Source organism: Cellvibrio sp. (genome assembly GCF_046347455.1).
GTDB lineage: Bacteria > Pseudomonadota > Gammaproteobacteria > Pseudomonadales > Cellvibrionaceae > Cellvibrio.
In genome coordinates, this window is record NZ_JAXMGC010000002.1 from 346,030 (window position 1) to 403,700 (window position 57,671).

Sequence of the window (57,671 nt, forward strand, 5' to 3'; positions counted from 1 at the left end):
CGCGCGTTTGGTGTGGAGTGTGCTTCAGCTCGATAAAGTACAAATGGATTTTGTGCAAACAGATGATGGTTTTTGGCAAGTGTCGGGTATTCCCCGCAAGCAAAAAACGCAAGACGAAAAAGGCGCAAATTTGGATGCGCTTATAGATATGTCCTTGCTGTCGCGCCGCATTGAATTCGCACAAACCCGACTGAATTTTCATTTCGCTTCTGGCGTTACTACGAGCTTATATTCGCCCGTTTTGCGTATGGAAAACGCAGGCGATTTCCATCGCTTGTCCGTACAAGTGGATGTTGATGGCAAACCAAAAACCCTGAGTTTGATTGCCGAAGGTAAAGGCGATCCCCGTCACCGCGAAACCTTTAGCAGTAAAGCGTTCCTGCAATTAAAGCAATTTCCCACCAACGAACCCATTGCGGCAACCACCGCATTTTTGCTACGCGGTATTAAGGCAGAGGTTCACAGCGAAGGCGCCTTGGATGCCAGCCTCTGGTTTACCAGTCGCTCCAATCACGAAGGTTTGGATGTTCAGGGCAAGATCGGTATTCAGCGCCTGAGCGTTCCTGTAATAGGCCGCACTTTAGGGCTGGATAGTTTCAGTACCGATGTAGTCGGCCACTGGTTATACAACGGGCAATGGATGCTCGCGCTGCAGCAACTCAGCAGCCGAGTGAATGAGTACAAGATTGAAAACCTGAGTTTCGCTGCATCCGCCGGAAGTTTTTCGGACCCCGTGATTCTGCATTTACCCAAGGTCGATTTACAGCGCTTGAATCAAACGCTGGATAGCGCCGGTGTATTGGGAGATGGCCGCTTGCGTGAAGTCATGCGCACACTCAGCCCCATGGGCGAATTGCGCAATTTGCAATTCGCGATTCCTACTCAAAACCCCAAAGCCTGGGAGTTACAAGCGAACCTTGCGAAAGTGGGGGTTAACGCTTGGCAAGGCGTACCAGCGCTGCGGACCGTAGATGGCTTTGTTTACGCTAATAAAAACGGCGGTTTTGTGGATATCGACAGCCGCGATGGCTTCAGCATGCACTATTACCCCACTTATTCTGCCCCTATGGAATATCAACAAGCCAAAGGGCAAGTGGCTTGGTGGCTGCAGCCGGATAACAACCGAATCTACGTAAATAGTGGCGCGCTGGAATTCACCAAGGGCGACGAGCACGCCAAAGGCTATATGTGGCTTTCCTTGCCCTGGAAACGCAATACGGGGGATATAGATTTGTACTTGCAGATTGGTGCAACCAAGCTAAACGCAAGTCTCTATAGCAAATATACGCCAGCGGTGGTACCTCGCTCACTGCTGGATTGGTTAGAAAAAAGTATTGGCAGTGACAATGCAGGCTTTGTGGATCAAGTCGGTTTCGTCTATCGCGGTACGCTTAATAACCACAATCGTGCGGCGCGCAGCCATCAACTTTTTGTGGACATCAAACACGCCCAGCTTAAATATCACCCCGAATGGCCAGCGTTGAGCGATATTGACGGGCGGCTCTTGGTTAGTGACGAAGATGTCGCAGCGAGCGTCGATAAGGCAAAACTCTTCAGCAGTGATGTAGGCCCAACCCAAGTAAACGTTAATCCCAATCCTGACGGCCATGGCTCGCTCTTGCGCGTGAATGGAAGCGTAGAAGGCGGCGCGGAAGATGGTTTGCGTGTGTTGCGCGAAAGCATGTTGCGTCGCTACATAGGCGCAAGCATGGATGCATGGAAACTAGACGGTACACTTCGCACACAGCTGGATATTGCCGTACCACTGGATCATGAAGGTACAGGCGCAGCGCAACAGATCGAATTGGATTTAAACGCGTCGCGTTTTGAAATGAATAACTTAAGATTGGCGATGCAGGATGTTAGCGGGCATCTCAGCTTCAACGAAATATTAGGACTGAGTAGTGACGGTTTGAGCGGCACCTTATTTGGTCAACCCGTGAAAACCCTGCTGAGCACACGCAAACAGGGCGATTCCAGCCAAACCGTGGTGGAGGTCGATGGCGATGTGGATTCACAGGCTCTCGCCAAATGGACTCAACGCCCAGAAGTGTTGTTCACCCGTGGAAGAATTCCTTACAAGGCCACTGTTGAACTGAACCATAAGTCGGCCCAAGAACCTGCTGGCAACTTACCTTTTGCTGTGGTTACGGTTACCAGCCCACTCTCGGGCGTAGCAGTGAATCTTCCAGCACCTTACGGCAAGTCAGCCGAAGGAGAGCGTTTCCTCCGATTTAAAATGTCGCTTTTCGATCAAACATCGCTTATCGATATGGTTTATGGCGATGATATTCAAGCGCTGTTTGAGCTGGATCCAAAACAGGACAACAAGTTACTCAATGCCAATATTGCGCTTAACGACAGCGCTAAATTAGCGATTGAACCGCAGTTTTTGTTAAGCGGCAGAGTGCCTGGGCTCGATATTGAACCGTGGAAAAAGGTGCTGGATCGCTACATAGATTACACGGCGCAAATTAACGCTCAAAAACCCAAAGTGGCTGCGGGTCATACTGACTCATCTGCACTCATCGAAGCACCTGCAGCTGATGAAAGTCCGGTTTTGATTGCCGGTTTGCCTTTCCGCGCACAGATACTGTTGGGGCATTATCAAGTGGGTCCGCTAGCGCTTGAGGATGTTCATTTGCGCGCTGAGCGTTTATACGAATCTTGGAAGGTCGGTTTTACTAATCCTTTGGTGGATGGCGAAATCCGTATTCCAACCGACACCAGCAAACCGCTGCAAATTAATTTGGAGAGCTTGCGTCTTACCAGCAGTTTGTTAGGCGCAAAGCCTGAAACTTCCAACGCTGCACCAGCCTCACCAAAAATGCCTAGTATTAGCCTTGATCCGCGCAATTTGCCCTTGGCGGATGTGTCGGTTAAAGCGCTCTACATGGATGAGGTCAATTACGGCAATTGGTCGCTGCAAATTAGGCCGCAAGCTGACGGAGTTTTATTTGACAGGATTAACGGTACTGTTAAAGGTGTAACCGTCGGTGGTATCACGGAGGTTAGTACAGACGGAAGAACCCAAATCAAAAAGCCTGGTGCGAAGATGGATTGGCGGGTAAATGAAGCGGGTTCAAGCACACATTTTATTGGAGAGCTTTCTGCGGGTAATTTATCCACTGTACTGCGCGAATGGCAAAAGCCAGACATGTTGGAAAGCAGGGCAGCGCACTTCAAGGTGGATGCAACCTGGGCGGGTGACCCGCAAGATTTTGAGTTGAAAAAAATTGCTGGCAATATCGATATTTTTATCGAGCAAGGTCGCTTTAAAAATAATCCAAGTCCTGGAAGTGACGGCTTATTGCGCTTAATGGCAGTGTTGAATTTCGATTCACTTGCGCGTCGTTTACGTCTGGATTTCTCCGATCTTTATCAAAGCGGATTGGCCTATGATCAAATTATTGGCAAAGCGAATTTTGTTCCGGGCACTTTAACCTTTGTTGAACCGCTGGAAGTAAAAACCCCTTCAAGCCGATTACAAATGGCCGGTAAATTAGATCTGGAAAAAGAAAAAATTGATTCCCGCTTGGTGGCCACTTTACCTGTTGTGGGAAGCTACACTTTCTTCACGGCTGTAGTAACCGGCTTACCCGCAGCGGCGGGAATCTACGTGGTAAGCAAATTATTCAAGAAGCAAGTCGATCGTGTTACCAGCATCAGTTACACCATTCGCGGCGACTGGAGCGAGCCCAAAATGAAATTTGATGGGTTATTTGAAAGCGAAGAAGATTTGATAAAAAAAGCGAGTGAAGAAGAACCCATCCAAAAAAAGCGACGGCGAAAATAGTTGTGATGCAAAACGAAAAAGGAGGCTGATGCCTCCTTTTTTTTTAGAGTCTTTCGGTTTACGGAATTAATCCTGAAGTTCAAGTTGCTCGCGAATAAATGAAAAAAGCTTGCGCGCACTTTTAGGTGGTAAATTTTCATCGCGTTCTTTTTGCGCACTGCGTACCAATTGTTTTAGGTGTTGCACATCTATACCGGGACAATTAGTGACTAGTGTTTGGAAAATTTGCTTATCACCTTCCATCAACAAGTCGCGAAAGCGCTCAATTTGATGCTGGCGATGAACATATTGATCGCTGCGTGCTTGTAATTTATCGACAGCGGCTTGAATTTCGTCGTGATTGGTTTCGCGCATCAAGCGGCCAATGAATTGCAAGTGGCGGCGGCGCGCTTCACGGTGCGGCATTTTGCGCGCTTCGAGAATCGCGTCTAGGAGTTTTTCTTCCACGGGAACCGTAGCGAGCTGTTTATCGTTTAGCTCGATCAGTTGCTCCCCCAACTTTTGTAGCGCGGTCATTTCACGTTTAACTTGTGATTTACTTTTGATGTAATCGTTGGGGTTGATGTCGTCGTACTTGTAAACCATAGGATTGCCTAAACGAGAGTATTGCTAGCGGTGCTGTTCAAAAAGGGCGCACAGGGTAGGGGAAGGCGCTGCAAATAACAACCTTTGTTTGGCTTTGCGCCCTTATTCGTCTTCCTCAAAGCGGTTGTTGATCAATGCTCTAATGGCGTCCATAGCCTGGGCTTCATCGTCACCTTCGGTGGAAACTTCGAGATTCGTGCCCTGGGTTGCAGCCAGAAGCATCAAGGACATAACACTCTTGGCATCCACCCAGCTGCCGTTGGTGCGAGCTTGGCTCTTACAGCCAAACTGGGCCGCCAAGGTCGCGAATTTCGCTGCGGCGCGAGCATGTAGGCCGCGTTTATTAATAATGGAGATGGTTTCCGTCAACATAGTTGGTTTTTCTTGGTTGTTTTGTTGGTTAGCTTTTCTTGTGTTTGTTTATATCGCGATGCCTCACCTGTACATCGCCAAATTGTTCGCTGAAGTGTGCCTTCAGTCTTTCACTCAAATAAACGGAACGATGCTGGCCGCCCGTACATCCAATTGCGATCGTGATATAGCTGCGGTTATTTGCTTGATAACGCGGTAACCAGCGGCTCATAAAACCTTCTATGTCTTCATACATATCTTTGACTGCGCTCTCGGCTTCCAAAAACTCAATAACTTCCGCGTCTTTTCCCGTTAAAGGGCGAAGGTTGGGTTTCCAGTGGGGATTCGGAAGGCAGCGCGCATCGAAGACCAAATCAGCGTTCACCGGAATACCATGTTTGAAGCCAAAGGATTCAAACAATATAGCCATACTGGATTGGTCGCGTCCCACAACACGCTCTTTTACCAAGTCACGCAACTCATGTAGCGTCAAATGACTTGTGTCGATGATTTGATCAGCGGTATCGCGAATAGGTTCCAATAAAGCCTGTTCATTGCTGATGGCTTCGGCCAAATTCGTGTGTTTGTCGCTTAGCGGATGCTTGCGACGTGTCTCGCTGAAGCGTTGAATCAGCACAGATGATTGCGAATCCAGAAAAATCACCGTAAAGGGCAGGTGTGCTTCCTTCAGGGTGCTGATCATCTGGGGGAAGATTTGGAGATCTTTCCACGCATTACGAACATCAATGCCGATAGCGAACTTGTGTTGATCGTCTTTGTGGATTTCAATTTGCGCAACGAGCGCTGGCAAAAGACTTACGGGTAAATTATCAATGCAGTTATACCCCACGTCTTCCAAGACGTGTAAGGCGGTACTTTTACCTGAACCGGACAATCCGCTCACAATCACTAACTGCATGATGTTTCCCTTTTGAACCAAATCATGTTGATTCGTAAAACATTAAGGCTGACTAAAAATAACGGCTGCTTTTGCAAGCAGAATTAGCTAATTGCGGCCTGATAAAGACTATTGTCATCGGCGGCCGCACGCAAACGTTGGCGAAATTCGCTACGTGTTAGCGCCGCCGCCAAAGCTGCGAGATTTTTTAGATGTTCCGCATGCGACTCTTCGGGCACAAGCATGGCGAATAAAATATCGACCGGTTCGTTATCGATAGAATCAAATTCTACGGGGTGTTGTAGTGTAATTAATGCACCTACAGCACCCTCGTTGTTATTGACGCGGCAATGCGGAATGGCAATGCCGTGACCAACCCCCGTTGAACCCAAGCGCTCACGCGCTATAAAGCGGCGCATCAAATCGTCGGCATCTATGGCCGAAATATTCTGCGCGATAACCTGCGCTAGCAACTCAAGTGCTTGTCTTTTGTTGCTGGCGGCCAAGCCACTGCGAGTACGCTCAGGTGTTAACAGTGATTGAATTTGCATATTTGCTCGTTCGGTTTGCGCTCGTTATTAACGATGGCTGCGCATTTTCTCTTTGTGTTTAATTAACTGGCGATCCAGTTTATCCGCTAATGAATCAATCGCGGTGTACAAATCGGCGTCTGTGGCGTCGGCAAAAATATCTTTACCGCTCACGTGCAAAGTAGCTTCTGCTTTTTGTTCGAGTTTATCAACCGAAAGAATGACGTGGGTGTTAGTAATGCGGTCGTGATGATTACTTAAACGCTCAAGTTTGCTGATCACGTAATCTCTCATTGAATCGGTAACTTCTACGTGGTGGCCACTGACATTTATTTGCATAGATACATCCTCAATAATTACTGCTCGGTGGTTTTGTGAATACAAATGCACTCACAGAATTCTTGCTTTTTTAAAGTGTTTTGCGCTCGTTGGACGGCGGAATATTGAGTGATTCGCGATATTTTGCGATGGTGCGGCGCGCAACTTGAATGCCTTGCTCGCCGAGTAAATCGGTAATCTTACTGTCACTTAAAGGCTTCTTAGGATTCTCTGCGCTGACTAATTTTTTGATCAGCGCGCGTATGGCGGTAGAGGAACATTCGCCGCCAGAATCTGTACTCACATGGCTTGAGAAGAAGTATTTCAACTCAAAAATGCCCTGCGGTGTGTGCATAAATTTTTGTGTTGTTACGCGCGAAATGGTGGATTCGTGCATTTCCACTATTTCGGCGATGTCATGCAAAACCAGAGGCTTCATGGCTTCTGCACCGTATTCCAAAAAGCCACGTTGCTTTTCAACAATGCAACTCGCCACTTTCAAGAGCGTTTCATTGCGGCTTTGTAAGCTTTTCAAAAACCAACGCGCTTCTTGCAGATTATCTTTCAAAAACGTGTTATCGCTGCTGGAATCCGCGCGTTTTACCAATGACGCATAGTCGGAGTTAATGCGTAAACGCGGCGCAATTTCAGGATTAAGTTCAACCACCCATCTACCTTCGCGTTTCTCTACAAACACATCAGGCACAACATACTCAGTTTCACCGCTTGCAATCATATCGCCGGGGCGTGGATTCAAACTCTGGATCAAACTCACCGCTTGGCTAAGCTCATCTTCTTTCAGCTTTGTTCTGCGCATGAGTTGGCGGAAATCGCGGCTCGCCAACAGCGGTAAATATTGTTTGGCAATCAGTTTTGCTTCGGCCAAAAACGGTGTTGCAGGATCAAACTGTTGAAGCTGTACGGTTAAACATTCGGCCAGGTTTTGGCTGCAGGCACCGCAAGGGTCAAATTGCTGAATGCGATGTTGCACAGCAACAACTTCGTCTAGCTCTAGGTCTTCCCATTCTGTGATGAGACCGCTGTGAATATCTTCCAATGTGACTGACAGCATTCCGCTAGGTTCAACCGCATCAATGATCGCCATGGCGATAATACGGTCGCGGTCGGACATTGGGGTGAGGTTGAGTTGCCACGTCAAATGATCGTAGAGCGAATCTGTGGCAGCGCGGCGGCTCTCAAAATCAGAATCTTCGTTGTCGTAATTGCTACTGCTGCTGGATTGGCTGGTTTGGTAAACGTCATCCCAGCTGGTGTCCACGGGTAAATCGGCGGGAATGGCTTCATTCCATTCCGTCGCGCTTTGGCTGTAATCGTCGGTGCCGGTGTAATTATCGACATCGCTGAAACTATCGGTTTCGCCAAAGCTCTCAGCTTCGCCGAAACGATCGCCGTCATTAAAACTGGTTTCGCCGAAATTTTCGTCGCCAAATTTTTCGCTGCTGGATTCTTTATAGGTCATTTCAGCGGAATAACTTTCACTGAAATCATCGGTGCCTGAATCACTGTTCGCGGCTATTTCTTGAGTACGCGCGTAATCGCTGTCTTCGAAGTCGTTGTTGGAGGATGAGGGTGAATCAAAACTATCTTCTACTTCCAACATGGGGTTGGAATCGAGGGCTTCCTGAATTTCTTGCTGGAGATCAAGTGTCGATAATTGCAGCAAGCGGATTGCTTGTTGCAATTGCGGGGTCATGGTCAGTTGTTGACCGAGCTTGAGTTGCAGAGATTGCTTCATTATTCGAACGAGAAACCCTTAGCTGGCGTAGAGGCGAGCAAAAAACTAAACACTGTAGATGGAGTTTAGTCAGGGTTTAACGTCTAGGCAATAACCCAATGGCGCTAAAGGGAAATATTTAAAGCAATCTTTATGCCTAAGGCTTAGAAGGGCTGTTTGTCAAGGATGCGGTGGAGGCGCAAATAGCTGCTGTGATTAGAGTTTAAAGTCTTCGCCGAGGTAAACCTGACGCACCTTATCGTTCGCCAAAATAGCGGTGGAATTGCCTGATGCGATGATGTGGCCTTCGCTCACAATAAACGCCGTTTCGCAGATATCCAAGGTTTCGCGCACGTTGTGGTCGGTAATCAACACGCCTATACCGCGATCTTTCAGGTGGCGAACAATCTCTTTGATATCGGCGACGGAAATAGGGTCAACGCCCGCAAAAGGTTCATCGAGAAGAATAAATTTAGGATCGGTGGCCAAGGCGCGAGCAATTTCAACGCGGCGGCGCTCACCGCCCGAGAGCGACATGCCCAAGCTATCGCGAATATGGGTGATATGGAATTCCTGTAGCAGCGATTCCATTTTGGCCAGACGTTGCTTGCGGTTGAGGTCTTTACGGGTTTCCAGAATAGCCATGATGTTATCGGCAACGCTGAGCTTACGGAAAATCGATGCCTCTTGCGGCAAGTAGCCAATTCCGGCGCGTGCACGGCCATGAATCGGCAAGTCGGTGATATCTAAATCGTCAATCAGCACGCGGCCATTATCGGCATCAACCAAGCCTGCAATCATGTAAAAGCAGGTTGTTTTACCTGCACCATTAGGGCCCAGCAAGCCGACAATTTGACCGCTAGTGACCGATACGGAAACATCAATAACGACTTTGCGCTTTTTGTAACTCTTGGCGAGGTGCTGGGCGTGAAGGCTGGCCATGGATTATTCTTTTTTCTCTGGTTTTGCGGGGATAACAGTTTCTACGCGGCCGCTACCTGAAAATTTCGCAGTTTGGCTCTTAATGTCGTAATCCACGTGGCCCGCTTTGGTCACTGAACCGTTTTGCTCGATGGACACGTTTTTATCCAAGGTCAACTGCTCAGTCTTCGCGTTGTAATCGATGGTGCCCGCTTCAGCGTGAATAACGGGTTTGCCTTCTTCCGGTTGCTGTTGATAGCGCGCGGGATTGCCTTCGGCGGTAAAAGATTCGGGCTCTTGATTTTTGTCGCGACGAACACGGATTTTATCGGCGGAGATTTCCAGTGTACCTTGGATGAGTTTTACATCGCCGATGTAAACGACCGTGTCTTGTTTAAGGTCGATTTCCTGCTTTTCTGCAGAGATTCGCAAAGCTTGGTTCTTGTCCGTAGGTAATGCATGAACCCAAAGCGGGCTCATCGCCAGCAATCCTGCTGCGACGCGCGCAAGTAATAGTTTAAGGCTTGGGTTCATAAGTGCCCTTGACGTTAGAAAGTAATTCAATTCGCTCGCGCTTCATATCCGCGCGCATACCTTGCGCTGTGATCTGGCTTTTAGCGGCGCGCATAGTAACAGCTTTGTTTGTTTGCGCGAATTGGTCTTGCAGATTTAGCCGCAAATCGCTGGTAGAAATGGTGGTTTCACCTTGTTTTTCAGAAGTTTGGCGCGCTAGCACTTCTTGCGTAAGCGTAAACCACGTGTCGTTGGTATCGAGGCGACCTTCTTGCGATGTAATAAACCAACCCGGCCTTTGCGGATTGGTTACGACCATAAATACTGGGGTTTCAAACAAGGAATAGTCTTTGTCGCTGGGGCTGTCTTTTACCTGAAAACGACGAATCAAGGGGGTATTCATTTGGTAGTGAATGTTGCCACTGGCGTCGTATTGGCGCATTTCGACATCGGTAATGTAAGACTGCGGAAAAACTTTTGCTTCGGTTTGTTGCTGCGAAACCAAGTCTTCCTTATTGGAATATTTGAAGGTCGCAAACACCACCAACAGCACAATAACCACCAACCAAGGTAGCGGCAGAAAACGTGGATTGATGTTTTCCAAGTCGGCGCTGTCAACTTTGGGTAGTTGTAATTTAGACATTCCGGTTAAGCCAAATAAGTTTTTAAGAGTTGATCAAAGCTGTTTTGCGCTTTCATCAACATATCGCAAGCTTCACGCACAGCGCCTTCGCCACCGCGTGCGCGGCTCTGCCAATGAGCGCGTTCAGTCACTGTAAAGTGACTGTTAGCGGGTGCGAGCGCCAAGCCCACGCGGCACATAACGGTTAGGTCTGGCCAATCGTCACCCATGAATGCAATTTCATCCAATTGGACAGGATGTTCTGCCAAGATTTCCTGCAGCGCATCCCACTTATCTTCGCGCCCCTGTACCAATATTTTGATGCCTAAATCGCTTGCGCGTTTAGCGACCAAGTTGCTGGTACGGCCGGTAATGATTCCTACCTTAACGCCGCTTTTTTGAAGCAACTTGATGCCATGACCATCGAGCGTGCTAAAGGTTTTGAATTCATCGCCTTGATTGCTGAAATAAAGGCGGCCATCGGTTAAGACACCGTCTACATCCAACAGGAGTAATTTGATGCGTTTAGCGCGCGTTTCTAAATCGGGCGCCGTTAAGAAATGTGACGGTGAGTGACTCAAAGTGAATCCTTGTTAATTAAACCACGCCTGCGCGCAGCAGGTCATGCATGTGTAAGACACCAACGGGGCATGCTTGTTCATCGCGCACTACCAAAGCGGTGATTTTTAAATCTTCCATCATTTTTAAGGCTTCGGCGGGCAGTGCTTTGATGCCGATAGTCTTTGGAGTGCGATTCATCAGGTCGCCAATGGTAACGCCGGTAAGACTAATACCTTTATCAACCGTGCGGCGCAAGTCGCCGTCGGTGAAAATGCCTAAAAGCTGATTTTTGTCATCCACAACTGTGGTCATGCCAAAGCCTTTTTCAGACATGGTCAGAAGTGCTTGGTTCAGGCTGGCGGTGGGTGAAACTCGCGGAATGCTATCGCCGGTGTGCATGATATCCACAACGCGTAACAATAATTTACGACCCAATGCACCGCCGGGATGCGAGAATGCGAAATCCTCTTCGGTAAAGCCCCGCGCTTCCAGAAGCGCAATAGCCAGTGCGTCGCCTAAAACAAGAGTGGCGGTTGTACTCGCCGTCGGTGCTAAATCTAACGGACAGGCCTCGGTTTCCACTGCTATGTTCAGGTGTGCTTCAGCTACTTCCGCTAAGGTGGACGACGGGTTACCGGTCATGCTAATGATTTTAATCCCCGAGCGCTTAAGCATGGGGAGCAAAGTCAAAATTTCATTGGAGGTACCTGAATACGAGATTGCCAGCACTATGTCCTGCTTGGTAATCATCCCCAAGTCGCCATGGCTGGCTTCACCGGGATGAACAAAAAACGCAGGCGTTCCTGTGCTGGCAAGGGTGGCGGCGATTTTTTTGCCGATGTGACCGGATTTGCCCATGCCTGTCACTATGATGCGGCCTGAGCAGTTCAGAATGAGATCACAGGCTTGGGTGAAGTCACTGTCGAGTCTTTGGCTCAGCGCATTTACGGCATCAGACTCTATGCGAATGGTGCGAAGTCCCGAGGCAATAAAATCGAAAGCTGGCATAGAGAGATCTCGTGATGACTATTAACACTTTTGACGGACCAATAAGCGGGTCATTATAGCGATATTGGTAATGAATCGCTTGATATTGGGGACACTGCCCCCATTTTGCAATTCGCGCGCGCATTTGCGATTTGCAAAAGCTGAATTTACGTGTGAGCCGTTTTGCTCACACGTTACGCCACGCGCTGGGCTTGATGGTTATTTAATCGTCATGCAAGAAGGGAAAATACCCGTGAAATACAGGTATTGATTGCCCCGGCGCATTGTACTGGAACTTTAAATTTAGGAAGGTAAACACATGAAACCACTGTATCAAAACCTGACGGGTGTTCTTTTAAGCTTGGCAATGCTGGTTGTCGCTCCGCTTGCGACCGCTGCCGAAAAAACACCCCAAGCCATTGTTGAGCAAGCAACAACCGATATGCTCGCGATTGTGAAAAAGCACAATGCCGCTGGCAAAAAAACTGATGCTTACTATGCCGATGTGCAAAAAACATTAGACGCAGTGGTGGATTTTCCGTTTATCGCCAAAGCCGTAATGCGTAAATCTGCAAAAACCGCAACGCCTGAGCAGGTGGAAAAATTCACTGCTGTTTTTAAAGATGGCTTGATCAAGACATACGCAAAAGGCATTGCCAACTATGCCGATAGCCAAATTAAAACCTTGCCTGTGACCATGGCCGCCGATGCGCGCCGCGTTACTGTAGATCAAGAGGTTAGCGACAAAGGCACTACTCACAAGCTTTCTTACACCTTGAAGCAAGGCGACAGCGGCGAGTGGAAATTGATTAACGTGGTGTTGAATGGCGTAAATTTGGGTGAATCCTTCACCAGCCAGTTTGACCAAGCCATGATCAAAAATGACAAGAATGTGGATAAAGTGATTGAGACTTGGTTGGCTACCAACTAATTCTTATTCCAGCCTGCGAAAAACCCCAGCCCTAAACGGCTGGGGTTTTTTATTTATGTGTATTTCTTGGTGCGCTTTTGGGTGCGATTACAGGCTTTTTCGGGTAAGATTCACGCCTTTCTGTGTTACCTATTATTTTTTGATTCAGGGCTAAGCCCTACGAGTTTTTTCTATGCAAGCTGAGCAGATAAAAGCACTTATTGAAAGCCAAATTCCCGATAGCCAAGTCCAGGTTGGTATCAACGGCAGCCACATCGATTTGGTTGTTGTTAGCCCTGTGTTCGCGGGTTTAACCCCCGTTAAAAAGCAACAGTTAGTGCTGGGCACTTTGGCCCAACAATTTGCCGATGGCACTATCCACGCGGTGGATTTTGTGAAGACCTTTACCCCTGAACAATGGCAACAACAGCAATAACGAACCCTTTAGTCGTCTGCATAATCTGGATTTGTAATGGATAAGTTTAAAATTCTGGGCGGTGGTCCGCTCAGTGGCGAAATTTGTATTTCTGGCTCCAAAAACGCTGCGCTGCCTATTTTGGCGGCTGTATTGCTGGCGGATAGCCCCGTCACCCTGCTAAATGTTCCTCATCTGAATGACATCACCACCATGAATAAGCTGCTGGCTTCCATGGGGGTGAAAATCACCGGCACTAACGGCCACGGCTTTGTGCTGGATGCCAATAACATCACCGAATTTACGGCGCCTTACGATTTGGTGAAAACCATGCGTGCGTCGATTCTGGTCTTGGGCCCGATGCTCGCGCGCTATGGCGTGGCTAACGTGTCCTTTCCCGGCGGTTGCGCGATTGGTTCGCGCCCCGTGGATATTCACCTGCGCGGCTTGGAAGCTATGGGTGCAAAGATTGAGATCGATGGTGGTTACATCCGCGCAACATCCGAAGGCCGCTTGAAAGGCACCCACTTTTTGATGGATACCGTCACCGTTGGTGGTACGGAAAACCTGTTGATGGCGGCTGTACTTGCAGAAGGCAGAACCGTCCTGGAAAACGCCGCGCAAGAACCTGAGATTGTTGACCTCGCCAATATGTTGGTAAGGATGGGCGCTAAGATCGAAGGTATTGGAACCTCGGTACTGATTGTGGACGGCGTTGCGTCATTGCACGGTTGCACTTACACGGTCATGCCTGATCGTATTGAAACAGGCACTTATTTGGTGGCGGCAGCGGCCACACGCGGCAAAATCAAACTCACGTCAACCAGCGCAACCATTTTGGAAGCCGTTATCGTAAAACTGGAAGAGGCCGGTGCAGAAATCACTCAAGGCGACGATTGGATTGAGTTGGATATGCACGGTAAACGCCCTAAAGCCGTCAGCCTAAAGACAGCTCCATATCCTGCGTTTCCTACTGATATGCAATCGCAATTTATGGCGATGAACGCGGTTGCGGAAGGTGTAAGCCACATCACTGAAACGATTTTTGAAAATCGTTTGGTGCAAGTGAACGAGCTGAATCGCATGGGCGCGCACATTACGCTGGAAGGTAATACGGCGGTTGTTACTGGTGTTGAACGCTTGAAGGGCGCACCCGTTATGGCGTCGGATTTGCGAGCATCGGCCAGTTTGGTGATTGCCGGATTGGTCGCGGACGGCGAAACCATGATTGATCGTATTTACCACATCGATCGCGGTTATGAAGCCATCGAAGCAAAATTCCAAAGCATTGGCGCCAGCGTTACCCGCGTCAAAAGCAACTAAGCAGTTAGTAAAAGGCCAGCAGATTATGAGTCAAACTCTCACCATCGCGCTCACCAAAGGGCGAATTCTGGAAGAAACCCTGCCATTGCTGAAAGCAGCGGGTATTGAGCCCTTGGAAGATATGGAAAAGAGCCGCAAGCTGGTGTTTGAAACCACCGAGCCAAATGTGCGCTTACTGCTATTGCGTGGTGCTGATGTTCCCACCTATGTTCAATTTGGTGCGGCAGACATGGGCGTTTCCGGCAAAGATACGCTTATGGAAAACGGTGCTGACGGTCTTTATGAACCTTTGGATTTAAATATTGCGCGCTGCAAGTTAATGACCGCAGGTGTTAAAGGCGTGAGTACTCCGCCCGGACGTATCCGTGTGGCGACTAAGTACGTCAATATCGCAAAACAATATTACGCATCGCAAGGCCGCCAAACAGACATCATCAAATTGTACGGCGCGATGGAATTGGCTCCAATCCTGAATTTGGCTGACGAGATTGTGGATATTGTCGATACCGGCAACACGCTTCGCGCGAATGGTTTGGAGCCGCGTGAATTTATCGCTGACATCAGTTCGCGTTTGATTGTGAACAAAGCGTCCATGAAGATGAAGCACGTACAAATCCAAACGATTATTGATCATATTGCAAAAGCGGTAGCTATTTAAATCTTTGTATTTGATGGGGCGTCGTTGTTGGAACGACGGCTCGCCGAAATATTTATCTTGCCCATAACAATTTCCAATGAGCTTTTTTCTTTCTCAAGCTTGATGATTCATTTACTTCATTGAAACGAGCACATCCATGTCTGAATCTCTTATCACCCGTTTAGATGCGAGCCAAAGCGATTTTAAACAGCGCCTTGATGATTTATTGGCGTGGGAATCTGTTAGCGATACGCGCGTTGCTGAGGTGGTGAACGATATTTTGCGTCAAGTAAGCACACGCGGTGATGCAGCGGTGTTGGAATACACCAACAAATTCGATCGTCGCAGTGCGCAAAGCATTTCTAATTTAGTGGTGACCGCCGAGCAGCTCAAAAATGCGCTGACTGAAATAACGCCAGAGCAACGCAATGCATTAGAAGTTGCGGCTGAACGTATCCGCAGTTACCACAAGCACCAGTTACAAACCTCGTGGCAATACACCGAAGCTGACGGGACTATTCTCGGTCAGCAAATCAGTGCTATGGAACGTGTCGGGCTCTATGTTCCCGGCGGAAAAGCGTCTTATCCATCGTCTGTGTTGATGAATGCAATTCCTGCAAAGGTGGCTGGGGTCGATGAGTTAACCATGGTTGTGCCTGCACCGGATGGTGAGCTGAGCCCAATGGTTTTAGCGGCTGCTGCGATAGCTGGTGTTGATCGCGTAATTACCATTGGCGGCGCACAAGCGGTTGCAGCTTTAGCTTACGGAACTGAAACCATTGCCAAAGTGGATAAGATTGTTGGCCCCGGAAATATCTACGTTGCGACTGCAAAGCGCGCCGTATTCGGCCAAGTGGCGATTGATATGATCGCTGGTCCTTCTGAAATTTTAGTGATTTGCGATGGTTTAACCGATCCCGATTGGATTGCGATGGATTTGTTTAGCCAAGCTGAGCACGATGAACAAGCTCAAGCAATTTTGCTTTGCCCTGATGCAGATTATCTCGATAAGGTTGAAGCTTCAATTGCTCGTTTGTTGCCAACTTTATCGCGCAATGAGATTGCAAAAACATCGCTAAAAAATCGTGGGGCGCTTATCAAAGTTGCCGATATTGAGGAGGCGATTGTGGTGAGCAATCGCATTGCGCCTGAGCATTTGGAATTATCTGTCGAAGATCCAAAAGCCTTGTTGCCGAAGATCCGTCATGCGGGCGCGATTTTTATGGGGCGCTTTACGCCAGAAGCTTTAGGAGATTATTGCGCTGGGCCGAATCACGTATTACCTACGTCGGGTACTGCGCGTTTCTCGTCGCCGCTGGGTGTTTATGATTTCCAAAAACGCAGTTCAATTATTATGTGTTCTGCGGCAGGTGCATCGGAATTGTCGAAAGTGGCTTCTGTATTGGCGCGTGGCGAATATTTAGAAGCGCACGCACGTTCAGCGGAATATCGTATTAAAGATTAAATTGGTGCGTATAAAAAAAGGGAGCCTTGGCTCCCTTTTTTCTGCTCTCCGTTTAAGTTTTCACTTCGGTAGGTCGGACGCCCGCAGTCACTTTCATCTCCAGCGTCTTGCCGCCGCGTAGCACAGTAATGCTAATTTCAGTGCCCGGTTTAAGGTTTCCAACCAAGTTTTGCACGGCGTGAATATTTCGCTCTGGAAAATTGGTGTCGGATAAGGATATTTCGTTCACTTTAATAATCACGTCTTCACGGCGTAAGCCCGCGTTTTCTACCGGGCTCCCTTCTTCCACGCCCGTCACAATCAGCCCCGACGAGCCGTAAATTTTCACCAACTTTTCGTTCATAGGGGCGGCAGAGAAACCTAACCATGCTCGGCGTATTTCACCAAACTCGGCAATTTGTTTTAGTGAATTCATGGCGATGTCGGCGGGAACTGCAAAGCTAATCCCAACGGATGCCGCGCCGGTTTCATCTAAAATAGCGGTATTGATGCCGATAAGATTTCCGCGTGCGTCAATCAATGCGCCGCCGGAGTTTCCCGGGTTAATTGCTGCATCGGTTTGAATAAAATTTTCACGGCTATTAATGCCCAATCCCCAGCGCCCCAGTGCGCTCACAATACCTTGGCTAACGCTTTGACCAACGCCGAAGGGGTTGCCGATGGCAAGCGCAATATCACCCACGCGCAGACTATTGGGTTGGCCAAGACTAATCGGCAATAAATTATCCAATGTGATTTTTAAAACGGCCAAATCGTTTTCTGAATCTATGCCCACCAATTCGGCCGATGTATAACGACCATCGTTCAGTAAAACCTGAATTTTGTCCGCACCGTTGATAACGTGGTTATTGGTAAGAATCAGCCCGCGCGCATCTACAATAACGCCTGAACCCAAGGTGCGTTGCATGCGTTCTTGCAGCGGGATATTGGAATTATTGAACCATTGGCGATAGTAAGGATTGGTGTAGTAGCGTGGGTCGCGTTCAATCACTTTTTTAGCTGTATAGATATTCACAACAGCGGGCGCTGCGCGGGCAACGGCATCGGCGTAAGAATAAGGACCTGTATTAGAATTTGCGACGGCGGGGGCGACGACTTGCTGTTGCCCACGTAGCTGAGGGAAAAGAAGCATTGCTAAAAGAGCAATAATAACGCCTACCGCTGTTGGCCAAGCTGCGAATTGCAGAAGACGCTTGAGGTTCATGTGGTTTGCTCCCTTGCCAACTCGGCTACAGTAAAAACCCCGCTACGAAGGCGGGGTTAACAGGTTTATTGTTCTAGTTTGAATTCTTAACTTAGTAACGCTTTGTCACAGCACCATCAAAATCATAGTCTTCCGGCGTCTCTGTAGGGCGCATGACTGCATGCTCATCGTCACGCAAACCATAATCTTCGGCCAAAGCGCCTTTTGCGCCCACAGGTTTCGGCGCCCAGTCTCTCGGCGGCTCTATATGCTGAGCGTTAATGTAACTATTTTTAGATTCGCCCAAGCTGCTGGCGGAGTCCAAAATTTTGCGGCTAATTTCTGGTGTTGCCAGTTTGAGCGCGCTACTCGCTAAATGTTCGTGCATTTCGCGATAGCATTGAGTCATATCGCTGATATGTTTGGAGGTTTGCGCGAAGGACTCGGCAACATCCCGTTGATAGTTTTGCAATGTACTTTCTGCTTCATTCAAGCGATCTTCGAGTTCACGGCTGTAAATGTTGGAGCGGAAGATGTGTAGTAAAAAGGCACCCAACGCGGTACCGCAGAGTAGAAAGAAAAAACCGGTAAAAACCAGAGTGCTGAGTGAGAACACAAAAGTCTCCTTAACGACTGTCGAAATAGGTAGAATTCAGGCTTTGCCTTAGATGCGAATTCTTACGGCTTACTGCCATAGTATAAGCCTTTTGTTGGCCTAGTTTGGGAAATAGTTTGGCAAAATGCTCGGGCGGAAAATGATCTTATGGGTCATACATTTAATTATTCCTCAGGAAAAATGTAGTGTTGGTTGAAAAAGAGTCAAAACTAGCGATTGCCGGCCCGGTAGGGAGTCTGGAATCTGCCATTAACCGCGGGGACAGCAACGCTCCCTTAAGCGCGCTTAATGCCGTTGTCATCATTTGCCATCCGCATCCTGTTCATGGCGGCACTATGGACAATAAAGTCGTGACGACCCTGATGCGCACCTACAGAGATTTGGGTGTTCATGTCGTACGATTCAATTTTCGCGGTGTCGGCCAAAGTGAGGGTGTTTTCGATAACGCGGTTGGTGAATTGGATGATCTACTCGCCGTGATTACGTGGGTGAAAACCAATTTCCCCCAAAGCCCCATTATGATTGCCGGTTTTTCATTTGGTTCATCCATAGCAGCAAGAGCGAGCTATTCAGTCGCGGGTTTGTTGCATTTAACTCTGGTTGCTCCGCCGGTAGAGCGTTATGAATATGATCGCGATGGCGTTTTCAACTCGCCGCTATGTGTGATTCAGGGCGATAAAGATGAGCGAGTTATCGCCCAAGGTGTTTATGATTGGGTCACTGGTCTGAAAAGTTCCGCAGAATTGATTCGTTATCCTGACGCTGGTCATTTCTTCCATGGTTATCTAACCGATTTAAAAACCGATCTCACCCATATCTTGCTCCAGCAAATTCCTCATTAATCTGTTCTCTGAATTCTTATGACCTTATCTGCAAGTGAAAACCTGTCTCCTGTCGCGCGCTACGAGCGCGATTTGCAACGCGATGACTTTCGTCGAGATGCGTCGCAAGCGCACGCTGTACAACATCTACAAACCTTATATGAAGCTTTGGTGGCGGATTGGCAGTTGCATCAATCATCTGCATTTGGCGGAATTTTAAAGCGCTTGTTTGGCAGCTCTGATAAAACCCAAATTAAAGGTTTGTATTTTTGGGGTGGGGTGGGGCGCGGAAAAACCTATTTAATGGACAACTTTTTTGAAAGTTTGCCCTTCCCGCAAAAAATGCGTATGCACTTTCATCGCTTTATGCGTCGTGTGCATAGCGAGTTAAAGCAGTTGGATGGGCAGAAGAATCCACTGCAAAAAGTGGCCGATATTATTGCTGCGGAAACCAAAGTTATCTGCTTTGATGAGTTTTTTGTGTCCGATATTACGGATGCCATGATTCTTGGCACATTGATGTCGGAATTGTTTGAGCGCGGCGTAGTGTTGGTCGCAACGTCCAATATAGTCCCGGATGGGTTGTATAAAGACGGTCTGCAGCGCGCGCGCTTTTTGCCCGCTATCGAGCTACTGAAAAAGCATACGCACGTCGTGAATGTGGATGGTGGTGTGGATTATCGATTGCGCGCACTTGAGCAAGCCGAGCTTTATCACTTCCCATTGGATCAGAGCGCGGATTTGAGTTTGCAGAAAAGCTTCCGCAGCTTGCTTGCATCGCCTGCTGATGAGAAAGCAAATCAGGTGCTCATCGTAGAAGGGCGGGAAATTCACGCGCGCTTTTCGGCAGAAGGGGTGGTTTGGTTCGATTTCGATGCGATTTGTGACGGGCCGCGTTCGCAGAATGATTACATCGAACTTTCCAAAGAATACCACTCGGTTTTTGTGAGTAATGTGCCTGCGTTGGGGCGGGCTAATGACGATCAAGCTCGCCGCTTTATCAATCTTGTCGACGAATTCTACGATCGTCACGTCAAATTGGTGTTATCCGCTGAAAAACCCTTGGCCGAACTTTATTCTGAAGGAAAATTGAACTTTGAGTTTCAACGAACGGTCAGTCGCTTGTTGGAAATGCAGAGCATGGAATATTTGGCAATGGAACACAGGCCTTAGTCTTGTGGAAGCGGCATTCTGTGGGTGTCTGTAAGTTATATACAACTTGACTATAAGAATGCTTTCAGCGATCCTAGTGGCCGCTTGTATACGACCATCTAGCTAGTCCTTCGGTAGCGGTCATTATTCGGTTGACTGCGCTCACGCTGATTCGACAAACCCTATTAAACCTATAAGAAGCTAAAACAAAATGAATCAAACCACTCAAAAACTCTCCGTTGTCGAGAAAGTTGGCTACAGCTTGGGCGACCTCGCTGCCAACCTGATTTTCCAAACGCTTGTTACCTTTTTGGCCTTCTTCTATACCGACGTGTTCGGTATTCCCGCGACCACAGCATCTTTCATTATGCTGACGGCGGGTATGATTGGCGCCTTTGTATTTACGCCAGTTATGGGTTTTATTGCAGACCGCACTAAAACGCGCTGGGGTAAATTCCGCCCCTGGATTTTATGGACTGCTATTCCGTTCGGTGTAATCGCGCTTCTTGCGTTTAGTACCCCGGCGCTTGATCAAAACCAAAAGATTATTTACGCCTGGGTAACCTATCTGTTGTTGCTCGGTGTTTATGCTGCAAATAACCTTCCTTACTCTGCGCTTAGTGGTGTGCTCACTGGCAACATGGCTGAACGCAACAGTTTGTCCGCTTACCGTTTTGTGGCGGTAATGCTTGCGCAATTTGTGATTCAAGTGTTGCTCTTGCCAATCGTGTTGATGCTTGGCAATGGCGATAAAGCCCAAGGTTTCCACAATGCAATGATTCTGTTTGCAAGCGTGGGTATTGTGTTTTTCCTGATTACTTTCCTTACCACTAAAGAACGTATATTGCCAATTGTGGAGGAAAAAACGACAGTATCGCAGGATATTCATGACCTGTTGAAAAACCTGCCTTGGTTGATCATGTTGATTGTCACTGTGTTGGTATTTATCAACCTTTCCTTGAAAGGTGGCGCATACATTTATTATTTCGAAAACTATTTGGATCAAAACGCGCTCGCCGCTTTCCTTGATGGCATCGGCTTTAATTCTTTTATCCACGGTCTCAACGCGACTTTGCAATCAATGGGTGTGGCTCAGTTTAAGTGGCCAGACGATGCGGCGACATCTGCCTTTGGTTTGTTTAACGGTGGCGGCATTATCATGCAGATCATCGGTATTTGTTTCTCCAAACAAATTGCAGATCGCTTCGGCAAACGCAATACCTTTGGTGCAGCGCTGTTTGTGTCTACCTTATTCCTCTTAGCGTTTAATTGGTTCCCGAAAGATGCCATAGGCTTGTGCTTTGTATCGCAAATACTTCACGGTTTCTTCTATGGTCTTACTGTTCCTCTTCTGTGGGCGATGATTGCTGACGTTGCTGATTATTCAGAATGGAAAAACAATCGCCGTGCAACCGCGATTATTTTCTCTGCCATGTTAGTAGGTTTGAAAGCGGGTTTGAGTATTGGCGGTTCTTTGCTTGCAGGTATCTTGGGCTACTACCACTACGATGCCGCCTTGCAAGTGCAATCACCGGAAACGATTGAAGGTATTAAAGCCTCCATTAGTATTTATGCATCAATTCCATTCTTTATTGCGGTTGCTTGTTTGTTCCTCTACTCAATCAACAAACAAACAGAAAACCAAATTGAAGCGGAACTGAACGAGCGTCGCAAAGCGGCGGGCAAATAATTTATAGAAACACTGATTTTAAAGACGAGATATTGTTATGGCTGCTGAAGAAACCTTAGCTCCCGAAATCGTAGCGGATTTAAAGACGCGCGCGATTTCCCAACCATTGGTTGAACATATTTACACTGCCGATCCATCGGCTCACGTGTTCAATGGCAAGATTTATATTTACCCATCGCACGATATAGAAGCGGGCATTCCGTTTAACGACAACGGTGATCATTTTGGTATGGAAGACTATCATGTGATTTCGCTCGATTCTCCCGAAAGCCCTGCTGTTGATAATGGTGTGGCCTTGCATGTGAAAGATGTGCCTTGGGCACAACGCCAGATGTGGGCTCCCGATGCGGCGCACAAAAATGGAAAATACTACCTGTATTTCCCCGCGAAACGTGCCGACAACATCTTCCAAATTGGTGTAGCTGTTGGTGATTCACCTGTTGGGCCATTTAAAGCAGAACCAGAAGCGATTAAAGGCAGTTACACAATAGATCCCGCTGTGTTTGAAGATACGGATGGCAGTTACTACATGTACTTCGGCGGTATTTGGGGCGGCCAATTACAGAATTATCGCAACAACCAATACGACGCTAACCGTGGTGAACCTGCGGATAACGAGCCTGCTCTCGGCCCAATCGTTGCTCGCTTGAGTGACGACATGTTGCAATTTGCTGAAACACCGCGCGAAATTAAAATCCTCGATGAAAATGGTCAGCCATTGTTGGCAGGTGATCACGACCGTCGTTTCTTTGAAGCATCATGGATGCACAAATATAACGGCAAGTATTACTTCTCCTATTCAACAGGTAACACGCATTTCTTGTGTTACGCGACTGGCGATAGTCCTTACGGCCCATTTACTTACGGCGGCCGCATTCTTGAACCCGTAATTGGTTGGACTACTCACCATTCAATCGCTGAATACCAAGGGCAGTGGTATTTGTTCTATCACGACTCCGTATTGTCGAAAGGCATTACGCATTTGCGCTCAGTGAAAATGACGCCACTTACGCATAAGCCGGATGGAAGTATCCAGACGATTGTCCCTTACCGCGATTAATATAGAAAAAAGCCCAGCGTATGCTGGGCTTTTTTATTGCCATTCTAAAACCACCTCCTATGGAGGTGGTGATCAGCTACTCGGGGCTATGCCTGAAAAGTGCCCATGCTAGATACTCAATCGTTTGTTACCAGCAAATGATCAGGAGTAAAAAGCATGAGCAGATATGAATCCGCTTCACACGTATTCTATCGATGTCAGTATTACATTGTTTGGACGCCGAAGTATAGGTTCAAGATATTGACGGGAAATATAGGAAAAGAGTTGTATCGAAGTATTTATGTGTTTTGTGGGATGAAGAATTGCAAAGTAGTTGAGCTAAATGTGCAGATAGATCATGTGCATTTGGTGGTAAGGACGCCGCCCAGCATAAGTGTTTCGGAGCTAATGGGGACATTGAAAGGAAGAACAGCGATAAGACTGTTCAATAAATTTCCGTATTTAAGAAAGGATAAAATGTGGGGAAATCATTTCTGGCAGCGTGGCTATTTTGTAGATTCAGTTGGCGCGAATGAAGAGGTGATTCGGAGATACGTACGTTATCAAGATAAGCAGGCGAGAGAGGAAGATGAGCGCCAGCTGCGGTTAGAGGTAACGGTTTAAGACAAGCACCCTTATAGGGTGCTAATCAAAGCCACCTGCTATGCAGGTGGATTTTTACTTCTAACATTTTGGATAAAGCTGCGGTTTCAAGATGTATAAAATTAATTTTTAATTTCTAAAAAGATTTGTTGTCGTTTAAATTTGTATTAAATGAAGGGTAAGCGACGTTTTCGTTTTTTAAGCTTAGATTGGCTTCGGTTACATTAATTCACATCATAGAGGTTTCGTTGTAAGGCTGTATAAGTATTTGTATACTCGGTCGCGCGACAATAACCGATAACAGGAGTTTTACATGTATAAGTCAGTGATAGCAGCGTGTTCTCTCGTTCTTTTAACAAGTAATGCCTCTGCGCAGTTGGGAGGAGTTGGGCTTTTTGGTGGGGGAGGTAACAATGGCTCTCGTGAAAGTATGGCTTTTGAAAAGCAGGAGAGCGCTCGCGAAGGACTCCGAAGGGAAGAATTCCAAAAGTTTCTTCTTGATCAAAAAGGCGAGGGCAAGGCAAGTCCCACATTTGCTGGAATATTTGAAACTGCTCGTGTTGCGATTTTAAAAAAAGAATTCGCGAAAGCTGACAAGTCAATGCAGAAATTGCGTCAACTTGAAAAAGTTAATGCGTATGAGCAAGCGCATATTAATCTTTTGGATTATTGGTATGCCGGAGCCCAGGGCAAGCCTGAGGCAGAGTATGAAGCTGCTTTAAAGGTTGTTTCTTCCGGGGCAGGAAATATTGAGGGGCGAACCTATGTGGATATAGGTATGCAGGTACTGAAAAGCCAATTTAATAATCAAGATCTAGGTGGTGCTATAGATACATTGGCAAACCTTCGCAAAGAGCCGGCATCTCAATCCGACTTGGCAGCTGTTCCTGCAGTGACAAAAAAGCTTGATGACTTGGCTGCACAGCAAACCGACATCATGCAAAAAATTACCACCAACGAATCTGGCAATTGGAGTGCTAAGCTTTTTAAGCAGCATTTTTACTTTAGCGGAGTTAATGGTGAGATTAGTAGCCTTGGTTTTAATTGCACAAACAAACAAACAACACTTCCTTACAAGCAAGACAGCATTATGGAAATTCCAGATGCGTGGGGCAATTGTACGATGAAAGTGAATGCTAAACCTAATACGTCTTTTAATATTGTACAGATGCAAAAAAAACCTAATTAAAAAAACAAATTGCTTTAATAAAAAGCCCCGCAAGTGCGGGGCTTTTTATTACCTGCACCTAGCAGTCATGTCCATGTCGGATTTGTACAAACTTGTGTTAACGTTGAGTAAGCCGAGCGTGGTGTGGAATAAATTGTCGTGTGAGTATTCGCTGTTTGTAGACTCATGAAGGCATTGGCGGTTAATTGCAGAATCTTGCTCAAAACCAGGCGAGAACCAAAAGAAGAAGGGGACGTGCTTCTGCTCTATAGGTGCTATCAGATATGGCATACCGTGCAAATATAAATTGTTTTCGCCGAGGGATTCCCCGTGATCTGAGAGATAGATCATCGCCGTATTGTAAGAATCGCTTTTTGTTTTTAACCATTCAATCGTATTGTTCAAAAATAGGTCTGTCATATGAATGGTATTATCGAAAGCATTGTTAATTTGCTCCGCAGTGCAATCTTGTAGTTTGTTAACTTTACAAACTGGCTTGAATACCTCCATGTTTTCCGGGTAGCGATTGTAGTAATCAGGGCCGTGGCTGCCTTTCGGATGAAGCACAATCACTTTGTTTCCTTTCATAGAAGCAAGTTTTTCATCTATACCGTGCAATAACACATTATCGAAGCACTCGCGTTCATTGCAATGTTCTGGAATTTTTAAATCCTTCATTGACTCGTATTCCACTCTATCGCATGTTCCCTTGCAGCTCGAGTTGTTGTCTCTCCATAGCACTGAGTATCCACTGCGCTTCAATATATCTAACAGGCCTTCTTGCGATTTTGCTTTTTTATCAGAATATTTTGCGCGGGTTAGGTTTGAGAACATGCAAGGAACAGACACAGCAGTTTCGGTGCCGCAAGAAAAAACTTGCTTGTAGTTAATGATGTCTTGCTGCGCGAGAAGTGGTGTCGTTGGTTTGTTGTATCCGTTGATGCTGAAGCGGTCTGCTCGAGCAGTTTCACCCACAACCAGTACAAACAATACTGGTTTGGTTTGTTTGGCTGCGTTTGTATTTAGCTTTGCATCTTCACCAATGGGTTTTACCGTAACGGACTTGTTGCTCGCTGATGCATAGGAAATTGTCGCGTAGATAAAATTTACTGGGTTAATCATTTGACGGATATTTTTATTATTGCGAATAAACGAGGCATAGTCGGCAGTTAGTGGTGCTGCAACAATCACTATAGACAACAGCAGGACTGCCCAGAGTTTGAGCTTCGTCAGCCCTTCCTGCTTAAAGCTTCCAAATTGTAATTTCACCTTTAATAATAAGATGCTTGGGATTAGTCCCAGAATAACTATGTAAGTAGCAAGTGTTGCGTTAAACAATCCCGCAGCTTCTTTCGCATCCGTCTCCATGGTGTTTTGGATCATGTTTTGATGAATCACAATTCCATAAGCATTCATAAAATAAGCAACACTGGCCGCGGCAATAAAAATAAAAGCCATGACTGGTTTGGTTATTTTGGGTAAAACAATTAACGAGAGAACGAGTGCTGTAATAGCCGTTGCTACCCAAGTTAGGCTTGCAAAAAAAAGTGCTGATCTAATGTCTTGTATGGGTAGCGCTGAATGTAATGCTTTGAAAAAAGCAGAGTTAAAAAAAACAATGAACAAAATAGAACACAATAGAGTGAATTTTGTTGTGCTCATGCGCCAGGCAAAAAAATGGGGTGAAGGACTTTCGTCATAAATATCGCGTGACGAAGTTCTACGAAAAAGTGACATAAAAGCCTCTTATTTTGAATTGCTAGGTGATTTGCCCAGCAGCATTAACTTGTACATAAACAACGAAAAGAACCAGCAAATGCCGAGCGTCCATAAGTCGTGAGTAATGAAATGCGCGCCGCGCAATTGTTGGGATATGCCGAAAACAAGCCCAACGCTGAGGGCAAAACCCAGTCCTACCCAGCGCCACTTCGATTTCATATGAATGCCCAAGAAATAAAACGCTAACCACGCATAGCCACCACTGGCATGACCCGCTGGAAAACATCCATCGCCGCTCATGTGGATGATTTGGCTGAAAACGCTCGCATATTGCAATTCGCCGCCATAGCGTGAGAAATCCCAAGGGCAAGAAACATGGCTGATATCTTTTAAAATGCTAATTAATCCGCTGCTGCCCGCAGCTGCACAGAGTAAAAAAAACAGTTCGCGCTGGTATTTTAGAAGTCTCGGTGTCAGGTAGGTACCAATTACGGCTAGGATGACAAGCAGGGCGATGGTAAGTGAAAAATATTTCCCGGTTTGATGTATTAATGCTTTCGTAACCCATGCGTTTTTCAGAGTCCAGCTTCCGCCTTCCCACGCATAAATCTTATCCGCCAGAAGTGCATCAACCCCACTTAGCTCAATATAAAGAGTAAGAGTGACAAGAATAAAAAGGGGGATGACTAGGTGGTAGCGCCAGAAATTAGGGGGAAGTGGGTGCTGCATGGTTGCTCGTAGTTATTATGGGTTAGGGAAGTGCGCGCAGTTTACCAGCAGCCCATACTCCGCGCGAATGAATTAAGTGCCGGCGCACTAATGCTTAATTCGTCCTTAAGGTTGGTGGATGCAGTCTGGTCAGAATCGGTTTGGGTTTATAAGGTTGGGGTGCATGCCTAGGGATAGCTGAGAAGGTACTTTTGGGTTGAAAAGCCGGTTTCAAATGTGTAGTATTCGCGCTCTTTTTCTGTGGGGAAGCCTTTTTGGACTTTGTCACAACTTTCGGTAGGGTTTTCCTACACTTCATTAACCAGCATAGGCAAATACAACATGAAGACTTATAGTGCCAAAGCTGAATCAGTAGTTCGTGACTGGTTCATCGTCGATGCAGCTGGCAAGACCCTGGGTCGCCTGTCTGCAGAAATCGCCTCTCGTTTGCGCGGCAAGCACAAGCCTGAGTACACCCCACACGTAGATACCGGTGATTACATTATTGTAATCAACGCTGGCCAAGTTCGTGTGACTGGTAGAAAGTTGACTGATAAGATTTATTATCATCATACCAATCACATCGGCGGTATCAAATCTATCAGCTTCAGACATTTGGTTGAGAAGTCTCCTACCTCTCCAATCGAAATCGCTGTAAAAGGTATGTTGCCAAAAGGTCCGTTGGGCCGTGCAATGTTGCGCAAGCTGAAAGTGTACGCAGGTAGTGAGCATCCGCACACTGCTCAGCAACCACAAGAACTGACTATCTAATAAGGGGCTGACAGATGGCTACAACTCAATATTACGGTACAGGTCGTCGCAAGACCTCTACTGCACGTGTTTTTATCACTGCCGGTACCGGTGCAATCGTTGTAAATGATCGTCCTTTGGATGAATACTTCGGTCGTCCAGTTGCTCGTTTGGTTGTTCGTCAACCATTGGAATTGGTTGGTTTGAGCGACAAATTCGACGTAAACGTAACTGTTTCTGGTGGCGGTTCTTTCGGTCAAGCGGGTGCAATTCGTCACGGTTTGACTCGTGCTTTGATGGAATACAACGAAGAGTTGCGTTCTGAATTGCGTAAAGCTGGTTACGTTACTCGCGACTCTCGTGAAGTTGAGCGTAAGAAAGTTGGTCTGCGTAAAGCACGTAAGAAGCCACAATTCTCCAAGCGTTAATAGTCATCCTTGGAGGCATATTTCGCCGCCAATTGATGATTATCAAAAAACGCCCAAGTCATTGCTGGCTTGGGCGTTTTTTTACATCTACACTTTATGTTCTTTAGTATCTAAATCCTTTTGTTAAGTATGGTTATTCTTGTAAGAAACGCGTAATTTCTTTAAGATTGCCGCTTTTTTGGGATTGTCCAAAATCATCCTAAACCATTGCGTTTACTCGCGTATTTGCTCTGGTTTACTGGCCGTCAAAGCTGTTAGGGGAGAAGTTCGTCATGAGTAATGACGCTGTAAACAAAACGCGTCGTCGCCTGCTTATTGGGGCTACGACTGCAGTAGGTGCAGCAGGTGCCGTTGGCATTGCAGTACCGTTCGTCGGGTCATGGAACCCAAGTGCCAAGGCTAAATCGGCTGGTGCTCCCGTAAAATTCAACATGAGCAAGATCGAACCGGGCGCTATGGTCACCGTTGAGTGGCGTGGCAAGCCGGTTTATGTTGTTCGTCGTACACCTGAAGCTCTGGCGAGCTTGAAGAAGGTGGAAGATCAAGGCGTAATTCGAGATCCTAAATCTGAAGCACCTCAGCAGCCTAAATATGCGCAAAACGAAGGTCGTTCCATCAAGCCTGAATTCGCTATTTTGCTGGGCGTATGTACCCACCTCGGTTGTTCTCCTCTTTATCGTCCTGATGTTGGCGCTGCTGATTTGGGTGGCGACAAGTGGCAGGGCGGTTTCTTCTGTCCATGCCATGGTTCTAAATACGATTTGGCTGGCCGCGTTTACACCGGTGTTCCAGCTCCGCTCAATCTCGAAGTGCCCAAGCATTATTACGAGAGTGAAAACGTAGTTATCATCGGCGAAGACCAGGGGGCATAAGATGAATTGGTTAGTGAGCTTGTGGACCTGGGTTGATAATCGCCTCCCCGTTCAAAAAGCGTGGGATACCCATATGGGTAAGTACTACGCACCTAAAAACTTTAACTTCTGGTATTTCTTCGGCGTATTGTCGCTGTTGGTATTGGTGAATCAGCTGATCACCGGTATTTGGTTGACAATGAGCTATGTTCCTACCGCAGAAGGTGCATTCGCCTCTGTTGAATACATCATGCGCGACGTAGATTACGGTTGGGTGTTGCGCTACATGCACTCTACCGGTGCCTCTGCGTTCTTTATTGTTGTATATCTCCATATGTTCCGCGGCTTGATGTACGGCTCTTACAAGTCTCCACGTGAACTCGTGTGGATTTTCGGTATGACTATTTACCTCGCTCTCATGGCTGAAGCCTTTATGGGTTACGTATTGCCATGGGGTCAAATGTCCTACTGGGGTGCTCAGGTAATCGTATCTTTGTTTGGTGCTATTCCTGGTATTGGTGAAGATCTGGTTCAGTGGATTCGTGGTGATTACCTCATTTCTGGCATCACTCTTAACCGTTTCTTTGCATTACACGTTGTGGCGCTGCCAATCGTACTTTTGGCTTTGGTTGTGATGCACATTTTGGCGTTGCACGATAAGCACGTTGGTTCTAACAACCCGGATGGCGTTGAGATTAAAAAGAACAAAGATGAAAACGGTATTCCTTTGGACGGTGTTCCTTTCCATCCCTTCTATACCGTTCATGACTTGGTTGGTATCAGCGTATTCCTGTTTGTATTCTGCTTTATTTTGTTCTTTATGCCTGAAGTAGGCGGCTTCTTCCTTGAGCACGCTAACTTTGAAGAAGCAAACAACCTGAAAACTCCAACGCACATTGCGCCCGTTTGGTACTTCACTCCGTTCTACGCGGTATTGCGTGCAGTAACGATTGAAATTGGTCCTTTGAACGCTAAGTTCCTTGGCTTTGTGGCTATGGCCGCGGCAATTGCAATTTTGTTCGTGTTGCCATGGTTGGATCGCAGCAAAGTGAAATCAATTCGTTATCGCGGTTGGATTCCACGCGTTATGTTGATGAGCTTTGCGGCCATGTTCGTTGTGTTAGGTTACTTAGGTGTAAAAGCACCGACCGAAGGCCGCACCTTGTTGTCACAAATCGCTACTACTTTCTACTTCGCTTATTTTGTGACTATGCCTGTGTGGACTACCACCAACGTAGAGAAAGCGAAATCTAAAGTGTCGTTCGTATTGTCAGGTGTTTTCGCGGTGATTTTTGCGGCCATGGCAGTTACCTACCTCAAGGCTGAAGTGCCTAAATTATTGTTGGTGTTCTGTGCATTGTTGGCTGTGATCTTTGCTGTTCTACCATTGTTGGCTGCACGTGATTCCGATTTGCCTGAGCCAAGTCGCGTTCAAGCTAAAGGTCTGCCGTTGCACATTGTGTTGGGTGGTTTGGCGTTGTTCTTGATCCTTGCGATTGTTCCTATCAAGGCTGTAGCTAACACTGGCAACTTTGAGTGTGGTGCTATTCCCTGTGATAAGTTCGAAGCCGATTTGAAGGATAAAGAGTCTTTGCAACGTGGTGCTAAATACTTCACCAACTACTGCATGGGCTGTCACTCTGCCAAATACTCACGTTTTGAGCGCGTTGCTACCGATTTGGATATTCCAAAAGACATGATGGAAGGCAACCTGATTTTAGGTGGTCAACGTATCGGTCAGTTAATGGAAATTGCGATGCGCCCAGCTCAAGCCAAAGTATGGTTTGGTGTAACACCGCCAGACTTGAGCTTGGAAACCCGTGCACGTTCGCCAGAGTGGGTTTACACCTATCTCCGTAACTTCTACAAAGACGATACACGCCCATGGGGTGTTAACAACCGCGTGTTCCCGAACGTGGGTATGCCTCACGTGTTGATTGGTCTGCAAGGTTTGCTGGAATGCGGCCCAGGCCCAAAACTTAACCACAAAGGTAACGCAGAGCGTAACTCTATCGGTCAAGTTGAGATTGATGAGCACTGTGGTGGTTTGGTAGAAGGCGCGATCAAGGGTTCATTGAAGAAGGATGAGTTTGATCAAGCGGCTTACGACATCGTTAACTTCTTGTCTTACTTGGGCGAGCCTGCTGCACTTAAGCGTGAAGATATGGGCAAACGTGTGTTGCTGTTCATTCTGCTTTTCGCACTCTGCGCCTACTTCCTGAATAGAGAATTCTGGCGAGATATTCACTAGAGTTTAGTTCCAAAAAGGGCGACTATAGGTCGCCCTTTCTTTTGGTCGTTTGTTTTATGTTTGTGAGTTTGCTATGGAAATGACATCAAATCGTCCCTACTTGCTGCGTGCCATTTATGAATGGTTGGTCGATAACAATTGCACCCCGCATTTGGTGGTTTTTGCCAATGTTCCGGGTGTTGTGGTACCGCAACAGCACATCAACAAAGATGGCCAAATTATTTTAAATATTGCTCCTTCTGCGGTGAAGGATTTGTTTATTGCCAACGAAGCGGTTTCCTTTAGTGCCCGGTTTAGCGGCGTTGTACACAATATCTATGTTCCCTGCGGTGCGGTGCTCGGAATCTACGGTCGTGAAAACGGACAGGGAATGATGTTTGAATTGGAGTTACCCTCAACACCTCCCACGCCTCCTGAACCCACTAAACCAGATGGCGGTGGCGATACTCCTCCCAAAAAATCCTTCTTAAAAGTAGTGAAGTAACTTTCAAAATTGTGACAGGTAAATGCGGACTTTTTTCTCGCAGTCATAAACTTGTCACAATTGGTTGCTAGATTGAGCGTCAAGGGTGAGGCAGGCTCACCTTTTACTTAAGGTCACCTTTCCTAAAGGAAACGCTCAATGAACGCTAACAAATTTATTAAGGGATTGGCGCTAGCCGGTTCTCTGATTGGCTCAATGACTTGTGCAGTAGCTGTGCAAGCGGCCGTAGATGCAAAATTGCCAGAATACAAAGTAACCACTGGTGTGTCTGGTAATGTGAACAGTATTGGTTCAGATACTTTGGCAAACTTGATGACCTTGTGGTCTGAAGAGTACAAAAAACTTTACCCCAACGTGAACATTCAAATTCAAAGTGCTGGTTCTTCTACTGCACCACCAGCTTTGACTGAAGGTACTTCAAACTTCGGCCCAATGAGCCGTGCTATGAAAGATGCCGAAGTTCAAGCCTTCGAAGCTAAATACGGCTACAAGCCAACAAAAGTACCTGTTGCTATCGACGTTTTGGCTGTTTACGTAAACAAAGATAACCCAATCAAAGGTTTGTCCATCCAGCAAGTTGATGCCATCTTCTCTGCAACCCGTAAGTGCGGTGGCGAAAAAGATTTGGTTAACTGGGGTGATGTAGGTTTGACTGGCGCGTGGGAAAAACGCGGCATTTCTCTCTACAGTCGTAACGCCGTATCAGGCACCTACGGTTACTTTAAAGATGAAGCCCTGTGTAAAGGTGACTTCAAATCTACCGTAAACGAGCAACCAGGTTCAGCTTCTGTAGTGCAGAGCGTATCTGAATCTATCAACGGTATTGGTTACTCAGGTATTGGTTACAAAACTTCTGGCGTACGTGCTCTGCCAATTTCTAAATCCTCTTACTCCGAGTTGATTCCGGCGGATGCAGAACATGGTTTGGATGGTTCATACCCACTGTCTCGTCAATTGTTCATTTACGTGAACAAGAAGCCAAACCAACCATTGGATAAGTTGCAACTTGAGTTCTTCAAGTACGTATTGTCCAAACAAGGCCAGCAAGCGGTTGAGCGTGATGGGTACATTCCGTTGCCGGCTGACCTTGCAGAAAGAACTTTGGCTAAGTTGTTGAAGTAAAAGGCTGTTGCAGTAATCGAAGAAAAAAACCGCTGCTAGTCAGCGGTTTTTTTTTTGGGGGCAACGCACCTACGAAAAGCGCGTTGTAACAAAACTGTCATTAATGGCTGTTAGGATTTTGCGCGCCAATACCATATCGGGTGATTTTCTATGTCTAAACCTCTTTCAATCGCTGCCAAGACATCAGACTTGATGCCGAGCGCAGAGCAGCGCACAAAGTTGCGTCGCTGGCGCAACCTTAAAGATAAAATATCAGGTTACGGCATTATGGTGGCCGGGATTGCAGTTGTTGGATCCTTAGCGCTGATTTTTGTTTACTTATTTTCTGAAGTCATCCCGCTCTTGCGTGGTGCTTCTGTCGATGTTCAGAAAACTTACACTCTGCCTGCCAATGAGCAAATTGCATCGAGCCCGGCGGAATTTATTACCTTGGAACGCTACGAAGAAATTGGCGCTACCTATCACAAAAACGGCACCGTTCAGTTTTTTAATGCGCTTGATGGTACCGAGAGTATTAATCAGCAAGTGCCTAAATCGGCCGATGCCCAGTTCTCCACCTTAGCGACCAGCGAGTCATCACATGGTTTGGTCGCTTATGGTTACAACAATGGTGAAGTTGCGGTGGTAAAAGCTCAATACGATTTGAGTTACCCCGACGACAAGCGTGTGGTAACGCCTAGCTTGAGCTTTCCGCTGGGTGAAAATCCGTTTCAGCTGGATGCGAACCGAGCAGCAATTAATGCGCTCGCTATTCAAGATACAAGCAACGGCCCCGTGTTAGTCGCTGCAACGGCTGATAACCGTTTGCTACTGGGCATGGTAACCACCAAAACCAATCCCATTACCGAAGAAACGACTACCAACACGGAAGTATTTAATCTCCCTTCGTTACCCGAAGGTGAAAAAGTGACGCAAATGCAAGTAGACGACAACGGTCGCTATTTGGTTGTCGCCAACGATAAATCCCAACTTTATCTCTACAATCTCAGTAAACCCAACGCCGCTGAACGCTACGAGCCAGTGACCGTCGAAGGCGGAAAAGTTACCGCAATGCGCTTTTTGGTGAGCACGGGTTCTCTCGCAATCGGTACTGAGCAAGGGCGCGTAAGCCAATGGTTAATGGTGCGCGATAAAAATAATCGCTACCACGTAACTCACGTACGCGACTTCAAACCGCTTTCTGGTGCCGTAACCCACATCGCTCCCGAATATTCCCGTCGCGGTTTTTGGGCCGCGGACGACAAAGGAAATATCGGGATTTATTACGGAACATCTGCGCGTACGCTGTTGATTAAATCCATGGGCTCAACGCCGATAGAAAAAATTGGCTTGTCTCCGATTAATGGTCGTGTGTTGTTGTTGGATAAAAACCAAAAAATCAGCGTTGCAAAAGTGTGGAATGAACACCCCGAAGTATCGTTCAGCATGTTGTGGGAAAAAGTCTGGTATGAAGGTCGTGACGCACCTGATTACATTTGGCAGGCATCTTCTGGTAGCGACAATTTCGAAGCAAAAATGAGTTTCGTCCCGCTCACCTTAGGTACATTAAAAGCAGCACTCTTCGCTATTTTGTTTGCAGTGCCACTCGGTGTGATGGGCGCGATCTATACCGCTTACTTTATGACGCCAAAATTGCGTGGCATGGTAAAGCCAACGATTGAAATTATGGCGGCATTGCCGAGTGTAATTTTAGGCTTCCTCGCCGGCTTGTGGTTGGCGCCTTTCCTTGAGAATCATCTGCCTGCGATTTTCTGCATACTGATTTTTGTTCCATTGGTAATGCTGATTGTTGGATTTATTTGGAGTCAATTCCCGCTTTCAATTCGCGCGCAAATTCCAGAGGGTTGGGAGGCTGCGATTTTGGTTGTGCCCGTTATTTTAACCGTGTGGGCGTGCATTGATATTAGTCCCTATCTTGAAGTGTGGTTCTTTGGTGGCAGCTTGCCGCAGTGGTTCACTAATCACGATGTGAAGTTTGAACAGCGCAACGCACTTGTTGTTGGTTTGGTGATGGGTTTTGCCGTAATCCCTAGTATTTTCTCGATCGCGGAAGACGCCGTGTTCAGTGTGCCGCGTCACCTTACACAAGGTTCGCTTGCTCTTGGTGCTACGCGCTGGCAAACCATGGTCGGTGTTGTATTGCCAACCGCAAGCCCCGGTATTTTTTCTGCTGTGATGATGGGGTTTGGTCGCGCCGTAGGTGAAACCATGATCGTGCTCATGGCAACGGGCAACAGCCCTGTGGTGAATTTTAATATCTTCGAAGGTATGCGTACGCTCTCGGCAAACATCGCTGTGGAGATGCCAGAAACGGCAGTGGCGAGTACTCACTTCCGTGTACTTTTCCTTGCAGCGCTTTTGCTTCTCGCGCTCACCTTTGTTGTTAACACGGTTGCGGAAATGGTTCGCCAAAGTCTACGCAAACGTTACAGCAATCTTTAATTGGGGATTCAACACATGAAAAATTTATTGAAAGCCCCCGTCCTTTGGTACAAAAGCGGATCACCTTGGATTTGGTTAAACGGTGGTGCTGTTACGCTTTGTATGCTGATGGTGGTTGGTTTATTGGGTTTGATTGCGGTACGTGGTTTTGGACATTTTTGGCCAGCCAATATTGTATTGACTAGTGCGACAGATACGAGCGGCAATAAGCACGTGATTATGGGTGAAGTAGTGCGCAGCGAAATTATCGCTGCGGCGATCGCGCGTGATAATGGTTACAAAATTCCAGCAGAGCAGGAATTACTTACGCGCTATTTAATTAAATTAGGTAACAAGGATATTACCTCGCGCGATTTTATGTGGGTGCTGGAAAACGGAATGGATGCTTGGCAATACCCGAAAGACGCGGTCACCGTTGAACGTCGTGAATGGGGTAATTTTTACGGTTACCTAATCTCCATCAACGAAAACGGCAAGCCAGTACTAACCAAAGATGCACCAAACTTCTGGTCAGAAGTGGATGCTCGCATGAAGCGCGCGCTAAAACTTCACGATGAAATTGCGCACATCGAAAAAGTCCGCATTGGCGGCATCAACAATTCCATTCAGGAGTTGAAACTCGACCATCGCCGTTTGGAACTTAAAGGTGTGACTGGCGCAAAAATGGCAGAGGCAGAAGCCGGTTTTGCTGAGCGTAAAGCTGCGCTGGAAGCTGAATACGAAGTCGTGAAAAAAGAGCGCGATGTGATTCTGCATGAAGCAACTCGCGATCAATTTGTTGCGAAAACTGCTGATGGCAAAGAAGTAATTTTACCGCTGGATCATTTGGTGCGTGTAACTCACCCCAACGATATGAGTGTGATTGCCAAAACGGGCGACTACGTAAAACGTTTCTGGGAATTTATGACGACTGAGCCACGCGAAGCCAATACTGAAGGCGGTATTTTTCCAGCCATCTTCGGCACTTTCGTGATGGTTATTGTGATGGCGATTATAGTGACGCCTTTCGGTGTGCTCGCTGCGATTTATTTGCGTGAGTATGCGCGTGACGGTTGGTTTTTGCGCGTAATCCGAATTTCGGTTTATAACCTCGCGGGCGTTCCGTCCATCGTGTACGGCGTGTTTGGTTTAGGTTTCTTCGTGTACTACTTGGGTGGCAATATCGACCAATTATTTTTCGCGGAAAGTTTGCCGTCACCAACCTTTGGTACTCCAGGTTTATTTTGGGCGTCGCTCACGCTTGCGTTACTCACATTGCCAATCGTGATTGTTTCTACTGAGGAAGGTTTGTCGCGTATCCCCAGTACAATTCGCCAAGGCAGTTTGGCTTTGGGTGCAACGAAATCAGAGACCCTATGGAAAGTGGTAGTTCCGCTTGCAACACCAGCGATGATGACAGGTTTGATTCTAGCGGTTGCGCGTGCGGCAGGTGAGGTTGCTCCGTTGATGTTAGTAGGTGTTGTGAAATTGGCTCCGGCGTTACCGGTAGATGGCAACTATCCCTACTTGCACCTCGACCAAAAAATCATGCACTTGGGCTTCCACATTTATGATGTAGGTTTCCAAAGCCCGAACGTAGAAGCTGCACGTCCCTTGGTTTACGCGACTTCGTTAATGTTGGTGATGTTAATTGTGATTCTTAACGTTACGGCGATTAAAATCCGTAACAACTTGCGTGAAAAATACCGTAGCGCTTCGGACTAATGTTGTCACCGAATTGAAATAGGCGTGACACACAAATTATTTATTATTGAGCAGGCGAATGTTATGACCAGTACAACTAATGCTGAAAGCATCAAGCTGGAAGTTAAAGACCTCAATTTATATTACGGCCCAAAGCGCGCATTGCACGGTGTGAGCCTATCGATTCCTGAAAAAAAGGTGACTGCTTTTATTGGTCCATCAGGTTGCGGTAAGTCAACCTTGTTGCGCTGCTTCAACCGCATGAATGATTTAGTGGATTCATGCCGTGTGGAAGGCCAAATTTTGATGGATGGACAAAACATCTATGACAAAAAAGTAGATGTGGCGGATTTGCGCCGCCAAGTAGGTATGGTTTTCCAAAAACCAAACCCATTTCCAAAATCCATTTATGAAAACGTTGCTTATGGCTTGCGTTTGCAAGGCGTCAATTCAAAACGCATATTGGATACAGTTGTAGAAAACTCATTGCGTGGTGCTGCGCTGTGGGATGAAGTGAAAGATCGCTTGCACGATAACGCCTTTGGTTTGTCTGGCGGCCAGCAACAGCGTTTGGTGATCGCGCGCGCAATCGCGATTGAGCCGGAAGTTATTTTGCTCGACGAACCTGCCTCCGCACTTGACCCTATTTCTACACTCAAAATTGAAGAGTTAATTTACGAACTCAAAGACAAATATACGATCGTGATCGTAACGCACAACATGCAGCAAGCAGCGCGCGTTTCCGATTACACCGCGTTTATGTATATGGGTGATTTGATTGAGTACGGCAACACCGATACGTTGTTTACTAATCCAACCAAGAAACAAACTGAAGATTATATTACTGGTCGTTACGGTTAATTTAATTTACGTGGGAATCGTCATCCTCGCGTAGCGGGATCCAGCTGTTGATTTGTAATTTTACAGGCTGGATCCCGCTACGCGAGGATGACGCTCCCTACTTTATGTGAAAATTATTTAGTACATTTATTTTTGTCTTTGAGACATTTTTTGGCGGAGTCCCGACTATGGATATTACAAGCCACACACACCACATATCGCAGCAGTACAACATTGAGTTGGACGATATTCGTAAACACCTTTCTGAAATGGGCGGCATGGCGCAGCGTCAGGTGAACGATGCAATCATCGCTTTAGTGGATGCCGACATCACTAAAGCCGAACAAGTTGTTCGCGCAGATAAAACCGTTAACTCCATGGAAGTATCCATCGACGAAGAATGTATTCGCATTCTTGCGCGTCGCCAGCCAGCGGCGAGCGATTTGCGTTTGGTTATTGCGGTAACTAAAGCGATTACGGATTTGGAGCGTATTGGCGATGAGGCATCGAAAATTGCGCGCCAAGCTATCGCCATGAGTTCCGAAGGTTTGGCGCCACGTGGTTATGTCGAGGTTCGCCACATCGGCGGTTTGGTGTCGCGCATGCTGCAAGATTCTCTGGATGCCTTTGCGCGTCTCGATATGGAAATGGCGGAGAATGTTGTGCAAATGGACCGCACTGTGGATTTGGAATACGGCACGGCTATGCGTGAATTGGTAACTTTTATGATGGAAGATCCGCGCAGTATTACGCGCGTGTTGAACATCATGTGGTCATTGCGCGCGCTTGAGCGCATTGGCGACCACGCACGTAATTTGGCGCAATATGTTATTTACCTCGTTAACGGTGAGGATGTTCGCCATACCAGTTTGGAAGAGTAATTCGTTAAGACTAAGTGTTAAAAAATGTGAAGCCCATGTCTTTTTAGATATGGGCTTTTTTATGCGTGGGCGAAAACCTGTTTCAACAAATCTGCGGCCAGCGCTCGGCTGTTCATGTGCCAGCGACTCAGCGTATAATGTACATACATAATATAAATAGGCTAAACCATCATGCTGGATTCCGGTCGCAACCTCACTCACCAACTTACTCATCAGCTCGGCTCCGCCATTATTCAAGGCAGCTACGCTATAGATAAAAGTTTCCCCACAGAAGCGGAGCTATCGCAGCAGTTTAATATCAGCCGCAGTGTTACGCGTGAAGCGGTAAAAATGCTAACGGCAAAAGGCTTGTTGGCATCTCGTCCGCGCCAAGGCATCCGTGTTATGCCCAGTTCACAGTGGAATATGTTCGATCCGGACGTACTTTCATGGACGCTCAATGCAAGGCCATCGCTCGATTTACTGCGTGAGTTCACTCAGCTGCGTATTGCCATAGAGCCAGAAGCCGCTCGCCTTGCAGCGGAGAATCGCCACGACAAGCCGCGCATGAAAGCGATTGCCGATGCACTTGAGCGCATGCGCAAAGCGGATCTGGGCCAAGACGATCCGCTGGGTGCTGATATCGAATTCCACACGGCGATTCTTGCGGCCAGTAATAACCGGTTCTTTTTGCAGTTGCGTCAGTTTATTCAGGTTGCCTTGCGTGTCAGTATCGCCAGCACTAATCAGCTCAAAGGTGTGTTGACTGCGAACTACGACGATCACAAGAAAATTTACGATGAAATCTACGCAGGCAATGCCGATGCTGCATCAAATGCGGTACGCTACCTGCTCAATGAAGTTATGCAGTTGATTAACATCTCGCTGGTTAAAACACCGCCAGCAGAATAACCTTTGATGTCGGGCAAGATCACCAGTGTAATTGCTTGGTATCTTGCCTTCGTATTACGCCGAGACTTGTTCCATGTATAGCTACTCTTCCCACGAAGGATTTACGCGCTATGCCAGCCTGGAAAACCGCACGGTTTTTATCACGGGTGGTGCCACAGGTATTGGTGCAAGCTTGGTGGAAGCTTTCGTAAGCCAAAACGCCAAAGTAGCCTTTGTGGATGTTGATGCAGAAGCCGCCGAGCAATTGTGTTTATCCCTGAAAGAAAAAGGCTTGCCGTGCCCTTGGTTTCAAGTGTGCGATGTCAGCAACATAGAATCACTGCGCGCCGCCATTTATGCCGCGCAAAAAGAGTTTGGTGATATTCGGGTGTTGATTAACAACGCCGCCAATGATCAACGCTACGAAAGCTTGACCATGACAGAGGCGCAGTGGCACCAGAGTTTGGCGGTGAACTTGCACCCGGTATTTTTCTCTGCGCAAACAGTAGCGCCTATGATGAAAGCGCAGGGTGGTGGGTCTATTGTCAACATTAGTTCGATCAACACCCATTTTGCGCCGCCTAATTTGGCAAGTTACATTGCTGCTAAAGCGGGTATTGTGGGAATCACCAAATCCCTCGCAACAGATTTTGGTGCAGACAATATTCGCGTGAATTCTATTTTGCCGGGCTGGGTCGCAACACCCAAGCAATTGGAGAAATGGCTTTCGTCTGAACAAGAACAAGAGTTAATGAAACGCGTTTGTTTGAAAAAACGTTTGGGCGCGCACGATGTCTCGAAGCTGGCTTTGTTTCTGGCGTCGGATGATTCGGCCATGATTACCTCGCAAGAATTAATTGTAGACGGCGGCCGGTTGTAACAAAAAACTTTCTTTAAAGCTCGCACTTGGTGCGAGTTTTTTTGAAGCTTAAAAATAAAATCTTATAAATAATATCGTAAAAACTCGGAGGTTCCCCTTGTATCTTAGTCAACTTGATTTAGCGATTTTAGCGCTCTACGCCATCGTCCTTGTGTTTATCGCGTTTAGAGTCTCGCGCGAGAAAAAAGGTCACGAAAAAAACGCGCAGGATTATTTTCTGGCGAGTAAGGCTCTCCCTTGGTGGGCGGTGGGAACCTCATTAATTGCAGCGAATATTTCCGCTGAGCAAATTGTAGGTATGTCGGGTGCGGGCTACGCGGGCGGGATTGCAGTTGCATCTTATGAATGGATGTCTGCGCTCACTTTGTTTTTGGTGGGCAAATATTTTTTGCCGATTTTTATCGCCAAAGGCATTTACACCATGCCGGAGTTTTTGGAGCAGCGTTACGACCGCCGCGTGCGCACCGTCATGTCGATTTTCTGGCTAACGCTTTATGTGCTGGTGAATCTAACCTCCATTATGTATTTGGGTGCGCTCGCCGTTAATGCGGTAACCGGTATGGATATGATGCACGCAATGATCGCTATGGCCGCATTTTCGTTTTGCTATTCCGTGTACGGCGGTATGAAAGCGGTTGCCTTTACCGATGTTTTCCAAGTTACCTTATTGGTACTAGGTGGTGCGCTCGTTACTTGGTTAGGTTTGGAAAAAGTCGCCGCACTATATGGTGGCAGTGGCGTTGTTGATGGTTTCAATCAATTACTGATTCAAGTGCCGGAAAAATTCGATTTAATTCTCGATCCTAGCAACCCCAACTACAAAAACCTGCCTGGTATTTCTGTATTGATCGGCGGTATGTGGGTAGTGAATATTTCTTACTGGGGCTTTAACCAATACATTACTCAGCGCACGCTGGCTTCAAAAAGTTTGCAAGAGGCGCAAAAAGGTATCGCGCTCGCCGCATACTTAAAAGTATTGATGCCGGTAATTATTGTATTGCCCGGCGTTGCGGCAGCGGTGCTAAAACCAGGCTTAACTCCATCGGATCAAGCCTACCCTTGGATGATGGTTAATATTTTGCCGCACGGCATTTTAGGCGTGGTGTTTGCCGGTTTAGTGGCTGCGGTTTGTGCATCGCTCGCGTCAAAAACCAACAGTATTTCTACGCTCTTCACCATGGATATTTACAAGCAAATTATTAACCCCAATGCCTCGCAAGAGCACTTGGTAAAAGTAGGTCGTATTGCGGCCTTGGTGGCCATTGTTATTGCGCTTGTAGTGGCTGAACCCTTGATTGGCAAATCAGATCAAGCCTTCCAATTTATCCAAGATTTCACCGCCTTCTTCACACCCGGTGTTGTGTTGATGTTCTTGATGGGTTTCTTCTGGAAAAAAGCGAACGCCTTATCGGCATTGGTTGCCGGTATAGGCTCTGTAGCTTTATCCATTTTGGCGAAATTTGTGTTGCCAGCGGAGTTCCCGTTTATGGATCGTATTGCGATTGTCTTTATTCTTTGCGCGCTTTTGGCGGTAGTAGCTACCTACATGTCTGGGGGCAAAGTTCAAGAAAAGGCCATCGACTTGAACGGCATTCATTTTAAAACCGAGCCTGTGTTTAACGTGGCTTGTTTGGGCGTGGTTTTGGTGTTGATCGCTTTCTATACCGTGTGGTGGTAAGCAGCCGCTTTAGGTTTGGTGATCATTTGAAAAAGTGCTAGTCTGCGCCCCGCCACTGAACAGTGAGCGGGGCGTTTTTTCTCCACGGCCAACACCAAAAACCAGCACCAAAAAAACAAAAAACTTATGAGCAATTACGAGCTAATCGAACAAATTTCCTGCGCCAATATTTTAGGTGAAGGGGTTCAATGGAATCACAAAGAGCAAGCGGTTTGGTGGACGGATATTAAATCCAACGTGATTTTTCGCTATCACCTTGCCTCAAAAGATTTGCAGCGCTGGGACATGCCTGAGCCTGTCGGCTGCTTTGCATTTTGCGAGAATGATGAACGAATTCTGTTGGCGCTCGCCTCTGGTTTTGGGTGGTTTGATAAAACAACCGGCGAGATTGAATGGATCGCAAAACCCGAAGCGCATCTTATTGGTAACCGCTTAAACGATGGCCGTGTAGATCGCCAAGGCCGCTTCTGGGCGGGCTCGATTGTAGAGCAGCGCAATGCGCCGGACCAAAGTGCGGGTCTGTTCTGTTTGGATGCTCATGCTCAGTCCTCGCAGCACCTTTCAGGCTTGGCAATCTCCAACAGCCTTTGCTGGAGTTTGGATTCCACCAAACTCTATCACGCCGACTCGCCCACTCATCAAATCCGCGTATATGATTTTGACGCCCATACCGGCACCTTGAATGAAGGCAAAGTATTTGCCCAAACCCACTCAACCGTGGAGCCGGATGGCAGCACCATAGACGCCGAAGGCTGCCTGTGGAACGCTGAATGGGGCGGTAGCCGTTTAGTGCGCTACAACTCGAAAGGTGAGGAAATCTTCGAATTAAAAACAATCGTCAGTCAGCCAACCTGCATGGCTTTTGGTGGTGAAGATCTGAATCTGTTGTTTGTCACCAGTGCGCGCATAGGTTTAAGCGACGAGGCATTAGCAGCCCAATCAAGCGCCGGAAATTTGTTTATTTATCGCACGGATTTTAAAGGCGTAAATGAGTGCTGGTACAAAGCTTCGGCATCGCGTTAATTAAATCTATTTCCTCGGGTGACTTGTTATAAGATACTGTGCCGTGCAGCGAAGTCGCCCTGTGGGGATGCAGAACACAATAAATTGCTGCCGCAAAATACATTTTCGTAAGCTAGGAAAACCCCTTGAAACAAAGCAACGCCAGCCGTAAACCGCCTGTATCCGAACCTGCCAGCAACCTAGGTATGCGCATTGTGCGAGAGGGTGCGCTCATTGGTTTATTGGCCGTTTGTGCGTATCTCTGCATGGCTATGTTTAGTTACGACACCGCTGATGGAGGCTATTGGAGTACCGGTGATAATGGGCAACTTTCAAATCTTGGCGGCAGAGTAGGCGCTTGGGTTGCGGATGTGTCCTTCGGCTTTTTCGGTTATTTGGCTTACCTTTTTCCCATCATGTTGATGTATAGAATTGCGCTGATATTCAAGGATAGAACGCATCTGCGTAGCATTGATTGGTTAATGGTAAGTATTCGCTTTGTTGGTCTAATTATTGTCATGCTTGCTGGCACTGGACTTGCCGCGATGCATTTCAGTGGGGGTAACTCTGTATTGCCGAACTCAAATGGCGGGCTCTTGGGTGGTGGAATGGCGACCTTGGTAGATAATGCGTTTGGGTACACTGGTGGAACGCTTATATTATTAGCCTTGTTTTTGTTCGGCATAACCATTTTTACCGACTTGTCGTGGTTCGCCTTAATGGACGAATTGGGCAATTTAACCTTGATTGGCATCGAAAAGGGCAAAGAGCGCTGGTTGCGTTACAAGCGTGAAAAGGCGGAAAAGAATATTGCCGTTGTCGCCCAGCAACATCGCCGCGAAGTGGTTGAAGAGCGCGCAAAAATCGAAGCCAAGCGTGTCGCGCCCGTGGTGATCGCAGAACCACCCAAAAAGAAACCTGCTCCTAGTCCACGCGTGGAAAAAGAAAAACAGCCCTCCTTGTTTGATGCGCTTGAACCCGCCGAAGGTGTGCTGCCATCCTTAGGTCTCCTCGACCCCGCTGACAAGCGCAGCGATAAGGGCTATTCCAAAGAATCCTTGGAGGCCATGTCCAAGCTGCTGGAATTAAAGCTCAAAGACTTCGGCATCGAGATCGAAGTGGTTTCTGTTCAGCCCGGCCCTGTAGTTACCCGTTTTGAAATTCAGCCTGCACCGGGTATTAAAGCCAGCCGAATCTCTGGTCTCGCTAAAGACTTGGCGCGCTCGCTTGCAGTGGTTTCTGTGCGCGTGGTGGAAGTAATTCCCGGTAAATCGGTTATGGGTATTGAAATTCCCAACGCTCACCGCGAAATGGTGCGCTTGAGCGAAGTAATTTCTTCCGAGGCATACGATCAAGCCAAGTCACCGCTGACCATGGCGCTGGGGCATGATATTTCAGGTGAGCCGGTAGTTTCTGATCTCGCCAAAATGCCGCACTTGCTGGTGGCGGGTACTACAGGCTCGGGTAAGTCTGTGGGCGTGAACGTGATGCTCCTCAGCTTGTTGTACAAGTCCACACCCAAAGAAGTCCGCCTGATTCTGGTTGACCCAAAGATGTTGGAGCTCTCGGTTTACGACGGCATTCCGCATTTGTTGACGCCTGTCATTACCGACATGAAAGACGCGTCCAACGGTCTGCGCTGGTGCGTGGGTGAGATGGAGCGCCGTTACAAACTGATGTCTGCCTTGGGGGTGCGCAACCTCGCTGGCTTCAATCGTAAAGTTGATGAGGCCAACAAAGCTGGCCAGCCGATTCCCGATCCCCTGTTTAAACCCGAAGAGAATTTCGAAGCTGGTGCGGAAGTAGCTACTGCTCCAAACCTAGAGCCCTTGCCCGCTATTGTGGTTGTGATCGACGAATTCGCCGACATGATGATGATCGTCGACAAGAAAAAAGTGGAACAACTCATCGCCCGTATTGCCCAAAAAGCGCGTGCGGCGGGTATTCACTTGATTCTGGCGACTCAGCGGCCATCGGTTGACGTTATCACTGGTTTGATCAAAGCCAACGTACCGACCCGTATTGCGTTCCAGGTTTCATCCAAAATCGACTCGCGTACTATCTTGGACCAAGGCGGCGCTGAACAGCTGCTCGGCCACGGTGACATGCTTTATTTACCATCCGGCACCAGCGTACCTATTCGCGTTCACGGCGCCTTTGTGGATGACCACGAAGTTCACCGTGTGGTCGCCGATTGGAAAAAACGCGGAACCCCGGAATATATCGACGGCATCACCGACGACAGCAATAACTCCATTCCCGTGCCCGGTATTCCGAGCGAGGGCGGAGAAGAGGGCGACAATGGCGAAAGTGATGCGCTCTATGACGAAGCCGTGGCGTTTGTACTGGAGTCTCGCAAAGCGTCTATTTCGTCGGTACAACGCAAGCTCAGAATTGGTTACAACCGTGCAGCGCGCTTGATTGAAACCATGGAAGCAGCGGGAGTGGTTTCATCTGCGGGGCATAATGGGAATCGTGAGGTGTTGGCGCCGGGAGGTAGAGGGGACTATTAATATCCGTTTCTTAGCTAGTGGCACCAATCGGGCCCCATGAGAGTTCCCCGAGCATCGCAATAAATTTGGTGTAAAACAAACAGGAAGTTTGTTTTAGTGACGTCGAGCCATGGATGGCTCGTCGGAACGACAGCAAATTTATGAGAAGCGCAGGAATAGGAACGAGCTGGGTGTCTTTTCTTTTGCTTACTTTTCTTTGGACAAGCAAAGAAAAGTGAGGCCCACGGCAGGTGTACGACTTACATATCTTGCGTTTTATTAGAAAAGATTTTTTAGTTTGTAGATTTTATTTCGCCTCCTGGCGAGTCACTTTTCTTTGTTTCGCCAAAGAAAAGTAACCCAAAGAAAAGCGACCCGTCTCGCTCTTGTTCCTGCGCGCTTCAGAAAATTGCTGTCGTTCCGACGCGACATCCATGTCGCGTAGTCACTCAAACGCACCTCCTGTGCGTTTGCCACCAATTTTCCTCCAGTGCTCGGAGAGCTCGCATGGGATTGTTGGAACCAGTGGAAATTTTTGCCACCACAAAATTGCAGCAAAGCAATTTTGCACAGCGAAGCTGCCCCGAGGGTGAAAGCCAAGGATGGCGTTAATGAATTTTCCTCCAGTGCTCGGAGAGCTCGCACGGGAATTGTTTGGTGCCAATTGTGAGATTTTGAATTTTTATTTTGGGTTGGTTCAGGCTGTTGTAATACCTTTATCACTCCGTCGTCATCCTCGCGTAGCGGGACTAAGCACAACGTGCTTGAACTGCCGTAGGCTGGCCCAAAGGGCGAGCAACGCGAGTAATCCAGCTTTTTAGGAATCTTCATGAAACTCATTACTCATTTAATTTCACTTTTAACTATCGTTTTTGCTGTTGTCGCTCACGCCGACGACCAATCCCCCGCGCAACTGCGCAAACAACTCGATGCCATGAACACCTTGCAAGGTAGTTTCGTTCAAACGCTATTTAGCAAAGAAGGCAAAAAGCAGGACGAGCAGAAGGGCACTTTTGTCATGCAGCGCCCCGGCAAGTTTTTTTGGAAAACTGAAACGCCCGCGCCGCAATTATTGGTTTCAAACCAAAAAACCATTTGGCTTTACGACCCTGATTTGCAAACGGTTAATGAGCGTCCGTTTAGCGATGATCTGAAAAAAACGCCTGTGCTTTTATTGAGTGAAGATGTTGATAAGCTCCGTAAAAACTTCACTATTAATCGCACTCAAGCAGACAAAGCGGAAAAATTTTCGATCACGCCTAAAGTCACCGAAGGTTTATTTCAGGAGTTATTGTTAGTGTTTGTTGATAATCAACTCACTGAGTTTTCCATTCGTGATAGTTTGGGGCAGCTGAGTCATTTTGCGTTGAGCAATGTAAAACGCAATCAAGCAGTGGATGAAAACTTGTTTAATTTTGTGGCGCCAGCAGGTGCCGACATTATTAAAAACCAATAGTACTTAAACGAATGAGCGATTTATTCAGTTCGCAGCAATCTTATTATCAGCCATTAGCGGCGCGTATGCGGCCGCGCGATCTGGATGATTATATTGGGCAAGAGCATTTGCTCGCGCCGGGCAAACCGCTGCGGGAAGCGATTGTTCGTGGTCAGTTGCATTCCATGATTTTTTGGGGGCCGCCCGGTGTTGGTAAAACCTCCTTGGCGAGATTATTTGCAGAACAGGCGAATGCTCGCTTTGAATCTCTCTCAGCGGTCTTATCAGGTGTAAAAGAAATTCGAGCTGCGGTTGCTGTGGCTCAACAAGAGCGCGCGGCGGGTCGCAAAACAATTTTATTTGTGGATGAAGTTCATCGCTTCAACAAATCCCAGCAGGATGCCTTCTTACCCTATGTGGAAGACGGCACTTTTATTTTTATCGGCGCCACCACTGAAAACCCGTCGTTTGAATTAAACAATGCGCTTTTATCGCGTTGCCGCGTTTACGTGTTGCGCGGCTTGCAACCAGAACAGTTGCAACTGGTTTTGCAGCAGGCATTGGATGACACAGAGCGCGGTCTTGGTAACAGCAATATTCGCATCGACCAAGATACGCTCATGACGCTCGCGCAAGCGGCCGATGGTGATGCACGTAAATCGCTCAACCTCTTAGAGATTGCCGCCGATTTGGCGGACGAGGTAGATGGTCACAAAATCATCGACGAGCAGGTTCTGGCAGAAGTACTTGCCAGCGATGTTCGTCGATTCGATAAGGGTGGCGATATTTTCTATGAGCAAATCTCAGCGTTGCATAAATCGGTGCGAGGCTCATCGCCTGACGGTGCGCTCTACTGGTTAGCGCGCATGTTGGATGGCGGCTGCGATCCGCTTTATATCGCCCGTCGTGTGGTGCGTATGGCAAGTGAGGATATTGGCAACGCTGACCCGCGCGCCTTGCCATTGTGCCTTGCAGCGTGGGATGTTCAGCAACGCCTCGGCCATCCAGAAGGTGAATTGGCGATCGCCCAAGCCGTGGTTTATTTGGCGGCAGCGCCCAAAAGTAATGCTGTGTATAATGCCTTCAACCAAGTCATGGCCGATGTTCGCTCCCAGCCTGCGTACGATGTACCCATACACCTGCGCAACGCGCCGACCAAGTTGATGAAATCTATGGACTACGGCGCAGAGTACCGCTATGCCCATGACGAACCGGGCGCTTACGCGGCGGGTGAAAAGTATTTGCCGGAAGAATTGGCAGATACGAGTTACTACCAGCCTGTTGAACGCGGCCTGGAGTTGAAGATTAAAGAAAAGCTTGCGCATTTTCGCGAGCTGGATAAACAAAGTAACAAGCAGCGCTATAAAAAATAATCAGAGATTAAATGATGCAATGGTTAATGATCGCAATTGGCGGAGCACTGGGTTCCATCGCGCGCTACTCTGCGGTTGCTTACTTAACCCCCTTGCTGAGCTATCGTTTTCCGTTTGGCACTTTTATTGTGAATATCTCAGGTTCATTTTTAATAGGCGCTGCTTATGTTGTGATTATTGAGAAAGCCATTATTCCCAGTGAGTGGCGTTTGTTCGTTATCACAGGAATTTTAGGCGGTTACACCACCTTCTCAGCATTCTCCCTAGAAATGTTGCAAATGTGGCAAGAAGGCCAAGTGGCTCTTTCACTGGTGTATGCCGTAAGTTCTGTCGCGCTGGGTTTGTTGTTTGCTTATTTCGGCATGCAGCTTACGCAAAAATTATTTTAGTTTTTTAATTTTAAAGAAAATATCCATCATGTTAGATTCAAAATTACTCCGCAATAATCCTGATCTTGTTGCCACGGCGTTGAAGAAACGCGGTCTGGTGTTGGATGTCGCTCGCATCAATGCTTTGGAAGAAGCGCGCAAAGCCATTCAAATTAAAACCGAAGCGCTTCAGCAAGATCGCAACACACGTTCAAAAGCAATCGGCAAAGCCAAACAAGCGGGTGAAGATGTTGCTCCGCTGATGCAAGCCGTTGAGCAAATCAAACAAGACTTGGCGACCGCTGAAGTTGAATTGGCGAACATTCAAAAAGAATGGGATGAGTTTGTTAACGCTATTCCCAATATGCCTGCTGACGAAGTGCCTGAAGGCGCAAGCGATGAAGACAACGTAGAAATTCGCCGCTGGGCTATGCCAAAAAGTTTTCACTTCCCCATTAAGGATCACGTGGATTTGGGCGCAGATTTAGGTGGTTTAGATTTTGAAGTGGGCACTAAAATTACCGGTACGCGCTTTGCGGTTTTGCGTGGCGGTGTTGCGCGCTTACACCGGGCGCTCGCGCAATTTATGTTGGATACTCACATTAACAAGCACGGTTATGACGAAGTTAACGTGCCGTTTATTGTGAACCGTGATTCTCTCTTCGGTACCGGTCAACTGCCTAAATTTGAAGAAGACTTATTTAAGTTGACCGACGAGCGCGAATTTTATTTGATTCCTACAGCAGAAGTTCCTGTCACCAATATTTACCGCAATGAAATTGTGGATGAAGCTCAGCTTCCGATTAAATTGGTTTGCCATTCTCCTTGCTTCCGTTCAGAAGCGGGCAGTTACGGGCGTGATACGCGCGGCATGATTCGCCAGCACCAATTTGAAAAAGTGGAATTGGTTCAATTCGTTCGTCCTGAAGAATCTGACGCAGCCTTAGAAGAACTGGTCGGTCATGCGGAAGCGATTTTAAAAGCATTGGGCTTGCCATATCGCACAGTGATTTTGTGTGGTGGCGATATAGGTTTCTCATCAGCCAAGACTTACGACATTGAAGTCTGGGTACCATCGCAAAATAAATACCGTGAAATTTCATCATGCAGCAGTTTCCGCGATTTCCAAGCGCGCCGTATGTTAGCGCGCTACCGCAATCCGGAAACCGGCAAGCCAGAATTGCTGCACACACTTAACGGTTCAGGTTTGGCGATTGGTCGCACTTTGCTCGCGGTATTGGAAAATTACCAATTGGAAGATGGCAGCGTCACCATTCCTGAAGTCTTGCGTCCCTACATGGGTGGCCAAGATGCATTGTTGCCTGTGAAAAAATAAATCTTTTTCAACAACAATTCGCAAAGGTGGGTGGCGCAGTAGCGATACCCACCTTTTTTATTTCAACGAACTATTTTGTGAAATGCTATGGATTATTTTCCCGTATTCCTCGATTTAAAAAAACGCCGGTGTCTGCTTGTGGGCGGCGGTGAGGTTGCAACGCGTAAAGGTCGTATGCTGGCAAAATCGGGCGCCGTTTTGCGTGTGGTAGCACCGGAGATTTCAAATGAGCTGCGCGAACTTGTTGCGCAACATAATGGCGAATTAATCCTTCGCGAATATCAGCAAGGCGATATGGAAGGTTGTGTGCTGGCAGTAGCTGCAACTGATATTGAAACGCTCAACCAACAAATATCGGATGAAGCAAAACAAATAAATATACCTGTAAATGTGGTAGACACTCCTGCATTGTGTACCTATATCACTCCCGCCATTATCGACCGCTCACCTTTGATGATCGCTATTTCGAGTGGCGGTGAAGCACCGGTACTTGCGCGTTTAGTGCGAGCAAAACTCGAAACATTAATTCCGATGAGTTACGGAAAACTCGCGCAATTAGCAAGCCGTTGGCGCGACAGAGTGAAAGCGCGTTTTAATGACGGCGACAGCCGCCGAAAATTCTGGGAAAAAATTCTGCAAGGCCCGGCGGCAGAGCTGGCTATGAATGGGCAGCTTGATCAGGCCGATAAAATTCTTTCAGATGAAATCGCTAACGAGGATGCATCGCTCACACAAGGTGAAGTCTATTTGGTTGGCGGTGGCCCTGGCGATCCTGAGTTGTTAACGCTCAAAGCTCTACGCTTAATGCAGCAAGCTGACGTGGTGCTCTATGACCGCTTAGTGTCGGATGGTGTTATGGATTTAGTTCGCCGCGATGCCGAACGCATTTATGTAGGTAAGCGCCGCAGCGAGCACGCCATGCAGCAGGAGAACATTAATCAGCTGTTGGTGGATCTGGCTAAAGAAGGCAAGCGTGTCCTACGCTTAAAAGGCGGAGATCCTTTTATTTTTGGCCGAGGTGGTGAGGAAATTGAGTTGCTTGCGCAACACCAAATTCCGTTTCAAGTTGTGCCGGGCATTACCGCCGCATCTGGCTGCGCGGCTTACGCGGGAATTCCTCTAACTCATCGCGATTATGCGCAATCGGTGCGCTTCGTGACGGGGCACCTGAAAGATGACTCCATCAACAAACAATGGCCGGAACTCGCGAATCCCACCCAGACCTTGGTGTTTTATATGGGCTTAGTCGGCTTAAGGGATATATGTGCCTCCCTTATTGCTCATGGACGCGCTGCGACCACGCCAGTCGCTTTGATCGAGCGTGGCACTACTCAGCAGCAGCGGGTGATTTTGGGGGATTTAGCGACTATTGCAGATATTGTCGCCTCCCAAGAAGTCCATGCGCCTACGCTGTTTGTCGTCGGCGATGTTGTAAGGCTTCATGAAAACCTGAAATGGTTTACAGGCAGCTCGGAAAACCCACTTTCGGCGCGATAGCTACGTTATTTTTGTACTCAGTCGGTCATTTATTGAAATATAAACTCCCTTCTTGCGTGCAAAAATGCCTTGCTCATCGCCAAAATTGAGTTTTCTGAGCCACCTCTGAAAACTGGCGCTTAAAACTGGTAAAGAATTTGCTGTAATTGCCGATAGAATGATCAGAAGTCGTTTTTTATTTCAAATCGTCGGCTGTGAGGTTTAAACATGGTTTACATTCGCCCCAGTGCACCGGTCATTGCGCCAACGGCAGTGAAGCCTGTTGCTGAATCGTCGCACGCGCCAGAAGAGCACTCCTTAGCGGCAGATACAATTGTCAACGAACACTTAGCTCGCCCGATGGTTGAGCGCCGCAAACAAGACCGCCGCCAACAACGCAAAGATGCTTTGCTGGAAACGCGCGCTGGCCGTGACAGACGTAAATCAAGTCCGTCTATCAGCATTTCAATTTGACGGGCGAATGCTCACTGCAACAGATTTAAACGCGGGCGTTTTGCTGCGTGGATCATGCTCAGTACCAATCAAGACGTTTGCTTCCGGATAGTAGGCCATCACATTTCCACGCGGTAAATTGAATGCAAAAACTTTGAGGTTTTGCATTTCACCAAAAGCGGACTTTAGATTTACCAAGCTCTCCGCTTGAATATTTAACTCTGCCATATCTTCTGAATTCATTAAAACCGACCAGCGCGTGTCTGTGCCGCGGTAAGAGTCACTCTCTTCGTAAATAATGGAATTAAATTGGCCTTCGCTGCGGATGCTAGCTAATAAAAATGGATAGTCTTCATTGGTTAAAGTTGTGGGCGACGCATTCACCAAAAATTTTGCTTTACCGGTATCCGTTTGGAATTTTGGTTGATCGAGTAAGCGATTCTGAATGGTGAATTCGCGTTTGGTTTCTGCAATATCTTTTAGCTCGCTCATGCCGGGAATGGTCGCGGCAATAGCAGCGCGAATGTTGTTGTGTTGTTTGAATTGCGCGAAATTGATTGGGCTAGTTGGCAATAGCTTTTGTGCAAAATCACAGAGAATTTGTACCTCAGGACGCACATTGGCCAAGCGAGTAATACCCCCATCGCTCAAGCGAACATAATTAAACATGGATTCTTGCGTAGTGGGTTGCCATTCTTCATCACGCGCGCTCACGGGTAGAATAATCGCTTCGCTGGTTTCCATTCCTACTACATGTCCGCGGTTAAGCGTTGTGGTTAAAAATGCTTTAAAACCAATTCTGTCGAGTGCTTGCTGAGCCCATTGGCTATTTGGTGTAGCGGAAAACAAATTACCGCCCATGAGTAGTGCGGCATCTATTTTATGTTCAAACGCCGCTTGCAAGCAGGCGAGGGTATCCATACCTTTTTCGCGTGAAAGCTGTACATTAAATTCTTTTTCAATTTGCAGAAAAATGTCTTCCGCTAATACGGGCTTTACGCCCACAGTACCAATACCTTGCACGTTACTGTGGCCACGCAATGGCAGTAAGCCCGCTGCTGGCTTACCAATCATGCCACGCAACAATGCAAGGTTGCTAATAGCTTCTACGTTTTCCACGCCGTGTTTGTGGTGAGTGATTCCCATGCCCCACGCAAAAACCGCGTTGTTGGATTTGGCATAAGCATCGGCAATTTTGCGAATATCGACTTGGCTTACACCGGTGTTCTCGATAATTTCGTTCCAACTTAGCTCTTCAATGTGTTGTTCGAAAGCTGAAAAGTTTTCAGTATGAGCGTTTATATACGCCTGATGAATTTCTTTTGCTTCTAGTAAGGCTTTGGCAATTCCATTCAGCAAAAATAAATCGCTACCTATTTTTGGTTGGATGTATTCAGATGCAATCCAAGTTCCGCCGCTTAACATCGACTTCGCACTTTTAGGCACTGCAAAACGAACTAGCCCAGGTTCTTTAGCAGGGTTGATAATAATGACTTGCCCACCGCGCTCGCGACAATTTTTTAACTGATGGACAAAACGCGGGTGGTTCGATGAGGGGTTTGCACCTACTACAAAAATACAATCGCTTTTACCTAGCTCTTCAAGCGAAACGGTTGCAGTTCCAGAACCAATTGCATTTTGCAAACCAACGCCGGTTGCTTGATGGCAATAGTAGGAACAATTATTCACATTGTTGGTGCCGTACAGACGCGCCAAAAGCTGCAACACAAAACCAGCTTCGTTAGAGGACCGGCCAGAGGTATAAAAAAAACTGCGATCAGGAGCGGTCGCTGCAAAACGTGCCGCCATTAAATCAATTGCTGTATTCCATTCAATCGGTTCGTATTTATTGCTCGTCGCAGTTTTGTAAAGCGGTGTGTTGAGTCGCCCGAGATGCTCCAACTCATAAGCCGAAAGCTGAGCGAAATCTTCGAGCGTATGTTCAAAAATTTCCCTAGGAATGGGTTCTTGAATATCCGTAGATTGCGCTTGAATACTTTTATTACACACCGACGGGAATTCATCTTTCTCATTGGTCATTCCACCGCGCTGGCCACCCATACCTAAACCACAGGCTTTGCAGGTATTGCGACTATTCAGCGCTTTAGCGGAGTTGAGCAAACCAATTCGCGCTACGGTTTTAAGGGTATACAAAACCTTCTTGGGGCCACCGCCAACAATTTTAATAGGTTCTGGCTGGGTAGAATCTGGCTGAGTCATAGAACGTGCGTCACCAAAAGAATTTGCGTGAGCCTAGGGGGAAATAGGCGTGGATGCAATAGGTTAAATGACGGAGTTAAATGCTGCGGTTGATTTTGAAGTTAATAAAAAAGGCCTGCTGTTGCCAGCAAGCCTTTTGGCGCACACTAATGCTTAGCGAATAATCGCATCAATCTTCGCAATATCTTCTGCGCTAAATTCAAGATTGTTCAATGCTGCAACAGAGTCTTCAATTTGTGCGGGGCGGCTTGCGCCGATCAGGCAGGTGGTAACTGCGTCGTTGTGCAAAGTCCATGCGATTGCCATTTGTGCAAGTGATTGCCCGCGAGATTCTGCAATAGCATTCAACCGCTTCACTTTTTCTAATTTCTCGGGCGTGATGTCTTTGTTGTTTAAATAAATCAGCTCTGGGCGTGCAGCGCGAGAATCTGCAGGAATTCCGTTGAGGTATTTGTTGGTGAGAACGCCTTGAGCCAAAGGTGAGAAAACAATAGAGCCGACGCCTTCGTCTTTCAGCACATCAGTCAAACCATCTTCAATCCAGCGGTCAAACATGTTGTAGCGTGGTTGATGGATTAATAATGGGGTGCCCAAGGATTTTAAAATGGCGGCGGCTTTTTTGGTTTGCTCTGGTTGATAGTTGGAAATACCTACGTAGAGCGCGCGACCGGAGCGAACAATATAGTCCAAGGCTTGCATGGTTTCTTCGATGGGAGTTTCCGGATCCATGCAGTGATGATAGAAAACGTCGAAGTATTCCAAGCCGGTGCGTTTTAAACTTTGGTCGCAGCTGGATACCAAATATTTGCGTGAGCCACCGATGCCGAATGGGCCCGGCCACATGTCATAACCGGCTTTGCTGCTAATAAATAATTCATCGCGATAGTGCGCAAAATCTTGCTTGTGAATGGTGCCGTAAGTAATTTCAGCAGAGCCGAAATTCGGACCGTAGTTGTTTGCTAAATCAAAATGGTTAATACCTAAATCGAACGCTTTGTGCAACATGGCACGAGCGTTAGCCACAGAATCTACTGCACCAAAATTTTGCCACAAGCCCAAAGATAAACGCGATAATTGCACACCGCTTTTTCCGCAGCGTTTGTATTTCATGTTTTTATAGCGATCTGGGTTGGCTACGTAAATAGGGTTTGGCTCATGGGTAATCATTGGAGGCCTCGGAATAATTGTTTTGGTGGGTAGGGAAAGGCCTGCATTTTAGCTGATGGTTGCAGCACCGCGTATAGGCTTAATGTAAAGAAGCGTCTAATTTAATTTGAATGATGGTCGCCGATCGTTTTATGGTGAATGTGACTATGTGTACAAAAATGATTGGTAATACAAATCTATGAAAATACTCGTTGTTTTTCCAACGCAAACTGAAGCGCAATATTTTGCGCACCCAAAAGTAATCACAGCGGTTAGTGGTGTGGGTTTGTCTGCAACGGCTTACGCGTTGGGAAAATTGATTGCGACTCATAAACCAGATTGGGTTCTTATGGCGGGAATTGCCGGTGTTTACGAGCATTCTCGCTTTAAAGTTGGTGATGTCGTGATTGTTGAGCGCGAGTGTGAATCAGACTTGGGTTTTTTCACTCCCGGCGGCTTCACGCATTTGGCTGATTTAAATATTGCGATGGATTTTACAGCGACCAAATGGTGGGCATGTCCATACATCTCCGAAGTAAAAGAATTGCTACCGCTCGCAACCAGTAATTCTATGAATGCGGCCATGGCACCTTTCGTTCATACGGAAGCTATTGATATTGAAAACATGGAAGGTGCAGCCTTCTTTCAGGTGTGTTTGGCGGAGCAACAAAAATTCTTGGAAATCCGCAGTATTTCTAACCTGGTGAAAATTGGTGATGACAGCTGGGATATGGAAGGTTCTATTCGCGCGCTTACTCGTGAGCTGAATCGCTTGGTGGATTACTTGTTAGCGAATGCCGAGAGTTGATTCTTGTAGGCATAAAAAAGGCCGCTTGCGCGGCCGGTGCAGGTATTGTCCGTAAACTCTGTAGTAGTCGGTGGTTTGATCCGTCTCTATCCCTGAAACCCCCTTGGGTTTATTCCTTTAGCCATTCATCCGTCGTCAATCCGTTCTTGGCCGCTCCTGAATCTCCTGACGTTCTCCTTTAAGGGGACGCCTCCGTTGACCCTGCCTTGGCCACTGCACTCACTGTTTACTTCCTGATGATTGCCATTATCCAGAGAGCGGTGGCTGACAAATAGTCGCTAAAATCTGTTTCTTTTGTAGGAAATTGACTACAGAGGTTGCAGACATTCGCCATAAGGTGGGATTTATCTGACTTACATGCGAGAGAAGCGGCCCGAACTGAGCCGCTTGTTTTGGACGCCTTACGGCTGATTTATTTAATGACCTTGTAACAAGGTTTGTATTCGCGGCCCGGCAGTTTCATGCGATTTTGCTTGGCGAAGGATTCTAAAAGCTCGTCCACGGGATGCATGATTTCTGTATCACCATGGAGTTTAAAATGGCCGAATTCTTCAATGGTGCGAATGCCGTCTTCCTTCACATTTCCCGCCACTATCCCGGAGAAAGCCCTGCGCAAATTAGCGGCCAGCAAATGGCTGGGCTGATTCTTGTGAAGCTCTAAGTTGCGCATATTGTCGTGCGTTGGAATAAACGGCTGTTGCAAGTCTGGGCTGATAGTGAGCTGCCAGTTGAAGTAGTAGGCATCATCGCTTTGCTTGCGGAATTCGCGTACTTTTTTAATGCCTTCCACCATTTCACGTGCTACGGCTTCGGGGTCGTTAACGATAATTTTGTAGAGCGATTGCGCTTGAGCGCCCAGTGTATCGCCAATAAATCTGTCTACGCGCTCAAAGTATTCCGCAGAGCTCGCCGGGCCAGTAAATACGAGCGGGAAGGGAATATCTTTGTTGTCCGGGTGGAGCAAAATACCAAGGATGTACAGAATTTCTTCCGTAGTGCCGGCACCGCCAGGGAAGACGATAATGCCGTGACCTAAGCGCACAAATGCTTCGAGGCGCTTTTCAATGTCCGGCATGATGGTGAGTTGATTCACAATTGGATTGGGCGCTTCTGCCGCAATGATTCCCGGCTCTGTG

The 57,671-nt window shown here is 47.3% G+C and carries 52 protein-coding genes (2 of these 52 only partly in view); 34 read left to right on the forward strand and 18 right to left on the reverse strand.

Annotation, left to right across the window (positions count from 1 at the left end; all coding sequences use genetic code 11):
- Window positions 1–3,796 carry the 3' portion of a YhdP family protein gene (locus tag U1F02_RS05370; RefSeq protein WP_409989338.1) on the forward strand. The gene continues 314 nt to the left of window position 1, outside the view, so the window shows 3,796 of its 4,110 coding nt (coding positions 315–4,110); its start codon lies beyond the left edge, outside the window; its stop codon occupies window positions 3,794–3,796.
- Between the two features lie 66 nt (window positions 3,797–3,862).
- On the opposite strand, the gene yjgA is transcribed toward U1F02_RS05370, so the two are convergent.
- The 11 genes from yjgA to U1F02_RS05425 form a co-directional block, all read right to left on the reverse strand.
- Complete coding sequence (yjgA, locus tag U1F02_RS05375) at window positions 3,863–4,381, reverse strand: ribosome biogenesis factor YjgA (RefSeq protein WP_409989339.1); 519 nt, start codon at window positions 4,379–4,381, stop codon at window positions 3,863–3,865.
- A 102-nt stretch (window positions 4,382–4,483) separates the two neighbouring features.
- Complete coding sequence (locus U1F02_RS05380; protein ID WP_409989340.1) at window positions 4,484–4,753, reverse strand: HPr family phosphocarrier protein; 270 nt, start codon at window positions 4,751–4,753, stop codon at window positions 4,484–4,486.
- Window positions 4,754–4,781: 28 nt separating this feature from the next.
- Window positions 4,782–5,651, reverse strand: a complete 870-nt coding sequence (gene rapZ, locus U1F02_RS05385) for an RNase adapter RapZ (protein ID WP_409989341.1) — start codon at window positions 5,649–5,651, stop codon at window positions 4,782–4,784.
- Between the two features lie 83 nt (window positions 5,652–5,734).
- Window positions 5,735–6,181, reverse strand: a complete 447-nt coding sequence (locus U1F02_RS05390) for a PTS sugar transporter subunit IIA (RefSeq protein ID WP_409989342.1) — start codon at window positions 6,179–6,181, stop codon at window positions 5,735–5,737.
- A 27-nt stretch (window positions 6,182–6,208) separates the two neighbouring features.
- Window positions 6,209–6,499 (reverse strand): ribosome hibernation-promoting factor, HPF/YfiA family, encoded by a 291-nt coding sequence (gene hpf, locus U1F02_RS05395; protein ID WP_409989343.1) that lies wholly within the window; start codon window positions 6,497–6,499, stop codon window positions 6,209–6,211.
- A 70-nt stretch (window positions 6,500–6,569) separates the two neighbouring features.
- The gene (locus U1F02_RS05400; protein WP_409989344.1) at window positions 6,570–8,234 is read right to left on the reverse strand and encodes an RNA polymerase factor sigma-54; all 1,665 of its coding nucleotides are present in this window, start codon (window positions 8,232–8,234) and stop codon (window positions 6,570–6,572) included.
- A 195-nt stretch (window positions 8,235–8,429) separates the two neighbouring features.
- Window positions 8,430–9,155, reverse strand: coding sequence for an LPS export ABC transporter ATP-binding protein (gene lptB / locus U1F02_RS05405; protein WP_409989345.1), 726 nt, complete (start codon window positions 9,153–9,155; stop codon window positions 8,430–8,432).
- 3 nt (window positions 9,156–9,158) lie between these two features.
- Window positions 9,159–9,668 carry a lipopolysaccharide transport periplasmic protein LptA gene (lptA, locus tag U1F02_RS05410; protein ID WP_409989346.1) on the reverse strand — a complete coding sequence of 170 codons (510 nt, stop codon included), beginning with the start codon at window positions 9,666–9,668 and terminating at the stop codon, window positions 9,159–9,161.
- Window positions 9,652–10,290, reverse strand: a complete 639-nt coding sequence (gene lptC / locus U1F02_RS05415) for an LPS export ABC transporter periplasmic protein LptC (RefSeq protein WP_409989347.1) — start codon at window positions 10,288–10,290, stop codon at window positions 9,652–9,654. The genes lptA and lptC overlap by 17 nt, the downstream gene beginning before the upstream one ends.
- Window positions 10,291–10,295: 5 nt before the next feature.
- Entirely contained in the window at window positions 10,296–10,850 is a 555-nt protein-coding gene (locus U1F02_RS05420; protein WP_409989348.1) for a KdsC family phosphatase, read from the reverse strand.
- Window positions 10,851–10,866: 16 nt separating this feature from the next.
- Complete coding sequence (locus U1F02_RS05425; RefSeq protein ID WP_409989349.1) at window positions 10,867–11,838, reverse strand: KpsF/GutQ family sugar-phosphate isomerase; 972 nt, start codon at window positions 11,836–11,838, stop codon at window positions 10,867–10,869.
- A gap of 298 nt (window positions 11,839–12,136) precedes the next feature.
- Here U1F02_RS05425 and U1F02_RS05430 point away from each other — a divergent pair, with 298 nt between their 5' ends.
- The 5 genes from U1F02_RS05430 (at window position 12,137) to hisD (ending at window position 16,567) form a co-directional block, all read left to right on the forward strand.
- The gene (locus U1F02_RS05430) at window positions 12,137–12,748 is read left to right on the forward strand and encodes a phospholipid-binding protein MlaC (RefSeq protein WP_409989350.1); all 612 of its coding nucleotides are present in this window, start codon (window positions 12,137–12,139) and stop codon (window positions 12,746–12,748) included.
- Window positions 12,749–12,920: 172 nt separating this feature from the next.
- Window positions 12,921–13,163, forward strand: a complete 243-nt coding sequence (locus tag U1F02_RS05435) for a BolA family protein (protein ID WP_409989351.1) — start codon at window positions 12,921–12,923, stop codon at window positions 13,161–13,163.
- Window positions 13,164–13,199: 36 nt separating this feature from the next.
- The gene (gene murA / locus U1F02_RS05440) at window positions 13,200–14,465 is read left to right on the forward strand and encodes a UDP-N-acetylglucosamine 1-carboxyvinyltransferase (RefSeq protein WP_409989352.1); all 1,266 of its coding nucleotides are present in this window, start codon (window positions 13,200–13,202) and stop codon (window positions 14,463–14,465) included.
- 25 nt (window positions 14,466–14,490) lie between these two features.
- The gene (gene hisG, locus U1F02_RS05445) at window positions 14,491–15,123 is read left to right on the forward strand and encodes an ATP phosphoribosyltransferase (RefSeq protein WP_409989353.1); all 633 of its coding nucleotides are present in this window, start codon (window positions 14,491–14,493) and stop codon (window positions 15,121–15,123) included.
- Window positions 15,124–15,259: 136 nt separating this feature from the next.
- Window positions 15,260–16,567 (forward strand): histidinol dehydrogenase, encoded by a 1,308-nt coding sequence (hisD, locus tag U1F02_RS05450; protein ID WP_409989354.1) that lies wholly within the window; start codon window positions 15,260–15,262, stop codon window positions 16,565–16,567.
- Window positions 16,568–16,619: 52 nt separating this feature from the next.
- On the opposite strand, the gene U1F02_RS05455 is transcribed toward hisD, so the two are convergent.
- Together U1F02_RS05455 and U1F02_RS05460 are read right to left on the reverse strand one after the other, a co-directional pair.
- A complete protein-coding gene (locus tag U1F02_RS05455) occupies window positions 16,620–17,771 on the reverse strand; it encodes a S1C family serine protease (RefSeq protein ID WP_409989355.1) in 1,152 nt (383 codons plus the stop codon).
- 91 nt (window positions 17,772–17,862) lie between these two features.
- A complete protein-coding gene (locus U1F02_RS05460; protein WP_409989356.1) occupies window positions 17,863–18,366 on the reverse strand; it encodes a YhcB family protein in 504 nt (167 codons plus the stop codon).
- A gap of 185 nt (window positions 18,367–18,551) precedes the next feature.
- On the opposite strand from U1F02_RS05460, the gene U1F02_RS05465 reads away from it, so the two are divergent.
- From U1F02_RS05465 to U1F02_RS05490, 6 genes are all read left to right on the forward strand, one after another.
- Complete coding sequence (locus tag U1F02_RS05465) at window positions 18,552–19,208, forward strand: alpha/beta hydrolase (RefSeq protein WP_409989357.1); 657 nt, start codon at window positions 18,552–18,554, stop codon at window positions 19,206–19,208.
- Between the two features lie 42 nt (window positions 19,209–19,250).
- A complete protein-coding gene (gene zapE / locus U1F02_RS05470; RefSeq protein WP_409989555.1) occupies window positions 19,251–20,360 on the forward strand; it encodes a cell division protein ZapE in 1,110 nt (369 codons plus the stop codon).
- 190 nt (window positions 20,361–20,550) lie between these two features.
- Entirely contained in the window at window positions 20,551–22,029 is a 1,479-nt protein-coding gene (locus tag U1F02_RS05475; RefSeq protein WP_409989358.1) for an MFS transporter, read from the forward strand.
- Between the two features lie 37 nt (window positions 22,030–22,066).
- A complete protein-coding gene (locus U1F02_RS05480; RefSeq protein WP_409989359.1) occupies window positions 22,067–23,089 on the forward strand; it encodes a glycoside hydrolase family 43 protein in 1,023 nt (340 codons plus the stop codon).
- A 156-nt stretch (window positions 23,090–23,245) separates the two neighbouring features.
- Complete coding sequence (gene tnpA, locus U1F02_RS05485) at window positions 23,246–23,692, forward strand: IS200/IS605 family transposase (RefSeq protein ID WP_409989360.1); 447 nt, start codon at window positions 23,246–23,248, stop codon at window positions 23,690–23,692.
- Between the two features lie 292 nt (window positions 23,693–23,984).
- Window positions 23,985–24,860: a hypothetical protein gene (locus tag U1F02_RS05490; RefSeq protein ID WP_409989361.1), complete on the forward strand. Its 876-nt coding sequence runs from the start codon at window positions 23,985–23,987 to the stop codon at window positions 24,858–24,860.
- A gap of 48 nt (window positions 24,861–24,908) precedes the next feature.
- On the opposite strand, the gene U1F02_RS05495 is transcribed toward U1F02_RS05490, so the two are convergent.
- Both U1F02_RS05495 and U1F02_RS05500 read right to left on the reverse strand, forming a co-directional pair.
- Window positions 24,909–26,576 (reverse strand): phosphoethanolamine transferase, encoded by a 1,668-nt coding sequence (locus tag U1F02_RS05495; RefSeq protein ID WP_409989362.1) that lies wholly within the window; start codon window positions 26,574–26,576, stop codon window positions 24,909–24,911.
- A 9-nt stretch (window positions 26,577–26,585) separates the two neighbouring features.
- Window positions 26,586–27,287, reverse strand: a complete 702-nt coding sequence (locus tag U1F02_RS05500; RefSeq protein ID WP_409989363.1) for a phosphatase PAP2 family protein — start codon at window positions 27,285–27,287, stop codon at window positions 26,586–26,588.
- A 321-nt stretch (window positions 27,288–27,608) separates the two neighbouring features.
- Between U1F02_RS05500 and rplM the strand changes: the two genes are divergently transcribed.
- From rplM to U1F02_RS05605, 21 genes are all read left to right on the forward strand, one after another.
- Window positions 27,609–28,037 carry a 50S ribosomal protein L13 gene (gene rplM, locus U1F02_RS05505; protein ID WP_409989364.1) on the forward strand — a complete coding sequence of 143 codons (429 nt, stop codon included), beginning with the start codon at window positions 27,609–27,611 and terminating at the stop codon, window positions 28,035–28,037.
- A 14-nt stretch (window positions 28,038–28,051) separates the two neighbouring features.
- Window positions 28,052–28,444 carry a 30S ribosomal protein S9 gene (gene rpsI / locus U1F02_RS05510; protein WP_409989365.1) on the forward strand — a complete coding sequence of 131 codons (393 nt, stop codon included), beginning with the start codon at window positions 28,052–28,054 and terminating at the stop codon, window positions 28,442–28,444.
- Between the two features lie 272 nt (window positions 28,445–28,716).
- Entirely contained in the window at window positions 28,717–29,316 is a 600-nt protein-coding gene (gene petA, locus U1F02_RS05515; protein ID WP_409989366.1) for a ubiquinol-cytochrome c reductase iron-sulfur subunit, read from the forward strand.
- 1 nt (window position 29,317) lies between these two features.
- Entirely contained in the window at window positions 29,318–31,546 is a 2,229-nt protein-coding gene (locus tag U1F02_RS05520) for a ubiquinol-cytochrome c reductase (protein WP_409989367.1), read from the forward strand.
- A 73-nt stretch (window positions 31,547–31,619) separates the two neighbouring features.
- A complete protein-coding gene (locus U1F02_RS05525) occupies window positions 31,620–32,030 on the forward strand; it encodes a ClpXP protease specificity-enhancing factor (protein WP_409989368.1) in 411 nt (136 codons plus the stop codon).
- A 138-nt stretch (window positions 32,031–32,168) separates the two neighbouring features.
- Window positions 32,169–33,152, forward strand: coding sequence for a PstS family phosphate ABC transporter substrate-binding protein (locus U1F02_RS05530; protein WP_409989369.1), 984 nt, complete (start codon window positions 32,169–32,171; stop codon window positions 33,150–33,152).
- A gap of 150 nt (window positions 33,153–33,302) precedes the next feature.
- Entirely contained in the window at window positions 33,303–35,594 is a 2,292-nt protein-coding gene (locus tag U1F02_RS05535; protein WP_409989370.1) for an ABC transporter permease subunit, read from the forward strand.
- 15 nt (window positions 35,595–35,609) lie between these two features.
- Window positions 35,610–37,298: a phosphate ABC transporter permease PstA gene (gene pstA / locus U1F02_RS05540; protein WP_409989371.1), complete on the forward strand. Its 1,689-nt coding sequence runs from the start codon at window positions 35,610–35,612 to the stop codon at window positions 37,296–37,298.
- Window positions 37,299–37,361: 63 nt separating this feature from the next.
- Window positions 37,362–38,138 carry a phosphate ABC transporter ATP-binding protein PstB gene (gene pstB, locus U1F02_RS05545; protein WP_409989372.1) on the forward strand — a complete coding sequence of 259 codons (777 nt, stop codon included), beginning with the start codon at window positions 37,362–37,364 and terminating at the stop codon, window positions 38,136–38,138.
- A 167-nt stretch (window positions 38,139–38,305) separates the two neighbouring features.
- Entirely contained in the window at window positions 38,306–38,998 is a 693-nt protein-coding gene (gene phoU / locus U1F02_RS05550) for a phosphate signaling complex protein PhoU (RefSeq protein ID WP_409989373.1), read from the forward strand.
- Window positions 38,999–39,169: 171 nt separating this feature from the next.
- Window positions 39,170–39,889 (forward strand): FadR/GntR family transcriptional regulator, encoded by a 720-nt coding sequence (locus U1F02_RS05555; protein WP_409989374.1) that lies wholly within the window; start codon window positions 39,170–39,172, stop codon window positions 39,887–39,889.
- A 73-nt stretch (window positions 39,890–39,962) separates the two neighbouring features.
- On the forward strand, window positions 39,963–40,748 hold the full coding sequence (locus U1F02_RS05560; RefSeq protein ID WP_409989375.1) for an SDR family NAD(P)-dependent oxidoreductase: 786 nt from the start codon (window positions 39,963–39,965) through the stop codon (window positions 40,746–40,748).
- Window positions 40,749–40,845: 97 nt separating this feature from the next.
- Entirely contained in the window at window positions 40,846–42,426 is a 1,581-nt protein-coding gene (locus U1F02_RS05565; protein WP_409989376.1) for a sodium/sugar symporter, read from the forward strand.
- Window positions 42,427–42,552: 126 nt separating this feature from the next.
- Entirely contained in the window at window positions 42,553–43,449 is an 897-nt protein-coding gene (locus U1F02_RS05570) for an SMP-30/gluconolactonase/LRE family protein (protein WP_409989377.1), read from the forward strand.
- A gap of 185 nt (window positions 43,450–43,634) precedes the next feature.
- Window positions 43,635–45,941: a DNA translocase FtsK gene (locus U1F02_RS05575; RefSeq protein ID WP_409989556.1), complete on the forward strand. Its 2,307-nt coding sequence runs from the start codon at window positions 43,635–43,637 to the stop codon at window positions 45,939–45,941.
- An 808-nt stretch (window positions 45,942–46,749) separates the two neighbouring features.
- Entirely contained in the window at window positions 46,750–47,376 is a 627-nt protein-coding gene (lolA, locus tag U1F02_RS05580; protein WP_409989378.1) for an outer membrane lipoprotein chaperone LolA, read from the forward strand.
- A gap of 11 nt (window positions 47,377–47,387) precedes the next feature.
- Window positions 47,388–48,728: a replication-associated recombination protein A gene (locus tag U1F02_RS05585; RefSeq protein ID WP_409989379.1), complete on the forward strand. Its 1,341-nt coding sequence runs from the start codon at window positions 47,388–47,390 to the stop codon at window positions 48,726–48,728.
- Between the two features lie 11 nt (window positions 48,729–48,739).
- The gene (gene crcB, locus U1F02_RS05590; protein WP_409989380.1) at window positions 48,740–49,117 is read left to right on the forward strand and encodes a fluoride efflux transporter CrcB; all 378 of its coding nucleotides are present in this window, start codon (window positions 48,740–48,742) and stop codon (window positions 49,115–49,117) included.
- A 28-nt stretch (window positions 49,118–49,145) separates the two neighbouring features.
- Window positions 49,146–50,432, forward strand: coding sequence for a serine--tRNA ligase (serS, locus tag U1F02_RS05595; protein ID WP_409989381.1), 1,287 nt, complete (start codon window positions 49,146–49,148; stop codon window positions 50,430–50,432).
- Window positions 50,433–50,519: 87 nt separating this feature from the next.
- Entirely contained in the window at window positions 50,520–51,929 is a 1,410-nt protein-coding gene (gene cysG / locus U1F02_RS05600; RefSeq protein WP_409989382.1) for a siroheme synthase CysG, read from the forward strand.
- A 207-nt stretch (window positions 51,930–52,136) separates the two neighbouring features.
- Window positions 52,137–52,382 (forward strand): hypothetical protein, encoded by a 246-nt coding sequence (locus U1F02_RS05605; protein ID WP_409989383.1) that lies wholly within the window; start codon window positions 52,137–52,139, stop codon window positions 52,380–52,382.
- Here U1F02_RS05605 and U1F02_RS05610 read toward each other — a convergent pair.
- Entirely contained in the window at window positions 52,374–54,581 is a 2,208-nt protein-coding gene (locus U1F02_RS05610) for an FdhF/YdeP family oxidoreductase (protein ID WP_409989384.1), read from the reverse strand. The two genes, U1F02_RS05605 and U1F02_RS05610, sit on opposite strands and share 9 nt — an antisense overlap.
- Before the next feature lie 153 nt (window positions 54,582–54,734).
- Window positions 54,735–55,748, reverse strand: coding sequence for an L-glyceraldehyde 3-phosphate reductase (gene mgrA / locus U1F02_RS05615; protein WP_409989385.1), 1,014 nt, complete (start codon window positions 55,746–55,748; stop codon window positions 54,735–54,737).
- 178 nt (window positions 55,749–55,926) lie between these two features.
- Here mgrA and U1F02_RS05620 point away from each other — a divergent pair, with 178 nt between their 5' ends.
- Window positions 55,927–56,535 (forward strand): hypothetical protein, encoded by a 609-nt coding sequence (locus U1F02_RS05620; RefSeq protein WP_409989386.1) that lies wholly within the window; start codon window positions 55,927–55,929, stop codon window positions 56,533–56,535.
- 412 nt (window positions 56,536–56,947) lie between these two features.
- Here U1F02_RS05620 and ppnN read toward each other — a convergent pair whose 3' ends face one another.
- Window positions 56,948–57,671, reverse strand: partial view of a nucleotide 5'-monophosphate nucleosidase PpnN gene (gene ppnN, locus U1F02_RS05625; protein ID WP_409989387.1) — the 3' portion only. Its footprint extends 683 nt past the window's final position; only the last 724 of its 1,407 coding nucleotides appear in the window; the start codon falls outside the window, past its right edge — the gene reads right to left on this strand; the stop codon is at window positions 56,948–56,950.

Excerpts from the sequence above, each read along its gene's own strand:
- U1F02_RS05560 (WP_409989375.1), top strand. The coding sequence starts at position 39,963 with ATGTATAGCTACTCTTCCCACGAAGGATTTACGCGCTATGCCAGCCTG.
- pstA (WP_409989371.1), top strand. The coding sequence starts at position 35,610 with ATGAAAAATTTATTGAAAGCCCCCGTCCTTTGGTACAAAAGCGGATCA.
- serS (WP_409989381.1), top strand. The coding sequence starts at position 49,146 with ATGTTAGATTCAAAATTACTCCGCAATAATCCTGATCTTGTTGCCACG.
- U1F02_RS05430 (WP_409989350.1), top strand. The coding sequence starts at position 12,137 with ATGAAACCACTGTATCAAAACCTGACGGGTGTTCTTTTAAGCTTGGCA.
- lptA (WP_409989346.1), bottom strand. The coding sequence starts at position 9,668 with ATGAACCCAAGCCTTAAACTATTACTTGCGCGCGTCGCAGCAGGATTG.
- U1F02_RS05400 (WP_409989344.1), bottom strand. The coding sequence starts at position 8,234 with ATGAAGCAATCTCTGCAACTCAAGCTCGGTCAACAACTGACCATGACC.
- rapZ (WP_409989341.1), bottom strand. The coding sequence starts at position 5,651 with ATGCAGTTAGTGATTGTGAGCGGATTGTCCGGTTCAGGTAAAAGTACC.
- U1F02_RS05610 (WP_409989384.1), bottom strand. The coding sequence starts at position 54,581 with ATGACTCAGCCAGATTCTACCCAGCCAGAACCTATTAAAATTGTTGGC.
- petA (WP_409989366.1), top strand. The coding sequence starts at position 28,717 with ATGAGTAATGACGCTGTAAACAAAACGCGTCGTCGCCTGCTTATTGGG.
- U1F02_RS05555 (WP_409989374.1), top strand. The coding sequence starts at position 39,170 with ATGCTGGATTCCGGTCGCAACCTCACTCACCAACTTACTCATCAGCTC.
- U1F02_RS05425 (WP_409989349.1), bottom strand. The coding sequence starts at position 11,838 with ATGCCAGCTTTCGATTTTATTGCCTCGGGACTTCGCACCATTCGCATA.
- lolA (WP_409989378.1), top strand. The coding sequence starts at position 46,750 with ATGAAACTCATTACTCATTTAATTTCACTTTTAACTATCGTTTTTGCT.
- U1F02_RS05570 (WP_409989377.1), top strand. The coding sequence starts at position 42,553 with ATGAGCAATTACGAGCTAATCGAACAAATTTCCTGCGCCAATATTTTA.
- mgrA (WP_409989385.1), bottom strand. The coding sequence starts at position 55,748 with ATGATTACCCATGAGCCAAACCCTATTTACGTAGCCAACCCAGATCGC.
- U1F02_RS05475 (WP_409989358.1), top strand. The coding sequence starts at position 20,551 with ATGAATCAAACCACTCAAAAACTCTCCGTTGTCGAGAAAGTTGGCTAC.
- rplM (WP_409989364.1), top strand. The coding sequence starts at position 27,609 with ATGAAGACTTATAGTGCCAAAGCTGAATCAGTAGTTCGTGACTGGTTC.
- lptC (WP_409989347.1), bottom strand. The coding sequence starts at position 10,290 with ATGTCTAAATTACAACTACCCAAAGTTGACAGCGCCGACTTGGAAAAC.
- U1F02_RS05495 (WP_409989362.1), bottom strand. The coding sequence starts at position 26,576 with ATGTCACTTTTTCGTAGAACTTCGTCACGCGATATTTATGACGAAAGT.
- U1F02_RS05490 (WP_409989361.1), top strand. The coding sequence starts at position 23,985 with ATGTATAAGTCAGTGATAGCAGCGTGTTCTCTCGTTCTTTTAACAAGT.
- yjgA (WP_409989339.1), bottom strand. The coding sequence starts at position 4,381 with ATGGTTTACAAGTACGACGACATCAACCCCAACGATTACATCAAAAGT.
- U1F02_RS05480 (WP_409989359.1), top strand. The coding sequence starts at position 22,067 with ATGGCTGCTGAAGAAACCTTAGCTCCCGAAATCGTAGCGGATTTAAAG.
- hpf (WP_409989343.1), bottom strand. The coding sequence starts at position 6,499 with ATGCAAATAAATGTCAGTGGCCACCACGTAGAAGTTACCGATTCAATG.
- U1F02_RS05520 (WP_409989367.1), top strand. The coding sequence starts at position 29,318 with ATGAATTGGTTAGTGAGCTTGTGGACCTGGGTTGATAATCGCCTCCCC.
- U1F02_RS05535 (WP_409989370.1), top strand. The coding sequence starts at position 33,303 with ATGTCTAAACCTCTTTCAATCGCTGCCAAGACATCAGACTTGATGCCG.
- lptB (WP_409989345.1), bottom strand. The coding sequence starts at position 9,155 with ATGGCCAGCCTTCACGCCCAGCACCTCGCCAAGAGTTACAAAAAGCGC.
- U1F02_RS05525 (WP_409989368.1), top strand. The coding sequence starts at position 31,620 with ATGGAAATGACATCAAATCGTCCCTACTTGCTGCGTGCCATTTATGAA.
- pstB (WP_409989372.1), top strand. The coding sequence starts at position 37,362 with ATGACCAGTACAACTAATGCTGAAAGCATCAAGCTGGAAGTTAAAGAC.
- U1F02_RS05390 (WP_409989342.1), bottom strand. The coding sequence starts at position 6,181 with ATGCAAATTCAATCACTGTTAACACCTGAGCGTACTCGCAGTGGCTTG.
- U1F02_RS05500 (WP_409989363.1), bottom strand. The coding sequence starts at position 27,287 with ATGCAGCACCCACTTCCCCCTAATTTCTGGCGCTACCACCTAGTCATC.
- cysG (WP_409989382.1), top strand. The coding sequence starts at position 50,520 with ATGGATTATTTTCCCGTATTCCTCGATTTAAAAAAACGCCGGTGTCTG.
- hisD (WP_409989354.1), top strand. The coding sequence starts at position 15,260 with ATGTCTGAATCTCTTATCACCCGTTTAGATGCGAGCCAAAGCGATTTT.
- U1F02_RS05530 (WP_409989369.1), top strand. The coding sequence starts at position 32,169 with ATGAACGCTAACAAATTTATTAAGGGATTGGCGCTAGCCGGTTCTCTG.
- tnpA (WP_409989360.1), top strand. The coding sequence starts at position 23,246 with ATGAGCAGATATGAATCCGCTTCACACGTATTCTATCGATGTCAGTAT.
- U1F02_RS05575 (WP_409989556.1), top strand. The coding sequence starts at position 43,635 with ATGCGCATTGTGCGAGAGGGTGCGCTCATTGGTTTATTGGCCGTTTGT.
- U1F02_RS05605 (WP_409989383.1), top strand. The coding sequence starts at position 52,137 with ATGGTTTACATTCGCCCCAGTGCACCGGTCATTGCGCCAACGGCAGTG.
- U1F02_RS05455 (WP_409989355.1), bottom strand. The coding sequence starts at position 17,771 with ATGAACCTCAAGCGTCTTCTGCAATTCGCAGCTTGGCCAACAGCGGTA.
- crcB (WP_409989380.1), top strand. The coding sequence starts at position 48,740 with ATGATGCAATGGTTAATGATCGCAATTGGCGGAGCACTGGGTTCCATC.
- rpsI (WP_409989365.1), top strand. The coding sequence starts at position 28,052 with ATGGCTACAACTCAATATTACGGTACAGGTCGTCGCAAGACCTCTACT.
- U1F02_RS05435 (WP_409989351.1), top strand. The coding sequence starts at position 12,921 with ATGCAAGCTGAGCAGATAAAAGCACTTATTGAAAGCCAAATTCCCGAT.
- hisG (WP_409989353.1), top strand. The coding sequence starts at position 14,491 with ATGAGTCAAACTCTCACCATCGCGCTCACCAAAGGGCGAATTCTGGAA.
- U1F02_RS05620 (WP_409989386.1), top strand. The coding sequence starts at position 55,927 with ATGAAAATACTCGTTGTTTTTCCAACGCAAACTGAAGCGCAATATTTT.
- U1F02_RS05380 (WP_409989340.1), bottom strand. The coding sequence starts at position 4,753 with ATGTTGACGGAAACCATCTCCATTATTAATAAACGCGGCCTACATGCT.
- U1F02_RS05585 (WP_409989379.1), top strand. The coding sequence starts at position 47,388 with ATGAGCGATTTATTCAGTTCGCAGCAATCTTATTATCAGCCATTAGCG.
- phoU (WP_409989373.1), top strand. The coding sequence starts at position 38,306 with ATGGATATTACAAGCCACACACACCACATATCGCAGCAGTACAACATT.
- murA (WP_409989352.1), top strand. The coding sequence starts at position 13,200 with ATGGATAAGTTTAAAATTCTGGGCGGTGGTCCGCTCAGTGGCGAAATT.